The following is a 43,979-nucleotide window of genomic DNA, read 5'->3' as shown; positions in this document are numbered from 1 at the left end:
GGTCTTGTGAGTGCCCACACAGATTGTCTGATTAATTGTTAAAGAGCAGGCTGAATTAAAAAAAGATATTCTCGTTCAGCCGGGCTGCGTATACTACGCTTTTCGCCCGCAGAGTCAAGCGCTTATTGCCGCTTTCCCTGCCTGACCACACAATGTTTATCAGCGTTGTGTCGGTCAGTGGTGGCGCATTATAGGGAGTTCTTTGACGCTGGCAAGCATTTATTGAAAAAAAACTTTCATTCGCAGTTTTTTTCAACAAAACACGGATAAAAAGAACAAATCAGTTATTTTTTACTCACTATTTTAAGAAAATCATCGGAAAAACGATCGACTTGCTGCCAGTCGGTATACTCAATCTCTTTGGTTGTATCAGTTTCCCCACCAGTCATCTTCATAATCATTTTAACCATTACCCGATCCAACCAATGATAACGAGGATAAAGTAATGCTCCCGCAAAAACACCACACAAATCTGGCTTCCACGGGGTATTAAACAGGAATTTACGAACATAGACATTCGTTTCTGGTGTACGCTTCTCTGGCTTCCTTGCTGTCAGATTTACACCAAAAAACGCAGTTGGCATTTTATTAAGTTGTTGTTGATGACAGGTAGCAAACCTTTTCAGTACCGAACTGAAATGACCATATCTGATCGAAGCTCCAATCATAACCTTGTCATAAGATTCCAAATTGATCATTTTTACTGTTGCTAAGTCTCTGAGATCGCATACCTCCCCTGATCTGCGTAGATTTTCAGCAATGCGGGTAATGATTTTCTTAGTCTGCCCATCCCGACTGGAATAAAGTAACAAATAATTCATAGCCATATCCCTCTCCCAATAGACTATTCACGCCAGAAGGTTGGTGTAAATAAAACTAATAAAGTGAATACTTCCAAGCGCCCAAACAACATCGTTATTACTAATATCCATTTGGCTGCCGGATTCATTGCAGTGAAGTTATCCGCAACAACACCCAACCCTGGCCCTAGATTATTTAGTGTAGCGGCTATTGCAGAAAATGCAGAAAGTTCATCTATACCAGTTGCGATAAGTAATAATAAACTAATGATAAATACCAAAGCATAAGCAGAAAAGAACCCCCAAACAGCTTCAATAATCCTTTCAGGTAATGCTCTTCGCCCTAGCTTGAGGGTATAAACCGCATTTGGATGAACCAATCTCTTCAATTCACGGGAACCTTGCAGAAATAGCAATAAGATACGAATCACCTTCAGCCCTCCTCCCGTCGAACCCGCACAACCGCCAATAAAAGCGGAACACAATAGCAGGATTGGCAAAAATGATGGCCAACGAGCAAAACTATCTGTGCTGAACCCTGCTGTTGTCGCCATTGAAACAACCTGGAAAAAAGCTTGGTTTAGTGTCTCTATCCCCGATTTATAAACAGCGTGATGCCATAAGATCAGAGTGCAGATAATGACAAGCACTAATTGAATAGAGATAAACATCCGAAATTCAGGGTCTCGCCAATATACTGTCAGGCTACGTCCCGTTAATACTGCGAAGTGCAAACCAAAGTTACACCCAGAAATCAGCAGAAAAATCGCAATAATGGTATTTATCGCGGGGCTATTGAAATAACCAATGCTCGCGTCATGTGTAGAAAATCCACCAATCGCGATAGTTGAAAAACTGTGAGAAATGGCGTCAAAAACTGACATCCCCGCAGTCCATAATGCTAAAGCGCAGGCAATTGTTAGTAACACATAAATCAACCATAAAGTTTTTGCCGTTTCAGCAATTCGCGGGCGCATTTTATTATCTTTCAAGGGGCCTGGCATTTCAGCCCGATAGAGTTGCATTCCCCCAACTCCAAGGAGAGGCAATATTGCAACAGCCAGCACAATAATCCCCATACCACCTAACCATTGCAGCATCTGCCGATAGAAAAGAATCGCTTTAGGCAAGGAATCAAGCCCAATCAGTGTCGTAGCACCTGTTGTTGTTAAACCGGAGAAAGATTCAAAAAATGCATCTGTAATAGAAAGATTTGGCTGTTCAGCAAAGATGAAAGGTAAAGCCCCAACGCTACCAAGTACTATCCAAAATAAAGCAACGATAAGAAACCCTTCCCGAGGCTTTAATTCATGTTTTTGCTCCCGATTTGGTATCCAAAGCATTAAACCGATCATTAAGGCAAAAATAAATGTCTGACTAAATGCACGCCCAGCGCCATCACGATAGATAAGTGCTACCAATCCTGGAATTATCATGGTGACAGAGAAAAGAATGACAAGCAGCCCAACAATACGGGTTATGGCACGAAAATGCATTTAGCTGGTTCCTTAGAAATCCAGTTACAGAGAATATTTACAGATCAGGTGTTAAATGCAGTACACCACGACTTAGATCACGTAATTTATCACCGACTTCCCCCACTAAGGTAGTTGGAAGTGAAATCCGCAAAGTAACATTCTCTGCATACTCACTGGAAATAATTTGCCCTGATGATTTCTGTAATAACTGTTCAATCATAGAGATATGGGCATATTCACACTGCAAGGAACAGAGTTTCTGTGGAACCTTATATTTCGTTTCCAGCAACTTCAGCGCCTGTTGGACACCACTTCCATATGCCCTTACTAACCCACCGGTACCTAATTTTATTCCACCAAAATAACGGACAACAACCGCGGTTATTTCACCAATATTATTTCCCATAAGCTGGGATAACATCGGCTTACCTGCGGTCCCAGAAGGCTCACCATCATCTGAAAAACCCAATTGTTGTGAATCATCCGGCGCACCAGCAACAAATGCCCAGCAGTGATGGCGGGCATCAGGGTACTGAGCTTTGACTTGCTGGATAAACTCCTTGGCCTCATCCACCCCGCAAGTATGCTCCAGCAAGGTAATAAAGCGACTTTTTTTAATCTCTTCAGTAAAACTCACTGAAGCTGCTGGTATCAAATAAGGCTTCATTATGGCAATTGAAGATCCCTGGTCATGTTTTCCACTTTATTTTCATGGATCACAATGTTGTCTTCGATACGAATACCACCGAAAGGTTTAAACATCCCGATTTTATTCCAGTCAAAATGTTTGCTGAATTCACTTTCACGCCAAGGTGCAAGCAGAGATTCGATGAAATAAAGACCTGGCTCAATAGTCAGGACCATACGAGGCTCCAGAATACGGGTACAACGCAGATAAGGATACCTATCGGGAGCTGCTAAATGTGTACCTGTATCATCCTGCATAAACCCTGCCGCATCATGGACCTGTAATCCAAGAGGATGACCAAGGCCATGTGGAAAGAATGGCGTTGTCAGCCCTTTTTCAACCATGACTTCTTCACTGACATCTTTCACGATACCATGTTTTTTCAATAACTTAGCAATCCGATGATGCATCTGAATATGATATTCGGTATAGCGAACGCCTGCTTTAATTGTACTGATTAGTGCTTTTTGTTCAGCATTCATATCTTTAATTAAAGAAGAAAATTCGTTATTGCTTTTTGCTGAATAAGTACGGGTGATATCTGCTGCATAACCATTATATTCAGCACCGGCATCAATCAGGAAACTACGTATCTCTGAAGGAGTATTGTGCTGCAATACAGTGTAATGCAAAACAGCAGCATTCTCATTCATAGCAATAATATTGTCATAAGGTACATCTGTATCACGATGACCTGTTGCCATAAGATAAGAGATATTAATATCAAATTCACTCATTCCAGCCTGAAATGCTTCATAAGCTGCCAAATGTCCTACAACAGCCGTTTTTTGTGCTTCACGCATACAGGCTAGTTCATAATCTGTTTTGTATGAACGATAGAAATGCAAATAATCAAGGACAGACTTTGGATTAATATTGTGTTCAGAGAAACCAATCTCTTTTGCTCTTTGTGGTGAACAACCAATGTAAGCAACATTCTGTTTCACATAAGTGCTTAACACTGAATTGATATCTCCAGCATTTGCCAGATGAATCATTTCAACTTCTTTAGTCCAGTAACTAGTCGGCAGCGGTTCTACACTATGCCAATAATCTACCGGTGAGTAAAACCATAATTTAGGCTTATTAATACCATCTACCCACAACCAGCAATTAGGCACTTTAGTTACTGGTACCCAAGCTTTGAAGTGAGTGTTAACTTTGAAGGGGTAGTCTCTATCATCAAGAAAAATACGCTGTAACTCACCGGAGTGAATCAGCAAAGCATCAAATTGATTACGGGCCAATGCTTCACAGGTACGTTGCTGCAATGTAGAGATATGTTCGCGGTACAGAGATGCCAACTTTTCCATTTCAATTGACCTTTTTTATTCTATGGCTAAACCATTAGCTTATCACAGCCATTGATATTTGCAGGTATCACGCAAAACCCTCTCAATTTATCGGCTCCCGCTAACACCTTATTTATCAAAATATAAAAACAATTATTGTCAATGAGATACAAATCTCACTTGTGATCACCCTTGCAAAAAACTAATCACTCATTTGCATTTACTTAACATAATAACCACAATCAAACCCATCTGGTCATACCAGATGGTATGCGCTCATTTAGGAGAACGACATGCTCTATCAAAGTGAAACAATTCAAGTAAGCTGGCTGAAAGATGGCATTGCTGAACTGGTTTTCAATGCCCCAGCCGCGATTAATAAACTAGATACCAAAACCGTTGCATCTCTCGATAAGGCTGTTGCCAGCCTGGAGCAACAAACTGGACTGAAAGGCGTTTTATTACGTTCTGAAAAAGCTGCATTTATTGTTGGTGCAGATATTACTGAATTTCTCTCTTTATTCGATTCACCTGTAGAAAAACTGCAAGAATGGCTTAACTTTTCAAATAGCATTTTAAACCGGATAGAAGATTTACCTGTGCCAACCATTTCGGCAATAAACGGTTATGCTCTTGGTGGTGGTTGTGAATGTGTTCTATCTACAGATTTCCGTATAGCCTCCCCGGATGTACGCATTGGGCTGCCAGAAACCAAACTTGGTATTATGCCTGGTTTTGGTGGCTCTGTTCGCCTTCCACGCTTGATCGGGACTGATAATGCACTGGATATCATTGCTGCCGGCAAAGACATTGGTGCAGAAGAAGCATTGAAAAACGGTTTGATTGATGCTGTTGTTCCCAAAGAAAAACTGGTTGATTCCGCAGTATCAATGCTGGAACAAGCAATTGCAGGAAACCTTAACTGGAAAGCCGCACGCCAGCCGAAATTAGAACCTTTGAAACTCAATGAAATTGAACGAGGCATGAGTTTTAGTGTGGCAAAAGGTATGGTAATGAAAGTCGCCGGCCCTCATTATCCAGCTCCTATCACCGCAGTTAAATCCATAGAAAAAGCCGCTATACTTGGTCGCGATGAAGCATTGAAACAAGAAACCGCCAGTTTCATTCCTCTAGCACAGACAAGTGTTGCCCGTGCCTTAGTAGGTATTTTTCTTAATGACCAGTATGTAAAAGGGCTGGCAAAAAAACATCTGAAAGAAGTCACAACACCTGAGTATGCCGCAGTTCTAGGTGCAGGAATTATGGGAGGTGGTATAGCCTATCAATCTGCCCGCAAAGGGATTCCTGTCATGATGAAAGACATCAGCCAGCAAGCCCTTGAATTAGGTATGAATGAAGCTGCGAAACTTCTAAACAAACAGTTTGAACGCGGCCGACTGGATGCCATAAAAATGGCAAGAACCCTCTCTTCTATTCAACCGACTTTAAATTATGCCGGTATCGAACAGGCTCAAATCGTGGTTGAAGCTGTAGTAGAGAATCCAAAAATTAAAGCGGCCGTACTATCAGAAACTGAAACTCTGGTTAATGAAGATTGCGTCCTAGCCTCCAATACATCAACAATTCCGATTTCAGAGTTAGCTAAGTCCCTAAAACGCCCAGAAAACTTCTGTGGTATGCATTTCTTCAACCCGGTACATCGCATGCCGTTAGTTGAAGTCATTCGCGGTGAAAAAACGTCTGAAAAGACAATTTCAACCGTAGTCGCCTATGCCAGCAAAATGGGTAAAACTCCGATCGTCGTTAACGACTGTCCAGGGTTCTTTGTAAACCGAGTTCTGCTTCCTTATCTCCTTGGCTTCGGTCTGCTATTGCGTGATGGTGGTGATTTCCGTCAAATAGACAAAATCATGGAGAAAGAATTTGGTTGGCCAATGGGTCCTGCCTACCTTGTTGATGTTATTGGTCTTGATACTGCACATCATGCTCAATCAGTCATGGCCCAAGGGTTCCCAGATCGTATGAAGCGTGATTATAAAGATGCCATTGATGTTTTATATGATAATCAACGTTACGGGCAGAAAAACGGCCTTGGTTTCTACAAGTACACTCAAGATAAGAAAGGTAAGCCTAAAAAAGAGCAAGACGAGCAAGCAGACCAACTGCTGGCAACTATCTGTCAACAAAAGAGTAATTTCTCCGGTGAAGAGATCATTGCTCGTACTATGATCCCGATGATCAACGAAGTTGTCCGTTGTCTGGAAGAAGGTGTCATTGCCAGCCCGGCAGAAGCAGATATGGCTCTGGTTTATGGCCTCGGTTTCCCTCCATTCCACGGTGGTGTTTTCCGTTATCTGGAAACAATGGGAACAGCAGCTTACGTAAAAATGGCTGAAAATTATGCTCACCTCGGTGCTCTTTATCAGGTACCACCTGGTCTGAAAGCCAAAGCTGAACGTAATGAAAGTTACTACCCTACAGCAGCAACGATTGCTGTCAGCACCGGAAAAACAGCGTGAGGTCTGGAAACATGGAAAATGTAGTCATTATTGATGGCATCCGCACCCCAATGGGGCGCTCAAAAGGTGGTGCATTCCGTCAGGTCCGGGCTGAAGATCTCTCCGCTCACCTGATGAAAGAGCTATTTAAACGTAATCCGGCAATACAGCAACATGAAATCGATGACATTTACTGGGGCTGTGTACAGCAAACTCTAGAGCAAGGTTTCAACATTGCCCGTAATGCAGCTTTACTGGCGGATATCCCTCACTCTGTACCAGCCGTGACTGTTAACCGGCTATGCGGTTCATCAATGCAAGCGCTGCATGATGGCGCTCGTATGATCATGACCGGAGAAGCTAATGTCACACTGATTGGTGGTGTAGAGCACATGGGCCACGTTCCAATGACTCATGGAGTGGATTTCCATCCTAAAATGAGTCTGAGCGTTGCCAAAGCCGCAGGAGTCATGGGCTTAACCGCTGAAATGTTGGCAAAGATTCACCATATCAGCCGTGAAATGCAAGATGAATTTGCGCTTCGCTCGCACCAACGTGCAACGCAGGCGACGCAATCAGGCGCATTCTCCAATGAGATATCAGCAATTTATGGCCACGATGCCGATGGCATATTGAAACTGTTTGATTACGATGAAGTGATCCGCCCAGATGCTAATCTGAAAGATCTAGCCGCACTGCGTCCTGTATTCGATCCAGTAACAGGCTCAGTCACAGCAGGCAGCTCTTCTGCTTTATCCGATGGTGCGTCTGCAATGTTGATAACCAGTGAAAGTTATGCCAAGAATCTGGGGCTGAAACCTCGTGCCCGTATCCGTTCTATGGCCGCTGTTGGTTGCGATCCTTCCATTATGGGATATGGTCCAGTCCCTGCTACACAAATGGCGCTCAAGAAAGCAGGTTTAGAATTGGGTGATATTGGCGTGATTGAACTAAACGAAGCATTTGCTGCTCAGTCACTTGCCTGCCTGAAAGGTCTGAATCTGCTGGATAGTATGGATGACAAAGTTAACCTGAATGGTGGCGCAATTGCTCTCGGTCATCCTCTAGGCTGTTCAGGTGCTCGTATAACAACAACATTGTTGAACTTAATGGAACGCCGTGATGTTCAGTTTGGCCTGGCAACCATGTGTATCGGTTTAGGTCAAGGTATCGCCACCATTATAGAAAGAATGGATTAAGAACTTATTTGTAAGAATTATTATAACTGAGTCGTTGTTGCCGTAATTCCCGCCTGTCAGGGGCGGGTTTTTTTATTATTTTAAATGAATTCGAAAGCATCACCATACATGTTGTCAGCAGAAGCATCACGCTCACCACAAAAACGCTCACGAGCAATTTTTGCCATTTCAAATCGCCCTGCAATGTAGATATCATAATTGACCAAACTACCAAAATCCTCTAATACTGCTTTAAGCACTGTTCCTGTACGTCCACACCAACCATTCTCTGACTGTTCAACAACCGGAACAACCTTCAAATTAGGATAGCGCTCTGTAAGTAACTGTAATTCAGCAAGGTCATATAAATGTTGTAATTCTCTGCCTCCCCAATACATAGAGATCTGACGCTCAGGTTGTTCTTCCAACGCTGTCAATAATATTGAACGGGTGTAAGAAAACCCCGTACCGCCGGCAATTAATAACAATGGATTAGCGCTGCTTTGACGGAACCAAGCTTTACCATGAGGGATATCAATATTGATCACTTTCTGATCCAAAATTCTATCCATCACAGCCATTGCATACAAATTCAGTTCAGAAGCACCAATATGTAATTCAATAAATTCCTTTTCTGAAGGCGTTGATGCCATTGAAAACGGACGTTTATCTCTCTCATCCATTACCACCATCAGATACTGACCGGCGCGGAATGAGAACGGAGAATCGGGAAGTAACCGTACCCGATAAACCGTATCAGTAATAGCCTCTACAGAGGTTACTTTGCAGCTCAGTGTTGTCATGCGTTCCCTCTTATGGTCCTAAAATATCTAATTCATCCCAGATTTTGTCGACGCGGGTACGCACTTCTTCACTCATCACAATAGGACGTCCCCATTCCCTCTGCGTCTCTCCCGGCCACTTATTCGTTGCATCCATTCCCATTTTCGAACCTAATCCTGAAACTGGCGATGCAAAATCGAGATAATCTATCGGAGTATTCTCCATTAATACTGTATCTCTTGCCGGGTCCATTCGCGTAGTGATTGCCCAAATGACATCGCTCCAGTCTCTGGCATTGATATCATCATCACAAACAATAACAAACTTTGTATACATAAATTGCCGTAGATATGACCAAACCCCCATCATGACCCGCTTGGCATGACCCGGATATTGTTTCTTCATAGTCACGACGGCAAGACGATAGGAACACCCTTCAGGAGGCAGATAAAAATCGACAATTTCAGGAAACTGTTTTTGTAAAATCGGTACCAGCACCTCATTCAATGCAACCCCCAACACAGCAGGTTCATCCGGCGGGCGGCCAGTATAAGTCGAATGATAAATAGCATCATGCCGCTGAGTAATATGTGTCACAGTGAACACCGGGAACATATCAACTTCATTATAATAGCCCGTATGATCGCCATATGGCCCTTCTGGAGCTAACTCGCCAGGCTCAATATACCCCTCCAAGACGATCTCAGCACTTGCTGGCACCTCCAAGTTACTTGAAAGACACTTCACAACTTCTGTTTTATATCCTCTTAATAACCCGGCAAATGCATATTCCGACAATGTGTCAGGAACCGGCGTCACAGCCCCCAATATTGTCGCTGGATCCGCACCCAAGGCAACAGCCACCGGGAAACGTTCTCCTGGATGTGCCTGACACCATTCCTGAAAATCAAGCGCACCACCACGATGAGATAACCAGCGCATAATGAGTTTATTTTTACCTAATATTTGCTGGCGATAGATACCAAGATTCTGCCGCTCTTTATTCGGACCACGAGTTACTGTCAGCCCCCAAGTAATCAATGGCGCAGCATCCTCCGGCCAACAATGCATGATCGGAATACGGGTTAAATCTACATCGTCACCAACCGAAACATGTTCCTGACAAGGCGCAGTATTAAGCCGTTTAGTTGGCATATTAAGGACTTGCTTAAATTTCGGTAGCTTATCCAGTAAATCACGAAAACCTTTCGGAGGATCGGGTTCTTTCAAAAAAGCTAGCAGCTTACCTACATCATGCAAAGCTTTAACATCTTTTTGCCCCATCCCCATAGCAACACGCTCAGCAGTGCCGAACAAATTACACAATACAGGCATCGAATAACCTTTGGGATTTTCAAACAACAAGGCAGGTCCACCAACGCGAAGAGTACGATCTGCAATCTCAGTCATCTCTAAATAAGGATCAACTTCAAAACTGATGCGTTTCAACTCACCTTTATGTTCCAATAAGGTTAGAAAATCTCTTAAGTCACGGTATTTCATACTATTCATTTATGCCGGTTTTTAAGGGGGAAAACATTATAAGCCATCCCACTCAGCTTTTTTCTGTTTTTTTCGGAAGACTACAAAGTAAACCAATAAGTTACTAAAAAGCAACGAGGTTAATTCAACCTTGCGACCTTAAGGTCAAATACAACGAAATAGAGCCTAATGAGTTAATATTTGAGCATCAAATTACTCAGTAAGATGTTTAGTTGGCTGCACTCACCCCGGTAACATAGTTCGCTATGCTCCCGGGGATTCGCTCCCTTGCCGTCGCGATGCATCTTGAAATCCATTGGGTATATCACTACCTCCTTTCCGGGTTCACTGCACAAGATACCAATCGATCACCACAGATTTCCCATATGACGGCTCAATGACTATCAAATTTTGCAATTACTCAACAGAAATACTGATATTTTTCTTTTTATTAATATTTCCAGAACAAATAACAACCAATTTTATATTAATTACTTTATCCGTCACTTACCAAAATATTACTCATCACTTTTTTACTGAAAAACATAGACTCCACTCATAACAATAAATATGCATCATTAAACAATTATCACTAAGATAATGCCTGTAATGCCCTTTTCTATTTTGCTATGCTTAATAGTCATTGGATAAAGGTTAATTAAAGATGGAAAACTGGTACCTCATTTACTGTAAACGTGGGCAAATTTCACGAGCAATAGAAAATCTGGAACGACAGGATGTTGCTTGCCTTACTCCTACCGCGAGAATTGAAAAAATAACCCGTGGTAAACGTACGGTGAATATAGAACCACTTTTTCCTAATTATCTATTTGTTCAGTTTGATCCTGAAATTATTCATACTACAACTATCAATTCAACACGCGGTGTTAGCCACTTTGTCCGTTTTGGCGTGCACCCTGCTATCGTACCGGAAACGCTGATTAAAGAGATCGTATCAGCAACTGAGCAAGAATATGTATCACCCGATACACCTGTGGCTGGCGATACCGTATTAATCACCGAGGGTATTTTTGAAGGATTGCAAGCTATCTACAATGAGCCAGATGGAGAAACCCGTTCTATTCTGTTACTTAATATTCTGAATAAACAATTACCTAAGGCACTTGATAATAAGCAGTTCGTGAAACTTTAACCAGACAAAAAACGGGCAGAATTTACATTCGCCCGTTTTTAATCAAATATTAACGCTTCTGTTCATATAACTGTTGAGCAACCTGTTTCGCAAAATAGGTCAGTACACCATCTGCTCCTGCGCGCTTAAAGCACAACAGAGACTCTATAATTACCTGTTCCTGCAACCAACCATTCTGAATAGCAGCCATGTGCATGGCATATTCGCCAGATACTTGATAAGCAAAGGTTGGTACACCGAATGTGTCTTTTACCCTGCGGATAACATCCAGATAGGGCATACCTGGTTTTACCATTACAGTGTCAGCGCCTTCCTGCAAATCCTGTGCAATCTCCTGTAATGCTTCATCACTATTCGCAGGGTCCATCTGATAGGTTTTTTTATTACCCCCTTTCAGATTACGATTTGAACCGATTGCGTCACGGAATGGGCCGTAATAATCAGAAGCATACTTAGCGGAGTAAGCCATAATTTGAGTATTTACATATCCTTCCGCTTCAAACAATTCACGGATTGCTCCAATACGCCCATCCATCATGTCGCTCGGCGCTACAATCTCAGCACCAGCTTCTGCATGTGACAATGCCTGTTTAACCAAGATCTCTTTGGTGACATCATTCATTACATAGCCATCCTGGTCGATGATCCCATCCTGACCATGTGTAGTGAATGGATCTAATGCCACATCAGTTAGCAACCCTAGTTCAGGAACAGCATCTTTCAACGCACGAACCGTACGCTGAATCAACCCATCAGGGTTATAAGCTTCTTCCGCACCCAGAGATTTTTTATCTGCTTCAATAACGGGGAACAGAGACAATACAGGAATCCCCAACCGAGCAATCTCTTCAGCTTCTTTTAGCAAAAGATCCATCGTCAGACGATACACCCCTGGCATAGAGGGCACTTCTTGGCGATGATTAGTACCTTCCATCACAAATACAGGATAGATTAAATCATTAACAGTTAATTGGTTTTCAGCAACCAGACGGCGGGAAAAATCATGACAGCGCAACCGGCGCATACGTCGACCAGGGAAAGTTCCTGGAAATGCATAGCTCATATAGCTCTCCTAACTCAAACCCAGCGCGAGTGCGCTGGGTTAATTAATATGCTATCGCTTCGTGCTAATTATCTTAGCACTACAGAACAACATGTTAAGATTACTATTATCACTTTTCCGTATTCACTTCCGCCGCTTCCTGCTCATCGTCCTCTGAACGCTCCCCCAATTTCCGCTGTCCGGTATAAAAACGGGAGAGCAAAATCCCCAGTTCAAACAGCAGATACATAGGAATAGCCAACAAGGTTTGCGAGAAAACATCCGGCGGCGTTAACAACATGCCAACAACAAAAGCACCGACCAAAATATACGGACGCTTTTTCTTCAAGGACTCAGGGGTAACTACCCCACTCCAGCATAATAAAATAATGGCAACGGGTACTTCAAAAGAGACGCCAAAGGCCATAAACAAAGCCATAACAAAGCTTAAGTAATTGCTGATATCCGTTGCAATCAGCACCCCTTCAGGCGCCGTTTTAGCAAAGAATCCAAAAGCAATCGGAAATACGACAAAATAAGCAAATGCCATCCCCAAATAAAACAACAGGCTACTGGAAACCAGCAGGGGGATCATCAAGCGGCGTTCATGCTTATATAACGCGGGTGCAATAAATGCCCATACTTGATAAAGAACCATAGGCGCAGATACGAATATCGACACCATAATGGTCAGTTTTATTGGCGTAAAAAAGGGAGAAGCGACATCTGTCGCTATCATACTGGCGCCTTGAGGCAATTGCTTAATCAAAGGCGCAGAAATCATTTGATAGATGTCGTTAGAAAAATAAACCAATGCTAAAAAAACCACTAATACAGTAAGTAAACTGTTTAGAATTCGCTTACGCAGTTCAATAAGGTGACTGATAAGTGGTTGGGTATCATCAACAGCCATGTTTTAGTGTTCACCATTAACTTAATCAGAAGTTTTTTTCTGCGTTGCAGAAGCCGTTTGATCATTCACTGGAGCAGAAGGCTGAGATGAAGCCTCAACCTGAGACGCTGCCGGCTTTTGTGCCGCCTCATTTACTTCTGATGCTTTCATACTCTCTGCATCAGGTTCATTTTGGTATGCTTTTTTCAAAGACTCAGCAGCTTCTTTTAGCTCATCCATCGAAGCTTTTAGTTCTGGGGATAAATTCTGCAACCCCGCTTCTTCTTGAACTTTTTTCAGGCTTTCCTGGAGCTCCTGCAATTTCAGTTCTTGTGCCAGTTCATTTTGGACGTTAGCAGCTAAAGAGCGCAGCGCCCTAATCCAACCAGCAACTGTTTTTACTGCCACCGGTAGCCGTTCTGGCCCCAAAACCACCAAGCCAATAACCATAACCAGCAGCAGCTCACTAAAACCAATGTCAAACACGGTTTATACCTGCTCTTTGTTTTTGCTCTCAGATGTTGCAGACTGAGCTACGGATTGTTTTTCAGTAATGTTTTTAGTCTCAAAATCGGCATCATTACTGGTTTTTTGAGCCTGTTGAGGTTGATTATCATCCCCTATCGCTTTTTTAAAACCTTTAATAGATGCCCCAAGATCAGAACCCAAAGTACGGAGTTTATTCGTGCCGAACAACAGCACCACAATGACTGCAATAATGAGTAACTGCCAAATGCTTATACCGCCCATTCTGATTTACCTCTATTCAACAGGGATTATTTTAATAGCTCATTATACATACGACGAACTATAACCGGCCTTCAAAAAAAATCTGTCCTAAGACAAATTTTACTCAACTTTACTCAGACGACACCAGCCAAACAACCATGAAACGGTACCTGCGCCTATAAACAACCAAGGAATATTTGCTAAACCAGACAATAAAAACAGACTGCCACAAAAAAACAGTGTCGCACCAACACCAAGCAAATACTGAGACTGTCGCTGTTTTATCTGCTGCCCTTTCAAATGACCTGATAACTTCTCAATAGTCACCTGCAAATGTTTATGCTGCTGAAGACTGTCATACACTAATTCAGGTAGTTCTGGCAACTTTTCTGCCCAATAAGGCGCCCTTTCTTTCAATGCTCGGATAACAGCAGGCAATCCAACCTGGCTATGTAACCACTCCTCCAGGAATGGTTTTGCTGTTTTCCACAAATCAAGCTGTGGATAGAGTTGCCGTCCTAGTCCTTCTACATACAAAAGCGTCTTCTGTAGAAGCACTAACTGAGGCTGCACTGCCATATTAAAACGACGTGCAGTATTAAATAGATTCAGAAGTACATGACCAAATGAAATTTCAGCAAGCGGCTTCTCAAATATTGGCTCACAAACCGTACGGATTGCAAATTCAAAATCTTCAACATTGGTATCACTAGGAACCCAACCTGAATCCACATGAAGTTCAGCAACTTTCCGGTAATCACGATTAAAGAAAGCAATAAAATTCTCAGCCAAATAACGTTTATCATCTTTATTAAGAGAACCAACAATACCGTAATCAATACCAATATAAAACGGATCTTCAGGATGTTCATAGCTGACAAAAATATTTCCCGGATGCATATCCGCATGGAAGAAGCTATCGCGAAAAACCTGTGTAAAAAAGACCTGCACTCCCCGTTCAGCCAGCAATTTCATATTGGTATTCTGCGCTTCTAATGCTTCAATATCAGAAACAGGAATACCATAAACCCGCTCCATCACCAGAACATTTTCACGACAATAATCAGAATAAATTTCCGGTACATAAAGCGTTGAACTATTTTCGAAATTACGGCGGAGTTGAATTGCATTCGCCGCTTCACGCAACAAATTCAGTTCATCAATTAACGTCTTCTCGTATTCCCGCACAACTTCACGAGGACGTAAACGGCGTCCATCGGGCAACAACATCGGTACCCAATTAGCCAGACGGTACATTAATCGGATATCCGCTTTGATAATCGGCAGAATATCAGGACGAATGACTTTGATAACAATTTCCTGTCCATTCTCTTTTAACCGAGCAGTATGGACCTGAGCAATTGAAGCAGAGGCCAGAGCAATAGGTTCAAAATCATCAAACCAAGTTTCTAGTGGCCCTCCTAAAGCAGTTTCAATATATTGACGCGCCAAAGCACCATCAAAAGAGGCAACTCGGTCTTGCAACAATGCCAATTGATCCGCTATCGCGGGAGGAAACAGATCACGCCGCGTTGAAAGCATTTGTCCAAATTTAATCCAAACAGGCCCTAATTCCTGTAAGGCAAGTCGCAGTCTCTCTCCAAGTGATTTATCTTTATGTCTATTCGGTATCCAGAACAATAAATAACGACCAAAACGAAGAGGCCAGGTTAAGCGAATCCGAGGAATGAGTTCATCCAATCCGTAAGAAAGAAAAACCCGAATGATCAAATAAAGGCGCCTTAATTCACCTGGAGTCATATTTTCCCTCTAACACTGCCAATCGTTGCTCTATTTTCTCGATATCTTTGGCCAACATGCTAACTTCTTCACTGAAATAAGCCACTTCAAGCTGATTTGGGGCCAGTTTCCATTCTTCTGTTAACGCTTCCGCCAGATAATTTTTCTGGCATGCCATTGAACTGGAAACAAACTGAAATCCTTTTTTAAGGACTTGATTAATACTTTCGGCAGCGATATCCCCGAAATAAGGAGAAAGATAATGGGCCAAATCCCATTCAACCATATCTAACAAAGCAGACCATTGCTGAACAACCTGCATATCCCCTTCAATAACCATTTCACCGCTATTAAGCAACTTGGAAATTTGTTGGCGATCCCGTAGCTTAAGCAAAGCAGAAAAGTGAGTTTTAACCGTACAATCGGCAGATTCGCCCCATTGGCTTAATACATCCACCTGTTTCTCACTAAACACCAATGTAAGTGGTGTATTCATTTCTTTTAATTCGATCGACAAAACTTTGTCTACCAGCCGCATACGGGCTGGCCTTAACACCGGTTCACGGTACAACAGGTAATTCAATGATGTTTCCATCACTGCGGTTAAAACCGGCGTAAGTGTGGAATTAATAGCTGTACTCAGTGATGGTCTTTCCATCTCAGAATTTAAAACCTCTGTGTAGTGCAACAATGCCGCCAGTCATATTGGTATAAGTCACCTGCTCAAAACCAGCCTCTTCCATCATCGTCTTAAGCGTTTCCTGATCAGGATGCATACGGATGGATTCCGCCAGATAACGATAACTATCAGCATCCTGCACAAAAACCTGACCAATTTTTGGTAGTACATGGAAAGAATAAGCATCATACGCTTTGCTTAACGGTGTGAACAAAGGTTTAGAAAACTCAAGTACCAATAAACGTCCACCCGGCTTCAACACCCGAAACATAGAACGCAGGGCTTTTTCTTTTTCGGTAACATTGCGCAGACCAAAAGAGATAGTGATGCAATTAAAATAGTTATCAGGGAAAGGCAACGCTTCCGCATTGGCTTGCACATAGCTGACATTACCAACAATACCAGCATCACGTAATTTCTCACGCCCAACCTTCAGCATAGATTCATTGATATCAGCAAGAACAACTTCACCTTTCTCACCAACTATACGAGAAAATTTGGCGGTCAGATCTCCGGTACCACCAGCTAAATCAAGTATCCTATGACCTCGGCGCACACCACTGGCATCAATAGCCACACGCTTCCAAATACGATGGATGCCAAACGACATTAAATCATTCATTAAATCGTATTTTGTCGCAACAGAATGAAACACATCAGCCACCATGCCTGCTTTTTCATCCTTTGCTACAGTACGGAAACCAAAATGTGTGGTTTGTTTCGTTTGGTCTACCATGTTATTTGCCCATTTTTTATTCAAAGCGTTATAAAAGTGTATCAGCCTTTCAGATAAAACCCTATCCTGGTATTAATCATTAGCACAGAATGGTTGGCTGGCCTTATCAACCAGTTCGGGATCAATCGGACGTTTCACCTCAACACCTAAATTACGAAAACTCTCTGCCTGACTTATCAGGTTGCCGCGTCCCTCAGTCAATTTTTTCATTGCCTGTCGGTAATTAAGTTGAGCCTTATCCAAGCTTTGCCCTAAACCTTGCATATCCTCGACAAACAAGCGCATTTTATCGTACATACGGGCGGCCTTATCGGCGATTAAACGCGCATTCTGGCTTTGATACTCATAGCGCCACAAGTTATTAATAGTACGTACAGCAACTAACAATGTTGATGGACTAACCAGCATAATATTGTGTTTAAGTGCTTCATCAAGCAGCTCAGGCGCCTTGTTCAGCGCAACCAGATAAGCGGCTTCAACCGGAATAAACATCAATACATAGTCCAACGATTTCAGCCCAGGCAACTGTTGGTAATCTTTGCGGCTCAAACCACGAATATGGCCTTTAATTGAATCGATATGTTCTTGAAGGGCTAATTCCTGCTGACGCCGCTCGCCACTGTTAAAATAACGCTCATAAGCGACCAGCGACATTTTGGCATCAATGACCACATCCTTCCCTTGCGGTAAATGAACAATAACATCGGGTTGGAAACGGCGGTTTCCCTCTACCTTGATACTTACCTGAGTACAAAACTCATGCCCTTCTCGTAAACCAGAAGCTTCCAGAATACGGGATAACACAACTTCTCCCCAATCTCCCTGAATTTTATTATTACCTTTAAGGGCATTTGTCAGATTGATAGCTTCCTGCGCCATCTGGGCATTCAGTTGCTGTAAGTTACGGATTTCATGTGCAAGTGTATGACGTTCACGGGCTTCCTGACCAAAACTCTCCTGTACCTGCCGATAAAGGCCATCAAGCTGTTCGCGAAATGGCGCTAAAAGCGTATTGAGACTCTGCTGATTTTGTTCATCAGTACGACGACCCGTTTGCTCAAAAATACGATTAGCCAAATTCTCAAATTGAGTATTCAAACGCAGTTCACTGTTGATCAGCAACCGCTGTTTCTCTTCAGCCGCGAGGCGACTCTCTTCCAGACGAGTCGTCACTTCCCGCAGTTCAGATTCTTGCACGCTATTGATTTCTCTCTGAGCCCGCAATTCCTGGTTCAATTGTTCGCATTCAACCCGCCAATAAGCGGATTGTTCAAGTTTCTCATTGGCAACGGCAAGCTGGCTGTCCAATTTCCGTAATTCCAACTCTTGCTGTTGAATACGTTGATGAACGGAGAACCAAACGAGAATACCACCGCCCAACAGGCCGCCAAGTGTACCTATCAACGTATATAACAACTGGATACCCACCGGTACTTCCTCTATCTAATGCTTAGACCAGATAAACTAAATTGCCACTGTATAGATGTCCAGAATGATTTATACAGATAGTTCAGTCTGCGAAGCCGCTCCCAATTAACTCACCCATTTCACTAACCATTGCAAACCAAACGCGCCTGGCGCTAATACACCAAAAGACCAGATAAGTGCGGAACAGATATTCGCTATCTGGAAATAACGCAATGGCATGGCACAAATACCCGCGACTAACGGCACAATTGCCCGGAATGGCCCAAAGAATCGACCAAAGAAAATGCTCCAAATCCCCCAACGTTCAAAGAAATGGTGTACTCGCGTCAGTAATTGCGGTTTACGGGAAATAGGCCAAATTTTACCAACATCACCTTTAAAATGGGCGCCTACAATATAAGATACCCAATCGCCCAAAAAAGCCCCTACTGCGGCTGCCAACCAAATTGGCCAGAAATTAAGGCCGCTTTCACCTATTAATGCCCCCAATCCAAGCAATATGATTGTTGCAGGTAATAACAAGGAGAAAAAAGCCAGAGATTCACCAAAAGCGAGCAAAAAAACAATCGGCATGATCCAGGTATCATGAGCTTTAACAAAAGCGATTACCAGATCAACTATTTCATGAAGACTCAAATTCATATTCCTATATTGATTAACATACCCTATGGATTTCAAGATGCATCGCGACAGCAAGGGAAAGAATCCCCGGGAGCATAGCGAACTATGTGACTGGGGTGAGCGAGTACAGCCAACAAAGAGGCAACTTGAAAGATAACGGGTAATACCACATTCAATTTAACCACCGCTGCATTAACCAGAATTAAACCAACTTTTTATTCAAGGAAATAACCTTGTAATTTCTTACGAGCAGTAAAATCAAGGCCAAGATCTTTCTCCAGCCATATATCTACACTGCCATAATATTGATTAATACTGTTTAATGCCGTCATTAAAAACTCTTCTCTCACTGAATAAACATAAGCGAATTTATCAACCACATCATCACTCATGGTTTTCGCATGCTCATTTAACAAATATTCACGGTAAGGAGCCAGAGTAGAGTGAGTTACTAAATAATCGTCCATTACCGTATCCAAATCAGCCCCCAAAGCAAATAATACCAGAGCAGAACCTACACCGGTTCTGTCTTTACCGACCGCGCAATGCTGGACTATCCCACCTTTTTCCGGTTGTTGCAGTAATTTAACTAATGTCTTATAAGCTGAATTTTTCAGAGGCAGTAATTCATAAAGACGAAACATAAATGCCTGCGGATCAAATTGTTCTAACATCTCTGACGCCAATTTTTCCAAATTCGCATTCACTTCATCAGATAATGGATTGGCCGGAGCATGATGATAATTAGCGCCATTCCATACCAAATCGGGCTTATCCGCTATTTCACTGATATCACGATAATCTATGATTTGAAAGAGATTTTTATTTGCCAAGAAAGACTGATCTTTTTCTGTTAAGCGATCTAGGGAACCAGAACGGAAAAGTAAACCTGATTTGATTTTTCCACCACTCGCGACTTTTTTACCGCCTAAATCACGAAAATTAATCCCTCCATTGAGAGGAAGCACTGATGGATGCAATAAAGAAGTTGTGATCATGATGACTCTTAATCAATTGTTAGGTGTTAAGACATTAACAGATTTCTCTTTAAAATAAGAGTGAGCCGGAATACTCCGGCCCAAAAAGTATGATTTATAACAAACGGCGAGCCGCTTCTACTACAATCCCCAATGCATTACTTTCTGTTTTCTCAAGTAATTCAACATTAGGAATCTCCTGCTGAGTACGGTTAACAATAACACCGGCAACCATACCCGCTCGCAGTCCTTGGCTTGCACACATTGTTAATAAAGTCGCCGATTCCATTTCATAATTCATGACCCCCATCGCCTGCCATTCAGCCATTGAACCCTTGAAACGGCTCACAACACGGCCAGAATAGGTATCGTAACGCTCCTGACCGGGATAAAAAGTATCGGAAGAGGCTGTTACCCCTACATGTACCGTTGCACCTAAATCTTTTGCTGCTTGGTACAAAGCAGTCGTACATTCAAAATCGGCAACCGCCGGAAATTCCATCGGAGCAAAATGGAGGCTGGCGCCATCCAAACGAACAGCAGCGGTAGTCACCAACACATCACCAACATTGATATTTTCTTGAATTGCACCTGTTGTGCCGATACGCAAAAAAGTACGCACCCCCAATTGCGCTAATTCTTCAACAGCAATAGAGGTTGATGGGCCACCGATCCCCGTAGAGCACACAATGACAGCTTTACCCTCAATTTCTGCCCGCCATGACGTAAATTCACGTAAAGAAGCAAGATGAATTGGGTTATCCATCAATCTTGCGATTTTTTCCACACGTTTCGGATCACCCGGGACAATAGCTAAAGTTGCGCCTTGCAGGTCGCTTTTGGTCAGACCTAAGTGAAATACATCAGACATATCAGACTCCTCAGCAAGAAGAATTTATAATGAAATTAGTTGAGATTTACTATATTGAGCATTTAGACATCTTTTAGTGATAAATGTCACTTCAAAGTAATATAAAAAAGAAAAACGTACATTATTTTGAGACATAAATCACAAAATAGCCATAAAACGGGTAAAAAAACAGGGTATTTTCTTCCGTCCATAAACTAATCTGGAATTAAGCTTGTATTATGGAAAAAACAATCCATTGTTTAATTATATTTATATTTCAAACATACCGAGAAAAATATATCACAGATTATCTCATAGAAATCTTTTCCCCCCTGAAAGTTGATAAAGGTTAATATCCATCTGGTCAAAAAGACCAAATTACCGTTTCATAACCCGGTCATAAAACAAAATATTTACTATAAACCCTCCACTTAGCCAAATATAAATCACCACCGTTATTAAAATATTCCCTTAACATTTATAAATCAATAGCTCAATAAGCTGGATTGTTCTTAAAATGACTTTTTCTTATTATGAATATATTAAAAGATTAACTGTCTTTTACTTCTATAACTAACAAACAACTTTTCTTGCTTATTTACCAACATATTGCAATTATACTTTCAACAAAAATAAAACAATTGCCAAATATAAATATCACAGTCATCTTTTTATAGAATGCATATTGCTTAGATATATTAGACTCTTTCCACAATACAAAGGGCACTATCTATGACAACACAGAAAACAGTTTTAATTACAGGTTTCGAGCCTTTCGACCAAGAAACGATTAATCCATCATGGGAAGCAGCTAAACAATTGCAAGGGCGAGAATTATGCGGGGTCCGTATTGAAGCGCGTCAGCTTCCATGTGTGTTCGACGTCTCCCTAGCTTGTCTGTATGCCGCTATTGATGATGTACAGCCTGATCTGGTCATTGCCGTGGGGCAGGCAGGCGGTAGACCAAATATTACCGTGGAACGCGTGGCAATTAATATCGATGATGCTAGCATTCCTGATAATCAAGGCAATCAGCCTATCAATACCCCCATAGTCGCAGCAGGCCCCGCCGCCTACTTCGCCACATTGCCGATCAATGCGATAGTCAAGGGTTTGCGTGATGCAGGAATCCCCGCCTCCATTTCACAAACCGCAGGCACTTTTGTCTGTAATCACGTCATGTATGGCTTATTGCATCATTTGGCATGCACCCATCCTGAAATACGCGGTGGATTTATCCATATTCCTTATCTGCCTGAGCAAGCAACTCGGTATTCAGGAACGCCAAGTATGGCTCTAGAAACAGTTATAACAGCACTGGAAATTGCTATCGATGAAGCATTAAAAAACAGTGAAGATATCGCTACTAATGGAGGCACAACTCATTAATTTGACATTTTGCTTGAGGGACTAAAAGTTTTTCTCTGGGAAAATGACAGGCACAGAAAATATGCTCTACTGATAATATCAATCAAACAGTAAAGATAATCCTCTCTGTGCCTGTATAGTATCATTATGTGATTATTAGGAATAATAATACTCTCTTTAAAGAGTTAATCAAAATGATATTTAAACCAATTGCTTCATAATCTTAACTGCTATTACACCAAAACCCGATTTATTCAAAAAAGCAAATTATACGGTATGAGAATAGAGCTCACTTTTAGTGATATATTTAGATATATTTTCCAAGTCTATCGATAGAACTATTTCACCCAGTATCCCACGGTTAATATCAGATTCGTCTATTTTTGTTACTTTTATTTCTGAAAGATGACCATTCATATTTTTAAAATATACATCCTCATAATTTTTGGTTCTGACTATCTTCCGTTTTGAATACATATCATATTTATAAACCTCTGTATTGATTTCTTCTGGAAAATACATTTGACCAACAAAAGCAAAGTGCTCTTTGTCATCCACACTTGTGCTCAATTTTCTGATTGCAATATGAATATGAGTCGCTCTGCCAGCATAAAACCCAGGGTAAATAGTCGTAAAATTAACTACACCATTATTATCCGATGGCTGAGCTCCTCTCAGAAAATTTTGTTCATCAGTTCTATTGACCGAAGCTATTCCATCAACGTTAGGTACTATATCTGGGTTAATATAACTCCAACCAGAATATTTTCCCCGACTATTACAATGCCAGATATCAACAAATAAATTTTCAACCGGTTTACATGTTTTCTTATCCATGACAGTAATCTTCAATAAAAAAGGTATTCCTACTTCTGAATCGGTAATATCCCTTCTCACAATTTTGTCATTTCGGAAATACGGTCCTGATATCTGCTCTGGCGCAAGCGTACATACGCCTATTCCATGTAGTGGGGATAATAACTTTTCTTCCGCACGAGCTAAAGCAATCGGAGCAAGTGCAGCAGTTGCTGTAATAGCGGCACTACTTTTTAAAAAATTTCTTCGAGAGCTACTTTTCTTACCTTTCAACTTATTAACATCCATATAATCCTCTCTTTAATTATTAAATTTCTATTAAAATGCTTCCATCTTGTTACTACCCGAGTTATTTTGTTAATAAAATGTACTTTTTCAAATACCAATATGGCATATATAAGTTACTAAAAGTTTGGTAATAGAAACGACCCCGGCTAAGCCGCACCACTATGCGTTGCTACAAAAAGAAAGGTTATTTTTTGAAAAATGCCCATCACCAATTAAAGGTGACAGGCAAATTGTTGGATGAGTTATTTCACTGATTCACGCAGACGTTTAGCGGCTTGTACCATATTTGCCAGTGACTGGCGAGTTTCAGTCCAACCACGGGTTTTCAGGCCACAATCCGGGTTAACCCACAAGCGTTCGACCGGAATACGATCAGCCGCTTTACGTAGCAGTGCTTCAATCCATTCAACACTCGGTACGTTAGGCGAATGAATATCATAAACACCCGGCCCGATTTCATTCGGATAAGAGAAGTTTTCGAATGAATCCAACAGCTCCATATCTGAACGAGAAGTTTCAATGGTAATCACGTCCGCATCTAATGCTGCAATGGAAGGCATGATGTCATTGAACTCGCAATAACACATATGAGTGTGAATCTGTGTGTCATCTTTAGCAATTGCCGCATTCAATTTAAATGCTTCTACCGCCCAATCAAGATAGGACTGCCACTCTTCCCGGCGTAGTGGTAAACCTTCACGCAATGCTGGCTCATCAATCTGGATGATACCAATACCGGCTTTTTGCAAATCGTCCACTTCATCACGCAGTGCCAATGCAATCTGCTTAGCAATCGTCTCACGGCTGACATCTTCCCTTGGGAATGACCAACAAAGAATTGTCACCGGCCCGGTTAACATCCCTTTGACAGGTTTTTCCGTCAACGATTGAGCATATTTAGCCCATTCTACCGTGATAGCTTCAGGACGGCTGACGTCACCAATAATCACTGGTGGCTTAACACAGCGGGAGCCATAGCTCTGAACCCAACCATTCTGCGTAAAGACAAAACCGTCGAGGTGTTCACCGAAGTACTCCACCATGTCGTTACGTTCAGCTTCGCCATGAACCAAGACATCCAATCCTAAACGTTCTTGTTCGTTAATTGCCTGCTTAATATGCTCACAGATATTGGTACGATAGCTGGCGCCATCTACCCGACCTTTTTTGAAATCCAAACGCAAGCCGCGAATTTCCGTCGTTTGCGGGAATGATCCAATGGTTGTTGTCGGCCACAATGGCAAGTTATAGCGCTGACGCTGTATTTCCGCACGCTGTGGGTATGGTTGATTACGCTCACTGTCTTGTGGCTTAATTGCCGCAAGGCGCTCAGTCACAGCCTGATTATTCACCCGTTTAGATTCACGACGGGCACGGATTGGCGTACTGTAGGCATCCAATTCCGCTTGTTTACCACCTTCTGGCTGATTCAATGCCGCAGACAGCAGGGCTAACTCTTCACACTTCTGCAATGCGAATGCAAACCAGCTTTTCACCTCTGCATCAAGCGCAGTCTCATCATTCAGATCAATAGGACTATGCAGAAGGGAACAGGAAGAACCGATCCACAATGTACGGCTACCTACCAATGGTTTAATCAACTGATATTTAGTCGTTAAATCAGCACGCCATACATTACGACCATTAATCACACCAAGGGAAAGCACCCACTCTTTTGGCAATGACTCATTCAGTTGCGCGACATCATCCTGACCAGCAACCAGATCCACATGTAGCCCTTGTACCGGCAAGGATTTGATCGTTTCTAGATTGTTACCAACACTATCGAAATAGGTAGTCAGCAATAATTTAACCTGCCCTTGAAGCGCCTGATAAGCAACCGGATAAGCTGCCAACCACTCGGCTGGTAGTTCCAGTACCAACGCAGGTTCATCAATCTGAACCCACTCGATGCCACGTCTGGCTAACTCAGCTAATACTTGCTGATAAACAGGAAGAATATCTTTCAATAAAGAGAGACGATCAAATGCCTGACCTTTCACTTTGCCCAGCCACAGGTAAGTTACCGGCCCCAGTAACACGGGTTTTACTTGATGACCCAGAGCCAACGCTTCATCTACTTCTTCCAGTAACTGAGTCCAACTCAGTTTAAATTCTTGCCCTTGCTGAAATTCTGGCACGATATAATGGTAATTAGTATTAAACCATTTAGTCATTTCTGCGGCGGCAGCAGGTTCACCCGTCGGTGCACGACCGCGAGCAATACGGAACAGAGTATCTAGATCAATCGTGCCATCTGAATTCTGGTGACGTGGTGGCACATTACCGAGTAGTAAACTGGTGGTTAGAACATGATCATACCAAGCGAAATCACCAACCGGCACTAAATCAACACCAGCCTGCTTCTGTTGCTCCCAGTGACGGGCACGTAGCTCACGGCCAGTTTCCAATAATTCTTGCTGAGAAATTTTCCCTGCCCAATAGTTCTCCTGAGCCTTTTTGAGTTCTCTTTTCAAACCGATACGTGGAAAGCCAAGTGTGTGATTAATAATCGTCATTTCATTATCCCGTCATTTTTAGCCATCTAGATGTTTACACATCCATAATCAACAGGTAAGGTATAAACCACAAGCGCAATTTATTCATTATCATCCTGAAGGTTTCTCATGGTCGAAATAAAACATCTAAAAACATTACAATCATTGAGTCATTACGGTTCATTAGCGGCGGCAGCCAATCATCTGCATCAAACACAATCCGCTTTGTCTCATCAGTTCAGCGATCTTGAACATCGCCTTGGCTTCCGGTTGTTCATTCGTAAAAGTCAACCGCTTCGCTTCACTCCACAGGGTGAAATTTTATTACGGCTAGCGGAACAAGTGCTCCCTCTGGTTCAAAATGCACTCCGCGAATGTAAAGAGCCGGGCCAAACAAATCTGCGCATCGCTATTGAGTGCCATAGTTGTATTCAATGGCTGACGCCTGCGCTCAAGCATTTCCGAGAAACCTGGCCGCAAGTCAATGTGGATTTCAAATCCGGCGTTACTTTTGATCCACAGCCTGCGCTACTGCAACGGGAACTGGATGTCGTTCTGACATCAGATATTCTCCCTGAGAGTCATCTACACTACACACCGCTATTTGATTATGAGGTCAAACTGGTTGTCGCTCCGGATCATCCTCTGGCAAATAAATTGCACATCCAGCCAACAGATTTAATTGATGAAACATTGATGATCTACCCCGTTCAGCGTCAGCGATTCGATATCTGGCGGCGTTTCTTGCAACCTGCGGGGGTTGCCCCTACGTTGAAAAATGTGGATAACACCCTATTACTGATACAAATGGTCGCTGCCCGCATGGGAATCGCAGCCCTGCCACATTGGGTTGTTGAGACATTTGAAAGACAGGGGTTAATAGTAACTAAAACATTGGGAGAAGGTTTATGGAGCAGACTGTATGCTGCCGTTCGTGAAGGCGAGCAGTATCAACCTGAAACAGACGCATTTATCCATTCCGCTCGTCAGCACGCGATGGATAATCTGCCATTCGTAAAAGGAATTGCAAAACTAAACGTTGATGATCCCAGAACAACACAGCAACAAAACCCTCTCCAATGGTAAATTTTATCAACCACTCCACCGGAACCAACGCACTATTCATCATTGCCAGGGGGTTCCGGTATCTATTGTGAAAAAACGAATACCGCCAGCCAGACACGAGAAACACTATAAATCAGCTATCAACCTGACAAGTGAGATACTCACCGATCAGGCTGAATAAAGTGACTCTCAAGATTATCGTGACAACCAAATATCAGTGCTCTTTCTGTACCAGCAGAGCTTCCAGTAAATCCAAATCATGCAGTAAAGTTTGAAGCGTCTCATTACTGATTTTTCTGGTTGCACGCAAATGATACAACTCACCGCGCTCTGCCCTTAATGCGGTCAGACGAAAACGGCGTTCCAAATCTTCCACTAGCAGGTTATGTTCCATCTCATCCTGCCCCACAGTACGGCGACGCAAATAGCCAATTACCCTGGAAGCAACTTCAGTAATCACTTCAGCATCCAATTGCTCTTCGGGACTAGCAGAAAGACGCTCTTCCATCTTATTCATACTGACAATCGCCACCTCCGCCATAGCTGCCCGCGCCATTCGTACCTCACTGATATCGGCCTCTTTATCGCAAGTTTGCATTCCCCGTAACAGGAATGGCAAAGAGAGAACGCCAATTAACAACGAGAACAGGATAACTCCCGCGGCAATAAAGATAAGCTGATAACGGGCCGGGAATGGCGTACCATCCGTCAGAAAAAGAGGTACAGACAGTGCGCCAGCCAGTGTGATTGCACCACGGACTCCGGCAAAAGATGCCAGCCATAATTCACGAGTGGTATAAGTCGCAAAATTCAGTGGATTTTTTTTCATAAAAACTTTGCTGATATTCTTCATCAGCCATAACCAGCAGAAACGCAGCAGTAGAAGGGCGCCATAAATCACTGCAACCGCGGCGAACAGCATCCAGGTTTCAACAGTTGGATCAAGTTCTGCCTGTACAACGGAAGTTTGCCAGATCCCCGGCAATTGCAGGCCCAACATAATAAACACCAGGCCATTAAACACGAACGCCAACATTGACCAGACGCTATCAGCGCGTAAACGCATCGCTAATGGCGCATTACGGATAACCCCAGATTTACTGATAGTCATACCTGCGGCAACCGCAGCCAAAATACCGGAAACGCCAATATGTTCCGCAATCAAATAAGAAGCAAACGGCAACAGCAACATGAAAACAATTTGGGTTGCTGGATCGCCACCGCTCCAACGATTCATTAAACGCAGGGATTTACTGTACAACCAAGTTACTGCAATACCGGATAACAAACCGCCAATAGCAACCTTGAAGAATTCTATGGTCATGTCAGTAACAGAAAACGCCATCGTTCCCATTGCTATCGCTACAGCGAACTTTAAGGCTACCAGGCCGGAAGCATCGTTCATTAACGCTTCCCCTTCCATCACATTCATCATGCGCTTAGGCATGCGCCTTTTTCCAACAATGGATGATAAAGCCACCGCATCTGTCGGCGATAGCACAGCAGCAAGGGCAAAAGCAGCAATTAACGGAATGCCTGGCATCAGCCAGTAAATCAGATAACCAATACCGACAACAGTAACCAGCACCAATACCAGCATCAGTATGAAAATTTCCCGCCCGTACTGGAAAAACTCTCTGGTTGGCATTTTCCAGCCATCAACAAATAGCAAAGGAGGAATTAGCAGAACAAGAAATAGCTCAGGATTAAAAGTAACATGTAAGCCAAAGTGCGGCCAAGCCAGCAATGCTCCCATTGCAATCTGCATTAATGGCAGAGGTATGCGGAACGGAATCACTTTAGTCAGAACGCCAGAAACTGAAACCACCAAAATCAAGATCAGAATAGTAAAGAATATTTCCATGTTGCCCTTACAATTTACCTAAGAACCGTTGGTATACAGATTGAAACTCTTTTTCTTCCCGTTAACACAAAAACAGTGTGAATAAATCTTAAACTAAAATAACTGAATCAATCGAAAAAGGTAGATACACGCGGAGCCGTATCCGAAAGAATTGCAGGAATATTGTAAACTAATCAGATAAATAGCGGGGGAAATAATTGAGAATTTAAAAGTAATCGCAAGAAATGGCAAAGTGCGCAGGGGTGAACACCCATTACGCACTTTTTAATCAATCAAATAGCCCAATCACCAGCATAAAATGCTACTAAAGCGATCGTAATTACCACTGTACCGATATTCAATTGACGCCATTCACCGGAACAGATACGACCAACAACCAGCGAACTGAAACCCAACATAATACCGGTTACAATATTGCAGGTCAGGACAATAAAGACCGCACAAAGCATACCGGACATCGCCCCAACAAAATCATCGAAATCCAGCTTTCTGACATTACTCAGCATTAGCAAACCAACATACATCAACGCCGGGGCCGTGGCATACGCTGGTACAAGATAGGAAAGTGGAGAAAAGAACAAAATTAACAGGAACAGGATACCGACAACTGTTGCAGTTAAACCTGTTTTACCGCCTGCTGCGGTACCCGCGGCTGATTCGATATATACCGCAGCCGGAGAAGCGCCGATAGCACCGGCAAAAATACTACTAACAGAATCGGCAGTTAGCGCTTTACCGCCGTTAATAATCTGTCCACCTTTATCCAACAGATTCCCTTGCCCTGCTACCGCACGGATGGTACCGGTCGCATCAAACACCGCAGTCATTACCAACGCCAACACACTGGGTAACACAATTGGCTGCAAAGCTCCCATAATATCCATACTAAAAATCAAGGACAAACCGTCATCTCCCAGACTCGGAACCTTAAAGAACCCTTGATATTTCACTGCCGGATCAAAAATCAGCCCAATAACAGAAATCACCACAATCACTAACAGCACACCACCGGGGACTTTCAATTTTTCCAAACCAAAAATAGCAGCCAACCCAAGCAGAGTCATCACAACCGGGAAAGAGGTGAACGAACCCAGAGCAACAGGCAGACCTTCCAGTGGGTTCTTAATGACCAGACCAACACCGTTTGACGCAATCAGTAACAAAAACAGCCCAATACCAATCCCTGCACCATGCGCAATACCCATTGGTATATTGCGTAAAATCCAAGAACGAATACCAGTAACAGAAATCACCGTAAATAAGCACCCCATCAGAAATACCGCACCGAGTGCAACCGGAATAGTGATTTGCTGCCCTAAAACCAAACTAAAGGCGGTAAATGCAGTCAACGAAATTGCACAACCAATTGCCATTGGCAAGTTAACCCACAGCCCCATTAACAAAGAACCAAAACCGGCAACCAAACAAGTCGCAATAAAGACAGCAGTATGGGGAAACCCGGCCTGCCCTAACATCCCCGGCACAACGATGACTGAATAAACCATCGCCAAGAAAGTTGTGATCCCTGCCAGAATTTCACGGCGTACCGTTGTGCCACGTTCAGTCAATTTAAAATACTTATCCAGTTTGCATTTAACTGGTGCCTGAGTGCCAGACATGTCGTTCCCCTGCATTATGTTCATGGTACTTCTTTCACTTCCTAATCAAACGAAAACGATTACTTCACTTAATAACGCCTAATGAATATTGCACCAATCGGTTCAACAAACATAAAAGCAATCGTTTGGCTTTTAGAATAGAAAGCAGCGAAAAAATTTGAGGCGAAAGATTATCCAGTGATCATAGTGTCGAAATCAATAGCTAACAGTATTATTTAGCCGAGCATTAGGAGAATGACTTCTGAAAATTAAACTTTCTACGATAGTTAGTCGCAATGTTTCAACCTTAGACGACAAGGAAGACCCAACAGTTTCACCATGAAATGACATGCGAGCCGTTACAAGTAACGAATGATAACACTGAACAAGCCGAAAAAACCGACATTCAGAATTACAATTCGTGTATGTATACATGTAAGCTACACGCCCACTCAATACCGGAGATAAATCCTGGCAGCAAGACAATGCAACACACAGAGCGCCACACTGACCGGCGCCTTGGATGCCGAATTACGCCATCGCGAGGCGCTGAAATGGCAGGAAGATAATAGGGAAGTCTGGAGGTATTAAACCGTTTCCATGACGAACATGGTTGTTTCAGTGATGAATACAGGGCATTTTAACGATGCAATTCACCGTTTACCGTAATACTGGGAAAACTGTTGTTTATCCCCTGTTGCTGGACGTCACGAATGACATTATCGGGCAGTTAAACCGCAGAATTGTGATCCCACTGCTGCCGGTTGAAAAATATCCTGACAGCAGTCGCCCTATTCGAATGCTCCCCCTTATCAGGCTGATAGACGACAAAGAATATGCTGTCATGACTCACGAACTAGCCAGTATATTGCTCATGCTTTGGGTGCTGAATTTTGCGATGTATCGCAATACCGTAATCAGGTAAAGGCGGCACTCGATTTCCTTTTTGACGGTATTTAGATCGGATAAGCGCAAACTGTTGCCAGACCGCGCTTATCCAACCAACTCCCTTGCGTGAAGATCCCCATGACATCAGTTTATGCTCGCCATATCGACGGTGGCGGCCTGAAAAGTGGTGAGAAGTGGGAAGCCTTACCGCGTTTACGGCGGAGCGCAGTCACGATTCGAGTGACTAGCTCTTAATTTACTCAGTGCTGACTGCTATTCACAGCCAGCTTTTACACCGGTACAACTATCGACTGAACACTTCGCTTTTATTACTTTTATCACTTTGTGGATTAAACCGATCCATTGTTGAAATCAGAAAGATCGTTGCAATGATGACAAGTAGAATAGGTAAACCTGATGGCGTCACTGAACTCGCTATACCGGCAAGCAGCGGCCCAAACAAACTGCCAATCCCCCACAACATAGCCGCTGCGGCATTAGCCACTATCAGATCATTTCCTGAGAAATACTGACCAATTTGGACCAATGCAATGGTGTAGATAGCCCCCGCAGTTGCCCCTAAAACAATCAACAGAGGCCAGATAAGATACTGATACATCATCACAAACGGCAATAACACACTCGCTCCGAGTGTGACTACGCCACAAATCTGGTACAAACGCATACGATTCATATGATCCGCCAGCCAACCAAATGGGAGCTGCATCAATGCATCGCCAGCAAGAACAACACTTATCATTAGTGCGGCTACCGCTTCGACATACCCACAACTCATTCCGTAGATGGGTAACATAGAAAGAATGGTCCCGTCGAAAAAGGAAAAAAACAGCACACCACCACAGATCGCCGGTGCAACCCTCACAAATTGAACAATAGAGAAATTGGATTGCTTACTGTGTTGCGGCAATTTATCGCCTTTCTTCTGATCTATCATGACAAAAAGCATCAGAGAGAAGATATGAATCAGAGTACAAATCAATATCGGCGTTTTATCTGCAATACCATAAAAAGCAATGATAGAAGGGCCAAGCAACTGACTGATAGTAAAAACCGTCGTATAAACAGCCAATACCCGGCCTCGTTTACTCTCCTCAGAGAGTTCATTAATCCAGGTTTCACCTAAACAGATCATTAAGCCGTTAGCAGCACCAGTCATTAGCCGCAGAGGAAAAAGCAACTCCATCGGCAACGAACCCAAAAGTGGGAGCAAACTGCCAGCAGAAACCCCAGTTGCAATCATCATGGCATGTTTTTTACCTACCAGAGCTGCAATTTTCTGGACTACCGGAGCACTCAAAAGAACCCCCAATGCCGGAGCCGCAGAAATTAAACCAATGTACAACTCATCAATACCTTGGCTATTCAAGCGTAACGCTATCATTGGGATCGTCAAACCAATAACAATGCCAATAACCGCGACACTCGTGGTAATAGTAAAGATGGCAAAAAAATTACTATTTCTATAATCACGACGGTTCATTTTATTTATGTTTATCCAGCAAAAATAAAGAGCATAAATATGAAATGAACTGAAAACAACAAATTAATAATATTATATTAAATATATTAATCCTGACTGTTTACTATTTCAAATAGTAAACATATAACGATATATCAGCATTAACCCTGAAACCAGCACAATAGTATTGATAAACTTCAAGAATGTTTCTCTGGAGATTTTCAATGTCATCTGGCGGCCGAAATAGATTCCCAACAACATGGCTGGAATAAATACCAGTATCAATAACAAAAATGAAGTGTCCAGATAGATACCCATGACAACAAAAATAATCACTCTTGTCAGGGTACTGAAACCAATTAAAGTCGTCTGAGTAATCCTGAAAATTTCCTTATCAGATATCCTCCCGGTTAGATAAATTGCATAAAGAAACCCTCCACTACCAAATAGCGCACTGAAAATACCGCCACTCAGACCAAATGGAATAGCGGCTTTAACGGGGAATTGACGGTAGGTTTTACTGAAAAATAGCGAATAAATTGAATAGAAAACAACAAATAATCCCAACACCAGAACTAAAACATCAGGTCGGGTCATCAATAAAATAGCGGCGCCCATCAAGCTACCGACAACCATTAATGGAATAACTAACTTAATCTCACTAAACTCTGACTTTTTACCCTCTCTAGTAACATTAATCACTGCGGCGGTTAAATCTATTAACGCGAGCATAGGAACAATTTTCGCTACAGGAATATAAAATGCCAGAATTGGACTAGCAATAAGTGCAGAACCAAACCCTGCCATACCAAAAACCAGATAAGCCAAGAAAACGACAAAAATGCAAATAAGCAAATCAGGCCATGCCAGTAGATGTAACATTTCTATTTCCCTGAAAATAGCTTCTAAACCAGAGTGTTTGTTTTCTCAATACTAATAGTTTTTACTATCACTTGTCAGGCCAATCTGCAAAAAATGGGATACACCAGTTAAAGATGTCCTTATGCACACATGGCGATGGTATGGTTCTAGTGGAAAGATAACATGTTAAAATTATAGTTAATTGCAAATATTTACTAAACAATAAATGATCTACCATATATTGAGATCATAGTAAGAGCATTGGCAAGATAAAAACGATACCACCAATAAACCAGAAGGCGATCTTAAAAAGAATGGTATTTCGTTAGATTAGATTGATATTGTCATTAATACCATTCATACAACGATGTAGAAAGCTCTGACGGATTAACCAGGCAAGATTATAACGGTTTAACAGGTATTTAAGCGTTAATCGAGCGAGAAAATAGTTTTTAAAAACAACAATATGAAATTATTTTAACGTATTAAAAGCATAAAAGAAGAATGGTTTAATTTACTGAAAAATACAGTGCTAATTATAAATCGGCTACTATTTTATCAGATGTTTTCTATACGAAACAACTAGAAACATAGGCAGTAAAACTCATGAGCTACGAAGTTTTGTAGGTACATCACACAATTGTCGGTATGTTAAGGGGACTCTGCCAGCTATCATTGTTTTAAATTATCTTAATGCCGAGTCTTTTCTTTGGTATCTTTCCCTATTTGATTGATTTTTAATAACTTTATTATAACTTGTGACCACGGTACATGTCGTTGTAATCTAATGGCATATATGGATAGAAAAGATGTTAGATAAAAAATGATAGAGCGCCAAATTTTTGAGACCTTATTAACTAAGACAACAGAAAAACTCACTCAAGACTTGAGATCATCAAACGAGCATCATAACTCAAAAAAATTCGAGCAAAGAGTCAGAGAGGTTTTAGGAGAGATATTAACGGACATGAGGTTATCTGTAGATATGAATCCTCCTGCACAAGAGTTTCCAGACATAATTATTGGAAACTTTGGTGTAGAAGTAAAATATTCAGATAATAATACATGGAGATCAATAGCAAATAGCATTTTCGAAGGGAGTCGTAAGCAGGGAGTAGATTATGTATATCTACTTTTTGGAAAAATTGGCGGAGAACCAGAAGTTAAATGGGGGCGTTATGAAGAATGTATCATGCACGTAAGAACGTCTCATGTTCCAAGATTTGAAGTGGAAATTAATGCCAAAGAACCATTATTCGATAAGCTCAATATAAGCTATAACGACTTCAGGATTTTAAGTCCGGAAGAAAAAATGCCCTTCATTAGAAAGTATGCAAAAAATAGGTTAAAGCCCGGTGAAAGGCTTTGGTGGATTGATGATCAACCTGATGAAAGAACTCTACCATTGGAAGTAAGGCTATATACAAAACTTTCTCAGCCGGAGAAGCGAAAGTATCGAGCAGAATCAGCAGTACTTTGTCCACAGATTGTTAAATCTAGCCGAGTATCAGGAAAATACGATGATGTGACAATGTTCCTTCTAACATATTATGGCATATTATGTAATCAAGCTAGAGATTTATTTTCTGCTGGAAGTGTCGCAATGAGATCGTCGCCAGAAAGAGGTGGCAATTATATAGAAAGGGCATTAAAAGATATAGAGATCGAAATGCTTAGAGCGTTTTATGAATTAGAAGATGCCTTATTTGAAGAGTATTGGAGAGTAGTTCTTCCCAAAGAAGAAAGAATTAAGTACTGGTTAAAACTGGCAGATACCTATGCTGTAGGATGGAAACCATCAGAAACTCTATTTATAACCGCTAAATATTAAGTCTTTGCAACAATACCATGACTGATAACAAATAACAGTCATGGTATTCTAAATATATTGTTTATAATTTATCGAGATATTCTTCAACGGATTGCGCTAAATGCCAAGCTAAAACCGGTGGAACAGCGTTTCCAACCTGTCTTTCGGTTTCCCTCAAGTTCGATTCGAAAACAAAATTATCAGGAAATGACTGGAAACGTGCAGCCTCTCGCATCGAAATACGACGATCTAATTTATAATGGAACTGAATATTACCATGACATTCCGCTCTTATAGTCTGAGATGGCTTATCTTTCTTTAAACGTCTACTTCCTTGGTCTGGGCTTTTTTTAGCCTTACTCCAAATATGATTAAGATTGCGATCTTCATCAACGGTTTCTAAATCATGAATCGCATCATAACAAGTCAACCATTCGTTTTTATGGAGAATATCAACAGGTTCTTTGAATAAAGGATTTCCATGTAATGTTCCAACAATAAAAACTCTCTCTCTCGTTTGGGGTACACCAAAATTGGCTGAATTATATAGTTTATAACTAACATTATAACCCAATTCACTGAAATCCTTTATAACACGGGCTAAAGACTCTTCATTATACTTCATGAGTAGCCCTTTGACATTTTCAGCAATAAAAATCTTTGGTCGTGAGCGTTTAACAGCTTCGACCATAGCAAGATATAAACCGCTGCGCTTTCCGTCTACGCCAGCTCTTTTACCATTGATAGATATATCTTGGCAGGGGAAGCCTCCTATCAGTACATCACATTCTGTAGGGGTTGAATCGATAAGTTCCCATATGTCGCCTTCAACGATATCATGAGAAAAGTTTTTTTTATATGTTTTTACTGCATTGGGGTTGAATTCATTAGCCCAAATAATTTCAAATTTTGTTTTTTTATATTCTTTATTCAAGACAGAAAAACCGCCACAGAAGCCTAAATCCATTCCGCCACAACCAGCAAAAAGCGAAACCAATTTATACTTTTCTTTTTGAAAGATATCACTATTCGATGCTAATGCCATCGATATTTTATTTTCAATCCATGCTGCTAAACTTACACCTTGCGCCTCAGCTAAAGCTTTCCATATTTCCTTTTGAGATGGAGTAATCCGTAAATGGATTTTCTCGCTTTTAATTTCTGATGTAATGCTTGTTGTCATTTCTTCACTCTCGTTCTCATCGGCCTTAACCTGATCTTTTATACATAATAAACAAAACCTGATGTGTGCACAACATAAGTTGCAAATAATTTAATTATTTTTATCTTGTTGTTTTTATTGATTTTTTATTTTTTAAAATGTGCGCAAAACCGTATAAAAAACGCCATAATGAAGGATGGAGTGAGAGCTTAATGAGTCAAAGAAAGGAGAGAGGGATGATTTCTCGATCTTCACTGTTTAAGCTTACTAGCACAACGACTGCATAAGTTTAATCCCTTGATAGTCTATCTCGCAATTTCTAATACCTGTAAAAATCCACTCTTCAATACAATCCTGCAAAATAATGCTATCCAGTTTTTTCTTCCCTAACAATGCACACTCCCATACAACCAGAACCCTATAACCAAGATTGCTCAAATTAGATATAACACGCATATCTCTTTCTATATTATTTTTGAGCTTTTTGGTCCAATATTCACTTGTAGATTTTGGCGGTCTAAACATGTGGCACGAATGACTGTGCCAAAAACAGCCATTAACAAGTATGGCTGCTTTATGCTCGACACACACAAAATCTGGTTTGCCATATATTTTTTCACATTGGGATATGTGATTAATCTCAAGATTATTTAGGATTTTTTCGACAATGATTTCTGGCTTTGTGCTTTTTGAGTGTATAGATCTCATGATATGCGAGCGTTTAATTTTTGATATCGCTTTCATTCCATTTTCCTCCTTAACAAAAACAAATAGAATTATAGCATATTTCACAAACTAAATTTACCTCCCCTCTATACTATCTAAAAATATCTGACCTCTTTTTTGAGACTGTAATTTAAACTGACGTATTTAAGGCATCACAGAATTGTACAACAAATGCAATATAATAACGCTGCAAGTAACCCAATTTGCATTCGGTTAAATCATTTATCTAGGGATTTTGTTATGCCGATTTTTATCATCAATTATTTAACTGGTTTATGACATGGTTTATTCTCCGATTGAAAACACTATTAAAGCGACTCATTTTGAAAAATAGATTATCGAATTAGCAGATTCATATTCTTATTTATCTTTTTTCCTGTAAATATAAGCATTAATTAAACCCATTTTTATTTCTCAGTTTTCATTGACAGCTTTATGATGGGTAGGTTTTAAACTATTGTTAAAAGTAATTTTTTCAACCACTGATTTTAAATAAGGTTTCATAATTACGCTATACGTGGTTTTATTCAACCAATTGTTATAAATAACATTTCGTAATTATGATACACATAGCCCTCTTCAACTCATTGTTATTCATAGAATTATGAGTGGTATAAAATGTAGCACTATTTTGGGATTTTATTTATATAGAGTTATATGTTATGTTACGTAACGTGTGTAAGGTGTAGCACTATTTTGGAAAGTTATTTAATCAGTATAAAGATTTAACAGTTTTTTATTACTTTTGACGCCTACTTTTTATATTTACTGACACTATCTTATCAGGAACTTTAATCAGTTTTTATAGGTCACTACCCTTATGTTTTTTCGGATAACAACCTATCTTTAAGAGATTAAATCCTACCAAATCAACCATTTTATCCTTTTTTATTTCATTATTTTTTACGGTTTTTTTTCATAAAATAACGGTAGTAAAATACTTTCATATCCTTCTGTTTCAATAATATTATTTTACGCGCTGGTTTATTTTAAATTATCTGTTAATAAATTTAGATTCAATTAACTATTCTCATTAAAAGCTAATTTATTTAAATCAATTACATAAAAAACACCACCCCTGAATTTATATTTTTAAATAGCCATTGCTGGTTATAGTTAAATATAAAAAAAATCGAATAACACCATTACTGATAAATACATTAAACATGGTAGTAAATAGGCCGTTTTTAGTCACCCTTCACCTTTTAAAAACCTCGCATTAATGGAGCACCTGTTTTTTTACTCTTAGCTGATTAATCACTGTTAAAAATAAGCGTATAATCACACACACAAAAAAAGAATACGCAGGTAAAAAAATATAGTAAACCACGTTAATGAAGATAATAAATCTGTAAAACAATTCCCATTCCGAGGTTTTTCATATTTTTAAATAAAAATTCATTTAACAAATGGTTTTCATTAGATAGTTTATGCAAATATAATAGTTTTTTTTCATCCCCTAACGCGGCTTAAAACCAGAAAGGGTAAAAGGTATATTAATGGTATTAAAATCAACGCCCATTTCTTTAATAAATTTTAATCCCGTTAATCCCGTTAATCCCGTTAATCCCGTTAATCCCGTTAATCCCGTTAATCCCGTTAATCCCGTTAATCCCGTTAATCCCGTTAATCCCGTTAATCCCGTTAATCCCGTTAATCCCGTTAATCCCGTTAAATGTTTTGATATAACATCGTATTATTGGGTTAACACTGTTATTTTACACTTTGGTTAATCAATTTAAAACCTGTTTTCTCCGATGTTTCCTCTTTTAATGTCAATATAACATCAGATTTTTTACCCGCCTTTAAAAATCCTTAATCACTTCTTTTTACCTTTGATGATTTAAGTTTTTACCTATTTACTCATAGTACACTTGCCTCTTTTCCCTGATTCTAAAACCACACTGATAGACAAAAACGGCTTTTCTTAAGTACCTGTTTTATCACGTTCAGGATAAGGCATATTTACTTTTACTCGAATGAGTGAAAGTTTCTGTAACCCTTTGCTTTCAGATAGCACGAAAAACGATAAACCATACGGTCTAACCTGAACAAATCGGGATCTTATGGAGTAAGTAAAAAGCGCTCTTTAGGTTAATTGGCTCGGTGTATAAATCCACTTTCTGGTCGGTCATATCGACTTTCACCTTTCTTTACCGCTCTTTTATGACTGGCTTCAGTTTTTTTCCAACCGTAGCTCAATCTTCATTAACCGCTTTCTCCAACATTTTAACGAAACAGAGATAGGTCTCCAGACTATGGAGACTTAAGTTACATCAATATGAAATAAAAAACCTTCGTAATGATTGTAACGATAACTATTCTCACATTAAGATGATACCGTGATTATTGACTTTTGATGTTACAGGGTATGTCTGACCGCATTGTTGTTTCCGCTGAGCTAACGTTTGAATCGCTTTACGGCGCGCATCATGGCTGGCTGAAAAACTGGCTCACGCGCAAACTGCAATCGCCCTTCGACGCCGATGACGTAGCGCAGGATACCTTCCTGCGTGTGATGACCGGCGACTCACTACAAGCCATTCGCGACCAAAAATCCTTCCTTTGTACGATCGCCAAAAGAGTAATGATCGATCTGTTTCGCCGCAACGCGCTAGAAAAAGCCTATCTGGAACTACTGGCGCAACGGCCCGAGGCGTTTATGCCCTCGCCGGAAATCCGTCAGTGTCAACTTGAGACACTCCAGCAAATCGACCAGATGATCGATGGTCTAAGCAACAAAACGCGCCAAGCGTTTTTATTGTCTCAGCTTGAAAATTTGACCTACAGCGACATTGCTTCACGCCTCAATGTCTCCGTCAGTTCCGTGAAAAAATATATAGCCAAAGCCACCGAGCACTGCCTGCTGTTTCGTCTGGAGCATGGACTCTGATTATGGATACCTTGTTAACCCATTCTCGCCGTCAGGCATTAAAATCAGCATCACACTGGTATGCGATACTAAGTAGCGATCAGGTAAGCCCACTGCAAACTGAAAAATGGCAGCGCTGGTACGAACAGCATCAAGATCATCAGTGGGCATGGCAGCAAGTGGAAAATCTACGCAACCAGATGCTTGTTGTACCAGGTAATGTGGCAAGCCACGCACTCCAGGAAACTTACCTGTCACGACGCAGGGTGATGAAAGGCATACTGTTACTACTAGGAGCTGGCGGTGGCTGGCAACTGTGGTGTTCGGAAGTGGGAGAAGGACTACGGGCCGATTACCATACTGCTAAAGGGGATATTCAGCATCATCAACTGAGCGATGGCACACTGCTTACACTCAATACCGACAGTGCCGTAGATGTCCATTTTACTCCTCAACAACGTCTGGTACATCTCCGGTACGGCGAAATTGCTATCACTACCGGGCATGATACCGGAGCAAAGCCGTTTCGTGTACAAACCCGCCATGCACAACTGACTGCGCTAGGCACCAAATTCACGGTTCGTCAGGAAGCCAACGCGACACTACTCAGCGTGCAGCAACATGCCGTAGAGGTAATACTAACCAGTGCCGACCATAAATGTATTGTGCGTCAGGGCGAAAGCCTAAGATTCAGCGCCACCGATTTCGGTGAACTAACCGCGGCAACCGCCGAAGACAACGCATGGACGCAGGGTGTACTAAGTTTCAGCGATAAACCCCTGAATGAAGTGATAGCAACCCTTTCCCGCTATCGAAGCGGTATATTACGCTGCGACCCTGCTGTCGCCTCTCTACGGTTAAGCGGCACTTTCCCGATAAAAAATACCGATACGATATTGACCGTCATAGAGAAAACACTTCCCGTTAAGATTCAATACATTACCCGTTATTGGGTGAATGTTCTGCCCATAGAAAAATCGTTAACGTAAAAAATAATCATTTTCAATTGTCCTTTTTGTTTTCTCGTTCGACTTCATAAATGAATACAGCAACAAAATGATTATGGAGACGTTATGATGCCTTTACGTGCACAGCCACTGCGTGCGCTTCACAAAGCAACACCGCTGGTAATGGCGATTCGCTTGAGCCTGTTACCAGTGGCTTGCCTAACCTCAGGGATAACGTATGCTGCGGTAGAGCCAGCCAGCGCACACTATGACATTAATGCGGGCGAACTGGATAAAGTTCTTAATCAGTACTCCACCCACGCCGGTATTACCCTTTCAGTAGATGCCAACTTAACCCGCGGCAAACAGAGTAGCGGTCTACACGGCAATTACTCCATCACCGATGGACTGAACACCTTGCTGGTCGGCACTGATTTACAGGTGAAAACACTGGGTGATAACACGTTCACACTCGAACCCGCCCCTGTCGCGCAGAAAGACGTGCTGACCGTAGTAGGCGACTGGCTAGGTAGCGCCCGTGAAGCTGACGTGTTTGAACATGCAGGCGCACGTGATGTCATCCGCCGGGAAGATTTTGCTAAAACAGGCGCAACCACAATGCGTGAAGTGCTGAACCGCATTCCCGGCGTCAACGCACCAGAAAACAACGGTACCGGCAGCCACGACTTAGCGATGAACTTTGGCATTCGTGGCCTGAATCCACGTCTCGCTAGCCGCTCTACGGTTCTGATGGACGGCGTTCCGGTGCCCTTCGCGCCTTATGGACAGCCGCAGCTATCATTAGCGCCAGTATCTCTCGGCAACATGGACGCAATAGACGTGGTACGCGGCGGCGGCGCTGTGCGCTATGGGCCACAAAGCGTCGGTGGCGTGGTGAATTTTGTTACCCGCGCTATCCCGCAGGATTTTGGTATTGACGCAAGTGTGGAAGGACAACTTAGCCCCACCTCCTCACAAAATAATCCAAAAGAAACCCATAATTTCATGATCGGCGGTACGGCAGATAACGGTTTCGGCACGGCGCTTCTCTACTCCGGCACACGCGGCAGCGACTGGCGCGAACACAGCGCTACGCACATTGACGATGTGATGCTCAAAAGCCGCTATGCACCCAATGAAGTGCACACCTTCAACAGTCTACTGCAATATTACGATGGCCGTGCGGATATGCCCGGCGGCCTTTCACGCGCCGATTACGACGCCAATCGTTGGCAATCCACTCGCCCATATGACCGCTTCTGGGGCCGCCGTCAGCTCGCAAGCCTCAGCTATCAGTATCAACCTGACCAACAGCATAAATTCAATATTCAGGGCTTATATACTCATACCTTGCGCAGCGGTTATCTTGAGCAGGGCAAGCGCATTACCCTTTCCCCGCGCGAATACTGGGTGCGCAGCATCGAACCGCGCTATAGCCAGCTCTTCAATTTAGGTCCTTCGGCCCACGAAGTAGGGATTGGCTACCGTTATGTGAATGAATCCAGTCACGAAATGCGTTACTACACCGCCACCAGCAGCGGCGAATTACCTAGCACGTCGAGTCCTTATGACCGTAATACCCGCTCCGGCACCCAAGCACACGCTTGGTATATTGATGACCGCATTGATATCGGCAACTGGACCATCACGCCTGGAATACGATTCGAACATATCAAATCCTTCCAAAACAACAATGTGAAAGGCACCCGCCAAGAAGTAAGTTACGATGCGCCGTTGCCAGCACTTAATGTTCTTTATCATATTACTGATAGCTGGAATCTTTACGCCAATACGGAAGGTTCATTCGGTACCGTACAGTACAGCCAAATTGGCAAGGCGGTGAAAAGCGGTAATGTAGAACCGGAAAAGGCGCGAACTTGGGAAGTTGGAACTCGCTACGATGACGGCGCATTAGCAGCGGAAATGGGGCTGTTTCTGATTAACTTCAACAATCAGTACGACTCCAACCAAACTAACGATACCGTTACGGCACGTGGAAAAACCCGACACACAGGGCTGGAAACTCAGGCACGTTATGATCTTTCCGAACTTACTCCCAAACTGAATAACGTTTCGGTTTACGCCAGCTACACGTATGTCAACGCGGAAATTCGTGAAGAAGGTGACACCTACGGGAATCAAGTGCCGTTCTCACCGAAACATAAAGGTGCATTTGGCATAGATTACAAACCGGGTAACTGGACCTTCAACCTCAACAATACATCCCAATCCAGCCAATTTGCTGATAACGCTAATACCGTGCAGGAAAGCGCCAATGGCAGCACTGGTCGCATTCCGGGCTTTATGCTGTGGGATACGCGCGTGGCGTATGACTTCGGTCCACAAATGGCTAATCTGAGTCTGGCCTTTGGGGTGAAAAACATCTTTGACCACGAGTATTACACCCGTTCCTATGATGATAATAACAAAGGCATCTACGCCGGGCAGCCACGTACGTTCTATATGCAGGGTTCTGTAAAATTCTAACGTTACATTAATCCGTTCGCCGGGCTATCGCCCGGCTTTGCTATTTCTGGAGCTAAATCATGCTTGCACCGATTCACATTATGTTTATCGTTTTGCTCTTCTTCACCAGCCTGCCCCACGCCATTGCGGTTACGGTGCAGGATGAACAGGGCAGTTTTACCCTCGATACCGTTCCTCAGCGCGTAGTCGTGCTGGAATTGTCGTTTGCTGATGCGTTGGCCGCCATCAATATCAGCCCAGTG

General features: G+C 42.0%; 35 protein-coding genes and 2 pseudogenes (1 of these 37 cut by a window edge). 12 read left to right on the top strand and 25 right to left on the bottom strand.

Annotated features, from left to right (window positions below):
* Positions 1 to 284: 284 nt before the first annotated feature.
* From hemG to pepQ, 4 genes are read right to left on the bottom strand one after another with little or no spacing between them, the layout of a single operon-like run.
* On the bottom strand, positions 285 to 821 hold the full coding sequence (gene hemG, locus EAE90_RS04195; RefSeq protein WP_214052412.1) for a menaquinone-dependent protoporphyrinogen IX dehydrogenase: 537 nt from the start codon (positions 819 to 821) through the stop codon (positions 285 to 287).
* A 23-nt stretch (positions 822 to 844) separates the two neighbouring features.
* The gene (gene trkH / locus EAE90_RS04190) at positions 845 to 2,296 is read right to left on the bottom strand and encodes a Trk system potassium transporter TrkH (protein WP_214052401.1); all 1,452 of its coding nucleotides are present in this window, start codon (positions 2,294 to 2,296) and stop codon (positions 845 to 847) included.
* Between the two features lie 37 nt (positions 2,297 to 2,333).
* Entirely contained in the window at positions 2,334 to 2,945 is a 612-nt protein-coding gene (locus EAE90_RS04185) for an IMPACT family protein (protein ID WP_214052400.1), read from the bottom strand.
* Positions 2,945 to 4,279, bottom strand: a complete 1,335-nt coding sequence (gene pepQ / locus EAE90_RS04180) for a Xaa-Pro dipeptidase (RefSeq protein ID WP_214052399.1) — start codon at positions 4,277 to 4,279, stop codon at positions 2,945 to 2,947. Before pepQ ends, EAE90_RS04185 begins: the two co-directional genes overlap by 1 nt.
* A gap of 272 nt (positions 4,280 to 4,551) precedes the next feature.
* On the opposite strand from pepQ, the gene fadB reads away from it, so the two are divergent.
* A complete protein-coding gene (gene fadB / locus EAE90_RS04175; protein WP_214052398.1) occupies positions 4,552 to 6,738 on the top strand; it encodes a fatty acid oxidation complex subunit alpha FadB in 2,187 nt (728 codons plus the stop codon).
* An 11-nt stretch (positions 6,739 to 6,749) separates the two neighbouring features.
* On the top strand, positions 6,750 to 7,916 hold the full coding sequence (fadA, locus tag EAE90_RS04170; RefSeq protein ID WP_214052397.1) for an acetyl-CoA C-acyltransferase FadA: 1,167 nt from the start codon (positions 6,750 to 6,752) through the stop codon (positions 7,914 to 7,916).
* An 80-nt stretch (positions 7,917 to 7,996) separates the two neighbouring features.
* On the opposite strand, the gene fre is transcribed toward fadA, so the two are convergent.
* Both fre and ubiD read right to left on the bottom strand, forming a co-directional pair.
* Positions 7,997 to 8,698, bottom strand: a complete 702-nt coding sequence (fre, locus tag EAE90_RS04165; RefSeq protein WP_214052396.1) for an NAD(P)H-flavin reductase — start codon at positions 8,696 to 8,698, stop codon at positions 7,997 to 7,999.
* A 10-nt stretch (positions 8,699 to 8,708) separates the two neighbouring features.
* Positions 8,709 to 10,181, bottom strand: coding sequence for a 4-hydroxy-3-polyprenylbenzoate decarboxylase (ubiD, locus tag EAE90_RS04160; protein WP_214052411.1), 1,473 nt, complete (start codon positions 10,179 to 10,181; stop codon positions 8,709 to 8,711).
* A gap of 643 nt (positions 10,182 to 10,824) precedes the next feature.
* On the opposite strand from ubiD, the gene rfaH reads away from it, so the two are divergent.
* Positions 10,825 to 11,313 (top strand): transcription/translation regulatory transformer protein RfaH, encoded by a 489-nt coding sequence (gene rfaH, locus EAE90_RS04155; protein ID WP_214052395.1) that lies wholly within the window; start codon positions 10,825 to 10,827, stop codon positions 11,311 to 11,313.
* 49 nt (positions 11,314 to 11,362) lie between these two features.
* Here the strand turns inward: rfaH and hemB are convergent, their stop codons facing one another.
* The 11 genes from hemB to udp all read right to left on the bottom strand — a co-directional run bounded on the left by hemB (position 11,363) and on the right by udp (position 21,028).
* Entirely contained in the window at positions 11,363 to 12,376 is a 1,014-nt protein-coding gene (gene hemB, locus EAE90_RS04150; protein ID WP_214052394.1) for a porphobilinogen synthase, read from the bottom strand.
* 109 nt (positions 12,377 to 12,485) lie between these two features.
* On the bottom strand, positions 12,486 to 13,268 hold the full coding sequence (gene tatC / locus EAE90_RS04145; RefSeq protein WP_214052393.1) for a Sec-independent protein translocase subunit TatC: 783 nt from the start codon (positions 13,266 to 13,268) through the stop codon (positions 12,486 to 12,488).
* 21 nt (positions 13,269 to 13,289) lie between these two features.
* Positions 13,290 to 13,733 (bottom strand): Sec-independent protein translocase protein TatB, encoded by a 444-nt coding sequence (tatB, locus tag EAE90_RS04140; protein ID WP_214052392.1) that lies wholly within the window; start codon positions 13,731 to 13,733, stop codon positions 13,290 to 13,292.
* Between the two features lie 3 nt (positions 13,734 to 13,736).
* The gene (gene tatA / locus EAE90_RS04135; protein WP_105399367.1) at positions 13,737 to 13,997 is read right to left on the bottom strand and encodes a Sec-independent protein translocase subunit TatA; all 261 of its coding nucleotides are present in this window, start codon (positions 13,995 to 13,997) and stop codon (positions 13,737 to 13,739) included.
* A 99-nt stretch (positions 13,998 to 14,096) separates the two neighbouring features.
* Positions 14,097 to 15,737: a ubiquinone biosynthesis regulatory protein kinase UbiB gene (ubiB, locus tag EAE90_RS04130; protein ID WP_214052391.1), complete on the bottom strand. Its 1,641-nt coding sequence runs from the start codon at positions 15,735 to 15,737 to the stop codon at positions 14,097 to 14,099.
* Positions 15,724 to 16,374, bottom strand: coding sequence for a ubiquinone biosynthesis protein UbiJ (gene ubiJ, locus EAE90_RS04125; protein WP_214052390.1), 651 nt, complete (start codon positions 16,372 to 16,374; stop codon positions 15,724 to 15,726). The genes ubiB and ubiJ overlap by 14 nt, the downstream gene beginning before the upstream one ends.
* A 1-nt stretch (position 16,375) precedes the next feature.
* On the bottom strand, positions 16,376 to 17,131 hold the full coding sequence (gene ubiE / locus EAE90_RS04120; protein WP_214052389.1) for a bifunctional demethylmenaquinone methyltransferase/2-methoxy-6-polyprenyl-1,4-benzoquinol methylase UbiE: 756 nt from the start codon (positions 17,129 to 17,131) through the stop codon (positions 16,376 to 16,378).
* Positions 17,132 to 17,203: 72 nt separating this feature from the next.
* Complete coding sequence (gene rmuC, locus EAE90_RS04115) at positions 17,204 to 18,499, bottom strand: DNA recombination protein RmuC (RefSeq protein WP_422615978.1); 1,296 nt, start codon at positions 18,497 to 18,499, stop codon at positions 17,204 to 17,206.
* A 165-nt stretch (positions 18,500 to 18,664) separates the two neighbouring features.
* On the bottom strand, positions 18,665 to 19,201 hold the full coding sequence (locus EAE90_RS04110; protein ID WP_422615977.1) for a DedA family protein: 537 nt from the start codon (positions 19,199 to 19,201) through the stop codon (positions 18,665 to 18,667).
* A gap of 194 nt (positions 19,202 to 19,395) precedes the next feature.
* Complete coding sequence (locus EAE90_RS04105) at positions 19,396 to 20,178, bottom strand: tyrosine-protein phosphatase (protein WP_214052386.1); 783 nt, start codon at positions 20,176 to 20,178, stop codon at positions 19,396 to 19,398.
* Between the two features lie 94 nt (positions 20,179 to 20,272).
* On the bottom strand, positions 20,273 to 21,028 hold the full coding sequence (gene udp / locus EAE90_RS04100) for a uridine phosphorylase (protein WP_214052385.1): 756 nt from the start codon (positions 21,026 to 21,028) through the stop codon (positions 20,273 to 20,275).
* 711 nt (positions 21,029 to 21,739) lie between these two features.
* On the opposite strand from udp, the gene pcp reads away from it, so the two are divergent.
* Positions 21,740 to 22,396, top strand: a complete 657-nt coding sequence (gene pcp, locus EAE90_RS04095; protein WP_214052384.1) for a pyroglutamyl-peptidase I — start codon at positions 21,740 to 21,742, stop codon at positions 22,394 to 22,396.
* 246 nt (positions 22,397 to 22,642) lie between these two features.
* Here the strand turns inward: pcp and EAE90_RS04090 are convergent, their stop codons facing one another.
* Complete coding sequence (locus tag EAE90_RS04090) at positions 22,643 to 23,479, bottom strand: intradiol ring-cleavage dioxygenase (protein ID WP_214052383.1); 837 nt, start codon at positions 23,477 to 23,479, stop codon at positions 22,643 to 22,645.
* Positions 23,480 to 23,721: 242 nt separating this feature from the next.
* Entirely contained in the window at positions 23,722 to 25,998 is a 2,277-nt protein-coding gene (gene metE / locus EAE90_RS04085) for a 5-methyltetrahydropteroyltriglutamate--homocysteine S-methyltransferase (RefSeq protein WP_214052382.1), read from the bottom strand.
* A gap of 108 nt (positions 25,999 to 26,106) precedes the next feature.
* Here metE and metR point away from each other — a divergent pair, with 108 nt between their 5' ends.
* Complete coding sequence (metR, locus tag EAE90_RS04080; RefSeq protein ID WP_214052381.1) at positions 26,107 to 27,063, top strand: HTH-type transcriptional regulator MetR; 957 nt, start codon at positions 26,107 to 26,109, stop codon at positions 27,061 to 27,063.
* Positions 27,064 to 27,256: 193 nt separating this feature from the next.
* On the opposite strand, the gene EAE90_RS04075 is transcribed toward metR, so the two are convergent.
* Positions 27,257 to 28,906 carry a Na+/H+ antiporter gene (locus tag EAE90_RS04075; RefSeq protein WP_214052380.1) on the bottom strand — a complete coding sequence of 550 codons (1,650 nt, stop codon included), beginning with the start codon at positions 28,904 to 28,906 and terminating at the stop codon, positions 27,257 to 27,259.
* Between the two features lie 272 nt (positions 28,907 to 29,178).
* Positions 29,179 to 30,525: an NCS2 family permease gene (locus EAE90_RS04070; RefSeq protein ID WP_214052379.1), complete on the bottom strand. Its 1,347-nt coding sequence runs from the start codon at positions 30,523 to 30,525 to the stop codon at positions 29,179 to 29,181.
* A 447-nt stretch (positions 30,526 to 30,972) separates the two neighbouring features.
* On the opposite strand from EAE90_RS04070, the pseudogene EAE90_RS04065 reads away from it, so the two are divergent.
* Positions 30,973 to 31,148, top strand: a pseudogene (locus EAE90_RS04065) (type II toxin-antitoxin system CcdA family antitoxin).
* 2 nt (positions 31,149 to 31,150) lie between these two features.
* A pseudogene (locus tag EAE90_RS04060) lies at positions 31,151 to 31,464 on the top strand (CcdB family protein).
* 232 nt (positions 31,465 to 31,696) lie between these two features.
* Here the strand turns inward: EAE90_RS04060 and EAE90_RS04055 are convergent.
* On the bottom strand, positions 31,697 to 32,893 hold the full coding sequence (locus EAE90_RS04055) for an MFS transporter (protein WP_214052378.1): 1,197 nt from the start codon (positions 32,891 to 32,893) through the stop codon (positions 31,697 to 31,699).
* Positions 32,894 to 33,001: 108 nt separating this feature from the next.
* Complete coding sequence (locus EAE90_RS04050; RefSeq protein WP_214052377.1) at positions 33,002 to 33,754, bottom strand: sulfite exporter TauE/SafE family protein; 753 nt, start codon at positions 33,752 to 33,754, stop codon at positions 33,002 to 33,004.
* Between the two features lie 802 nt (positions 33,755 to 34,556).
* Here EAE90_RS04050 and EAE90_RS04045 point away from each other — a divergent pair.
* Complete coding sequence (locus EAE90_RS04045) at positions 34,557 to 35,564, top strand: restriction endonuclease (RefSeq protein WP_214052376.1); 1,008 nt, start codon at positions 34,557 to 34,559, stop codon at positions 35,562 to 35,564.
* Positions 35,565 to 35,625: 61 nt separating this feature from the next.
* On the opposite strand, the gene EAE90_RS04040 is transcribed toward EAE90_RS04045, so the two are convergent.
* Entirely contained in the window at positions 35,626 to 36,726 is a 1,101-nt protein-coding gene (locus EAE90_RS04040) for a DNA cytosine methyltransferase (protein WP_214052375.1), read from the bottom strand.
* Between the two features lie 246 nt (positions 36,727 to 36,972).
* A complete protein-coding gene (locus EAE90_RS04035) occupies positions 36,973 to 37,449 on the bottom strand; it encodes a very short patch repair endonuclease (RefSeq protein WP_105399380.1) in 477 nt (158 codons plus the stop codon).
* A gap of 2,353 nt (positions 37,450 to 39,802) precedes the next feature.
* On the opposite strand from EAE90_RS04035, the gene fecI reads away from it, so the two are divergent.
* The 4 genes from fecI to EAE90_RS04015 form a co-directional block, all read left to right on the top strand.
* Positions 39,803 to 40,324 (top strand): ferric citrate uptake sigma factor FecI, encoded by a 522-nt coding sequence (gene fecI, locus EAE90_RS04030; RefSeq protein WP_214052374.1) that lies wholly within the window; start codon positions 39,803 to 39,805, stop codon positions 40,322 to 40,324.
* 2 nt (positions 40,325 to 40,326) lie between these two features.
* Complete coding sequence (gene fecR, locus EAE90_RS04025) at positions 40,327 to 41,292, top strand: ferric citrate uptake sigma factor regulator FecR (protein WP_214052373.1); 966 nt, start codon at positions 40,327 to 40,329, stop codon at positions 41,290 to 41,292.
* A gap of 84 nt (positions 41,293 to 41,376) precedes the next feature.
* Positions 41,377 to 43,737 (top strand): TonB-dependent Fe(3+) dicitrate receptor FecA, encoded by a 2,361-nt coding sequence (gene fecA / locus EAE90_RS04020; RefSeq protein ID WP_214052372.1) that lies wholly within the window; start codon positions 41,377 to 41,379, stop codon positions 43,735 to 43,737.
* A gap of 59 nt (positions 43,738 to 43,796) precedes the next feature.
* A protein-coding gene (locus EAE90_RS04015; RefSeq protein WP_214052371.1) for a Fe(3+) dicitrate ABC transporter substrate-binding protein FecB crosses the window boundary here: on the top strand, positions 43,797 to 43,979 show its beginning. 726 nt of this gene lie beyond the right edge of the window; only the first 183 of its 909 coding nucleotides appear in the window; it begins with the start codon at positions 43,797 to 43,799; its stop codon lies beyond the right edge, outside the window.

This window comes from Photorhabdus caribbeanensis (assembly GCF_018448885.1).
GTDB classification, from domain to species: Bacteria; Pseudomonadota; Gammaproteobacteria; order Enterobacterales; family Enterobacteriaceae; genus Photorhabdus; species Photorhabdus caribbeanensis.
Note: the sequence above shows the minus strand (reverse complement) of the source record. Positions and strands in the feature narration are given on the sequence as shown.

Coding starts and splice junctions, on each gene's coding strand:
- hemG (WP_214052412.1), bottom strand. CDS start 821: ATGAATTATTTGTTACTTTATTCCAGTCGGGATGGGCAGACTAAGAAA.
- trkH (WP_214052401.1), bottom strand. CDS start 2,296: ATGCATTTTCGTGCCATAACCCGTATTGTTGGGCTGCTTGTCATTCTT.
- EAE90_RS04185 (WP_214052400.1), bottom strand. CDS start 2,945: ATGAAGCCTTATTTGATACCAGCAGCTTCAGTGAGTTTTACTGAAGAG.
- pepQ (WP_214052399.1), bottom strand. CDS start 4,279: ATGGAAAAGTTGGCATCTCTGTACCGCGAACATATCTCTACATTGCAG.
- fadB (WP_214052398.1), top strand. CDS start 4,552: ATGCTCTATCAAAGTGAAACAATTCAAGTAAGCTGGCTGAAAGATGGC.
- fadA (WP_214052397.1), top strand. CDS start 6,750: ATGGAAAATGTAGTCATTATTGATGGCATCCGCACCCCAATGGGGCGC.
- fre (WP_214052396.1), bottom strand. CDS start 8,698: ATGACAACACTGAGCTGCAAAGTAACCTCTGTAGAGGCTATTACTGAT.
- ubiD (WP_214052411.1), bottom strand. CDS start 10,181: ATGAAATACCGTGACTTAAGAGATTTTCTAACCTTATTGGAACATAAA.
- rfaH (WP_214052395.1), top strand. CDS start 10,825: ATGGAAAACTGGTACCTCATTTACTGTAAACGTGGGCAAATTTCACGA.
- hemB (WP_214052394.1), bottom strand. CDS start 12,376: ATGAGCTATGCATTTCCAGGAACTTTCCCTGGTCGACGTATGCGCCGG.
- tatC (WP_214052393.1), bottom strand. CDS start 13,268: ATGGCTGTTGATGATACCCAACCACTTATCAGTCACCTTATTGAACTG.
- tatA (WP_105399367.1), bottom strand. CDS start 13,997: ATGGGCGGTATAAGCATTTGGCAGTTACTCATTATTGCAGTCATTGTG.
- ubiB (WP_214052391.1), bottom strand. CDS start 15,737: ATGACTCCAGGTGAATTAAGGCGCCTTTATTTGATCATTCGGGTTTTT.
- ubiJ (WP_214052390.1), bottom strand. CDS start 16,374: ATGGAAAGACCATCACTGAGTACAGCTATTAATTCCACACTTACGCCG.
- ubiE (WP_214052389.1), bottom strand. CDS start 17,131: ATGGTAGACCAAACGAAACAAACCACACATTTTGGTTTCCGTACTGTA.
- EAE90_RS04110 (WP_422615977.1), bottom strand. CDS start 19,201: ATGAATTTGAGTCTTCATGAAATAGTTGATCTGGTAATCGCTTTTGTT.
- EAE90_RS04105 (WP_214052386.1), bottom strand. CDS start 20,178: ATGATCACAACTTCTTTATTGCATCCATCAGTGCTTCCTCTCAATGGA.
- udp (WP_214052385.1), bottom strand. CDS start 21,028: ATGTCTGATGTATTTCACTTAGGTCTGACCAAAAGCGACCTGCAAGGC.
- pcp (WP_214052384.1), top strand. CDS start 21,740: ATGACAACACAGAAAACAGTTTTAATTACAGGTTTCGAGCCTTTCGAC.
- EAE90_RS04090 (WP_214052383.1), bottom strand. CDS start 23,479: ATGGATGTTAATAAGTTGAAAGGTAAGAAAAGTAGCTCTCGAAGAAAT.
- metE (WP_214052382.1), bottom strand. CDS start 25,998: ATGACGATTATTAATCACACACTTGGCTTTCCACGTATCGGTTTGAAA.
- metR (WP_214052381.1), top strand. CDS start 26,107: ATGGTCGAAATAAAACATCTAAAAACATTACAATCATTGAGTCATTAC.
- EAE90_RS04075 (WP_214052380.1), bottom strand. CDS start 28,906: ATGGAAATATTCTTTACTATTCTGATCTTGATTTTGGTGGTTTCAGTT.
- EAE90_RS04070 (WP_214052379.1), bottom strand. CDS start 30,525: ATGTCTGGCACTCAGGCACCAGTTAAATGCAAACTGGATAAGTATTTT.
- EAE90_RS04055 (WP_214052378.1), bottom strand. CDS start 32,893: ATGAACCGTCGTGATTATAGAAATAGTAATTTTTTTGCCATCTTTACT.
- EAE90_RS04050 (WP_214052377.1), bottom strand. CDS start 33,754: ATGTTACATCTACTGGCATGGCCTGATTTGCTTATTTGCATTTTTGTC.
- EAE90_RS04045 (WP_214052376.1), top strand. CDS start 34,557: ATGATAGAGCGCCAAATTTTTGAGACCTTATTAACTAAGACAACAGAA.
- EAE90_RS04040 (WP_214052375.1), bottom strand. CDS start 36,726: ATGACAACAAGCATTACATCAGAAATTAAAAGCGAGAAAATCCATTTA.
- EAE90_RS04035 (WP_105399380.1), bottom strand. CDS start 37,449: ATGAAAGCGATATCAAAAATTAAACGCTCGCATATCATGAGATCTATA.
- fecI (WP_214052374.1), top strand. CDS start 39,803: ATGTCTGACCGCATTGTTGTTTCCGCTGAGCTAACGTTTGAATCGCTT.
- fecR (WP_214052373.1), top strand. CDS start 40,327: ATGGATACCTTGTTAACCCATTCTCGCCGTCAGGCATTAAAATCAGCA.
- fecA (WP_214052372.1), top strand. CDS start 41,377: ATGATGCCTTTACGTGCACAGCCACTGCGTGCGCTTCACAAAGCAACA.